We start from the raw sequence: 55,861 nt of genomic DNA on the forward strand, positions 1-55,861 counted from the left end.
ACCCGCCGGCGGAGAGGATGCGCTGGCGCTCGTCCATCGCGGCGGTCAGGCGGGACAGCAACCGGCCCGCCCGCTCGGGCTCGGTGCGCGAGACCACCGCACCGCAGTGCGGCAGGTCGGCGAGCGGGTTGAGGGCGCCGTTGCCGCAGTCGAGGGCGTAGAGGTGGACGTCGGCGGGGTCGGTGCGGGTCGCCACCGAGGCCGCGATCGCCCGCAGCGCCTGCGACCGACCGGCCTTCGCCGAGCCGATGACGAGCAGGTGGCCGTCGGCGGCGAGGTCGACGGTGACCGGCCGCTGGCGCTGCTGACCGGGCAGGTCGATCCGGCCGTAGGGCAGGGCCGGCACGTGCCCCGGCGCGAGCGGGGTGCGCGGGGCCTGCTCCCACACCTCCTCGGCCTGGAGCTGCTCGGGCAGCGGCTCGAGCCACGGGCTGCGCTGGGCGGGGATGCCCTCCTCGGCGGCGGCGGCGCCGATGGCCCGCACCACCGCGGCGAGGTCGGTGTCGGCGACCTCGTCGTTGGAGCGGACGCTGGGGCGCGGTGCGGTGTAGCCGGCGCTCTCCCACGTCATGCGCGCCAGGAACGGCGGCGGGATCTCGGCGACCGCGGCACCGGGACGGCGTCCGCCGACGCGGCCGGCCTGGAAGCCCTGGAGCGAGCTCGCGCCGGTGCGGGCGAACGCCCGACCCGGGGCGCTCTTGGGGATGCGCGCGGAGTCGGGTGCGTCGATGACGTCGGTGGAGTCCGAGACGTCGTTGACCCGCAGGGCGATCCGCAGGTTGGTGTTGGCCCGGATGTCGGCGGAGACGACGCCGCTGGGTCGCTGGGTCGCCAGCACGAGGTGGATGCCGAGCGAGCGGCCGAGCTGGGCCACGCTCACCAGGCCGGTGACGAAGTCGGGGAGGTCCTTGGACAGCTGGGCGAACTCGTCGATGACGATGAGCAGCCGGGGCAGGGCCGGTCGGTGCGGCTCGCGCAGGCAGAGGTCCTGGTAGTCCTCGATGTCCTTCACCCCGGCCTCGGCGAGGAAGTGCTCGCGATGCTTGAGCTCGGCCTGGAGGGAGGCCAGGGCGCGGACGACGAGGTGCGGGTCGAGGTCGTTGACCTTGCCGACGGTGTGCGGCAGCTTCACGCACTCCTTGAACGCGGAGTCGCCCTTGTAGTCGATGAGCACGAAGTTGAGCTGGTCGGGGCGGTTGGCGATCGCCAGCGAGGCGATCATGGTCTGGAGCAGCTCGGTCTTGCCCGAACCGGTGGTGCCCGCGACCAGGCCGTGCGGCCCGTCGGCCTTGAGGTCGAGCCGGAAGGGACCGTCGATGCCGACGCCGAGCACCATCGAGGTCGAGCGCGGCTCGAGCACCCAGCGCGAGCGGATGGCGTCGGGGGTGGGGTCCTCGAGCGCGAGCACCTCCAGCAGCCGCGCGGAGTCGGGCAGCGTGTCACCGCCGGCCTCGACGCCGACGTCCTTCAACGGCGCGAGGGCGCGACCGAGGCGCTCGGCGAACCCGTGTCCGACGGCGTCGACCAGCACCCGCGGGACGGTCGGGTGGCCGGCGCGGCTCAGCGTGCCATAGGAGGGGTGGGCGGGGTCGAGCAGCAGCGTGGCCGAGCACGCCTCGGGCAGCGACCGCTCGTCGTCGTCGGTGCAGACCGCGTACACGCCGACGGCGGGACCCTGCTCGAGGATGCGGCTCAGGCCGGGCAGACCCCGCATCTGGCGGTAGCCGTGCAGGACGACCACGAGCGTGGGGAAGCTGTCGGCGGCCAGGCCGTGCTGGTCGCGGGAGGCGTCGGTGCGCTGCTTGACGACGTCGGCGATGCCCGCGACGAGCGCGGTCGTGGTGGTGGTGTCGTTGCCGATCATGGCCGCCGGGCCGTCGGGGTCGTCGGGGCGCAGGTGCGGCAGCCAGCGCACCCATCCCCAGTCGGCGCCGGCCTGGAGGGAGAGGAAGGCCAGGGAGAGGTCGCGCGGCGCGTGGTAGGCGGCCAACTGGGCGACCTGCCACCGCAGGACGCCGGCGACCCGGTCGGCCGGGCCCGCGACGCCCAGCACCCCGGCCTCGGCCAGCGGCACCGCCACCGGCACCTCGCGCAGCCGGTGGTCGGCGCCGTCGGTGGCGCCGGTGACCTTGACCGTGGAGGGGATGTCGGCCGATCCGACCCGCAGCACGAGGGTGTCGGGGTCGTGCTTGCGCCGTTCCCACAGCCGACGGCCGGGCAGGAGGGCGGTGAGCAGGGTGGCCGCGGCGTCGGGCATCTCGTGGCGCAGGCGACGCTGCTCGGCGGCGATGCGCTCGTCGAGGTCGGCCTGGGCGCGGGCGAGGGCCTCCTCGTACTCGGCCACCGCCTGGCGGTGGTCCTTGGCGGAGCCGCGGCGGTCGCTCCAGGCGTTGGCGATCATCATGAGCGGGCTCATCAGGGCGAACACGAGGTAGAACGGCGAGCGCATCACCGTGGCCATGACGATGCCCAGCGCGAGCGGGGCGATCATCGCGACCACCGGGATGCGGCGGCCCTTCGGCTCGATCGGCGCCTTCGGCACCTCGACGCTGGGGGTCAGGTGCAGGGGGCGGATGCGCGGCGGGCGCAGGAAGTTCGACCAGCCCGGCTCTGCGGGCTCGATGGCGGCGTCAGCCGGTTGGGCCGCGCGCAGCTCGAGCAGGGAGTCGCCGGCGTGCAGGATCTGGCCGGGCTCCCAGGCGACCGGACTCTCGGCCGGCACCGGCTCGCCGTCGAGCAGGGTGCCGTTGGCCGAGCCGAGATCGAGCACCGTGACGGCGTCGGCGCCCACCTCGACGCAGCAGTGCCGCCGCGACATCGCCTGGTCGCCCCAGGACGGCGCGCCGCTGCGGCCGAGCTCGTGGCGGCCGATCGGCAGCGTGAAGACGCCGCCGGCCGCGGGGCCACCCACCACGTGCAGCTGCCACCCGGTGGTGGGCGTCTCCGCCTCGGGGCCGCTGCCGTCGAGGCGCAGCACCTCGCCGTTGCGCAGACCGGCCTCGGCCACCCGTGCCTCGGCGGCCACGTCGGGCACGCCGCCGGCACCGACCAGGGCGCCGCACTCCTGCCGCACCGCCTGGTGCAGCCTCTCGACGGGGAGGTCGTCGTCGCAGTCGACGAGGACGTCGGTCTCGCCGTCGGGGGTGCGGACGGTCAGGGTGATGCGCACGATCAGCCTCCTGCGGACTCGATGCGGAAGGTGGGGCTGGAGAGGTCGGTGAAGTTGCCGAGCCGGGCGTCGACCTGGCAGTCGTCGGCCCGCCGGGAGACCCCGACCCGCAGCCCGTCGGTGATGGTGAGCGCGCCGGAGCAGCCGTCGGAGAGCCGCACGCCGCTGAGCCCGCCGGCGACCTGCTGGAGCATCGACGTCGGATCGCCGAAGGCCCGGCTGTCGAAGAGCGGGTCGGACTGGTCGGGCTCGGAGGAGCCGCGCCAGACCGGCAGCAGGGTGACGCCGAGGGCGCCGATGCCGACCCGCGGCTGGGTGGGGCTGATCTGCACGACGACGTCGCTGAGGCGCTGCGCGGCGTAGGCGGTGGTGCGCGGCTGAATGCCGAGCGCGGCATCGGTGTTGGTCACGACCGACTCCAGCCAGGCGTCGAGGGCGTCCTTGGTGGGCGGCAGCTCGATGCTGATCCGGCTCTCGACCTCGACGCTGTCCTGCGCCGGGATCGGGTCGGTGGTGATGGCGTAGGCGCACGGCACCGAGATGCCGGTGGCCCGCGGGATGTTGGGAGTGACCTGCGCGCCCTGCCAGGCCAGGCCGGGGCATTCCTGTCCCTCCGACAAGGGCGGCACCACCTCGAGGAAGGGGCCGGTCAACGGTGCGGACTGGGTGCCGTAGCGGATCGTGAGGTCGACGATCTTCTGCTCGGGGTCGTAGGTGGCCTCGTGGGTGACGGTCAGACCGGTGGGCAGCGGGTCGGCGATCGAGACGGTCTCGATGGGCCCGCCGCTGCCGGCGGTGTCACTGCCGCCGCCTCCCCCGAGGACGGCGGTGAGTCCCCAGGCGGCCAGGCCGAGGGCGGCGACGCTGCCGAGGGCGACGGCGGGGACGAACCAGCGGGGCCGGGTGCGCTCGGGGGCAGCCGCCACCGCGGGTTCGAGGACCGGTCGGGGCGCCGCCTCGACCGGTCGGCCGAGCATCGTCTCAGGGGCGTCGACACCGCCGAGACCGGTGACCGGGGCGAGCGGGCGGACCTCGCCGTCGCGCGCGACCGGCGCCGCGGGCTCCTCGGTGCGGGGCACGAAGGTGGCGCCGACGTCGACACCTGCGGGGGTCTCCCGCACGTGGATGGGTCCGGCTTCGGGCGTCGTGGCGCCGACGGGGGTCCAGGACGTCGGGTCGGGCTGCACCGGCAGGGCGGGACCGGCGAGGGCCTCGGCCGGCAGGGTCCGCAGCAGCTCGGCGGTGCGGGCGGCCGGGAGACGCTGGGCGGGGTCCTTGGCGAGCATGGTCTCCAGCGCCCGCCACAACGGCTCGGGCACCGGCAGCTGCGGCGGAGCCATCGCGACATGCCGGTTGCCGACCGTGTGCGCGGTGCCGGGTCCGGCGAACGGCGTGCGCCCGGCGAGGAGCTCGTAGAGCAGGACGCCGGCGGCGTAGACGTCGGAGGCGGCGCTGAACGTGCCGTGCACGAAGAGCTCGGGCGGCATGTAGCCCGGCGTCCCGAGCAGGCCGGTGGCCATGACGGTGGACTCCTGGGCGAGCCGCGCGATGGAGAAGTCGGAGAGTCGGACGTCGTCGGGGCCGAGGTCGTCGGCCCGGGCGATCAGCACGTTGTCGGGCTTGACGTCGCGGTGCAGGCAGCCCGCCTCGTGGGCCGCGGCGAGCGCGTCGAGCACCGCGCCCGCGACACCGACGGCGAGCTCGGGCGCGAAGGTGCCGCGCTCGCGCAGGTGGTGGCGCAGGTCGGCGCCCTCGACGAGATCCATGACGATCGCGAGGTCGTCGCCCTCGACGACGAGGTCGCGCACCCGCACGATCCGCGGGTGGCGCAGGGTCACCAGGATCGAGCGCTCCTGCACGAACCGCGCCACGATCGCGGGATCGCTGGTGAGGTCGGAGCGCAGCAGCTTGGCGGCGACGACGCTGCCGTCGGTGCGGTCCTCGGCCCGCCACACCTCGCCCATCGCTCCGCTGCCGATGCGCTCGAGGAGGTGGTAGCGGCTGCCGAGCGCCCGCCGGTTCTCCACGCTCATGCCGTGCTCCCGGTGATCGAGGGGATCGAGGTGATCGAGTCGACCGAGGTGATCGACCGGCCGCCTCCGCGGGCGGCCGTGCTCGCTGCGCCCACCGGCTCAGCCCTGCTCGACGGGGATCGCGAACCAGTGCAGCCCCGGGTCGGCGCCGGCCACCGCTGGCCGGACGCCGGGGTCCTGGGAGGTCGAGATCAACGCGACGACGTCGGACTGGTCGAGGGCGACCGGGGTCGAGAAGTCGAGGGCCGGCCCGGCGAGCCCGTCGGCGGCCTCGACGGTGAGTCCGTCGAGGGCCTTCTCGACGTCGGCGGGCGCCACCGAGCCGGCCGAGGCAGCGGCGGTCGCCAGGGCGATCACGGCGTCGTGGCTGGCGATGTCGGCGCCGTCGGCCACCTGCGCGAAGGGCGTGGAGCCGAACACGTCGGTGGCGTCGGGGTCGTCGGCCATCAGGCGCAGGGCGGTGAAGTAGGCCGCGGCTGCGTCGGCCTGCGGTCCCTGCGCCAGCGTGGTCGCGTCGGTGGCGTCGAGCCCCACGCTGGTGAGCTCGTCGGCGGGGGTGCCGCCGTCGTCGACGAGGCGGGTGGCGAAGACCGGGGTGAGCGCCTCGGGGGTCAGCACGATCGGCAGGTCGGGCAGCGCGCCCTGGAGCCCAGCCACGATCGAGGCCTGGGTCTCGGGGGCCGCGGCGACGACGACGCTGTCGGCCCGCTGCTCCTTGACGGCCTTGCGGACCTGGGCGACGACGCGCTCGGGGCGGTCGGTGCCGGCCGAGCCCTCGAGCCCGTCGACCGGTGCGCTGACGCCGTCGGCGGTGATGACGAAGGGGTCGAGGAGCTTGTCGGCGTCGAGCGCACGCTGGGTGGCGGCCGCGACACCGCGGTCGTCGGGTCCGGTGAGCCACACGCCGGCCGGGAGTCCGTCGGCGTCGCGCAGGTAGGGCGCGATCACCGGGACGCCGGCCTTGCTCGCCGCCGCCAGCGCGTCGTCGAGGTGGTCGCCGGTCGAGGCCACCACGATGCCGCCGACGCCGTCGGCGACGAACCGCTCGATCGCCTGCACCGCGCCGTCGGCGGTGCCCCGGTCGTCCTGGACGTCGAGGCTGACCTTCGAGCCGCCCAGGGTGAGCCGCTCGACCGCCACCTGGGCGCCCGAGGCGGCCGGGAGGAGCGCGTCGCCCTGGCCCGGAGCGGAGTCGAGGGTGACGAGCAGGCCGATCCGCAGATCGCCGTCGACCTTCAGGTCCTTCAAGGCGACGGCCGCCGGGCGAGGGCCCTGCGGGGTGTCGTCGTCACCGGAGCACCCCGCGAGGGCGAGGGCGGCGGCGAGCACCGGGAGGCCGGTGCGCAGCAGTCGGGCCCGCATCACGCCCCCACCTGCACCGAGAAGACGGTCTGGTGGGTGCTGCCCTCGGGCAGGTCGATGCCGAAGATCGGGAACTGCGCCTGGAGCTGGAGCGACAGGGCGGTCTGGGCCTGCTGAAGCAGCAGGTCGTCGAGCCCCTGGGCACGCACCCGGCTGAAGGCGATCGCGGTGTCGGTGGCGCGCTGGATGCGGTCGTTGCTGACCCCGGTGGCCGTGGCGCCGGTGACCAGCGAGCCGAGGAGCCCGCTGCCGTTGTTCTTGCGTTCGCCGAGGTCGAGCAGCACCTTGCGCAGGTCGGCGAGGAGCAGGCGCTGGGACGCCGCCACGTTGCGGTTGGAGGAGGCGACGTCGGCGTCGATGCGTCGGACCGTGTCGTCGACGCCTGCGGTCAGCTGGGCGCCCGATCGGGCGGCCGTGGTCGCGAGCCGGTCGCGCGAGCGACGCACCGCCTCGGCACCGTCGGCGAAGACCTGGTCGCCGGTGCTGGAGAGCTGGGCCTCCAGGCCGCCGATGAGGCTGTCGGTGCGGTCGGCGGCCTCCTGACCGGCCTGGGCGATCTGCTGGGCCTGCTGGGCGGCGTTGTTCGTGCCGAGCTGGAGGCTGTTGAGAGCACCGGTGAAGGCCTCGACGATCGAGGCCGAGGTCAGCGTGCCCTGCTTCTCCTGGAGGTTCGTCACCGCCGTGCGGAGTGCGTCGAGCGGCGAGACCTCGGCGGGGGCCGTGCCGCACGCGGCGGTCGGGAAGTCCTTGGCCGAGAGGATGATCGCCGCCACCGTGCAGTAGGCCGAGCCGACCTGGGTGCCGACGGTGCCGGTGGACCCCGAGGCCGTGCGGATGGCGGTCTGCGCGTTCTGGACGGCGGTGGTCACGGCGGCGAGGTCGTCGCCGACGTCCTTCAGGCCGGTCGCGACCGTGCTCAGCGAGGTGCGCACGGAGTCGATGCTCTGGAACCGGGCCAGCAGCGACCCGGCCGGAGCGGTGGTCGGCTCGGGGGTGGCGCAGTCGACACCCACGAGGGTCACCGAGGCGGCGTCGGCCGCGCTGCCGGGCGTCGCGCACACGGTGGTGCGCACCGATCGGAGGTCGGCGGCGGCGCCGCCGGTGGCGCCGGTCAGCGCGGTGACCGCGCCGTCGACCGAGGTGCGCAGCGAGCCGACCTCGGAGGCGAGCGTCGCGCCACCGCTGGGCTGGAGCAGGGCGAGCGCGTCGGTGAGGGCCTTGTCGGCGTTCGCGAGCTGGGTCTTGATCGGCGCCGTGCCGGTGCCGAGGCCGCCCAGACTCTCGGCGAGGCCGGAGACGGCGTCCTCGAGTGCGGTGGCCGTGGTGGTGATGTTCTGCACCAGCGCCGGGTCGAAGCGGCTGGCGAAGCCCTGGCTGAAGACCTGGATCGCGGTGATCTGGTTGGTCAGCGCGTTGCCCACGCCGAGGATGCCGCACACGGCCGAGGGCAGCGGCGCGCAGGTGCCGTCGGGCTGGACCGATCCGACGGTGTCGAGCAGACCCTGCTTGATGGTCGCCCGGCAGGAGCTGGTGGCACCGGCGAGGGCGGTCAGCTGGCCCGAGACCGCGGCGATCTGCTGGATGACGGTCGGGCGCTTGCCCTCGGGCAGCGGGGCGACGGTGCACCCGTCGGGCTGGTCGGTGATGGTGGGCGGGGTGACCTTGTCGGGGTCGCCGAGCAGGCGGCTCACCTGGTCGACCGATCCCTGGAGGGCGCGCAGCGCCTGGTCGTTGGTCTGGCGCAGCTGGCCGGCGATGTCGGCGCTCAGCGAGTCGAGGTCCTGGGTCAGGCCCGACAGCGAGGAGGAGACCTCCGAGCTCGAGCCCTGGAGGTCGGAGATGGTGCGGGCACCGAGGGTGGTGGCCGATCCGTTCAGCTCGGTCTGGATGCGGGCGAGCACCGAGCTCGCCTCGGTGAGGACCGAGGTGACGCTGGTGATCAGCGAGATCGTGCGCTTCTCCAGCGTCAGGCTGGAGTCGTCGGCGTCGCCGAAGGCCGCCTCGAGGAGCGAGCGCAGCGAGGTGTCGGTGACCAGGCCCGGCTGCACGCTGAGGTCGAAACGCGGGACCTCGAAGTCGTCGGTGTCCTGGACCAGGCGCAGGGTGGCGCTGGCGCCCAGGCGCGGCGGGGCGAGCATCGTGGCCCACTGGACCTGCGCGTTGTTGTCGGTGCCGCGGCCCAGGACGCCGTTGGTGATGTCGTCGGGGTGCATGTCGTCCTGGACGACGACCGAGCTGTAGGAGTCCTCGCCGAGGTCGGCCGAGGCGACGACGGTGAGCGGCGTGCCGACCAGCGCCCAGCGCTGCCGCGAGACCCCGCCGGCGTCGAAGGAGACCTGGCGCGGCTGGACGGTGGTGTTCTGCACGGTGAGGTCGATGACGACCCGGCCCTTCGCGCCCTCGATGTCGGAGAGGTCGGTGCCCGTGCGGTCGCCGAGGCGCCAGGTGGTCTGCACGCGGATCGGGAGCTGGGAGGCCAGGGTCGCGGCGTCGAGCTCCTCGACGTCCTCGGTGACCTTGCCGCCCTCACCGGGATCGCGGACCGCACGACTGGTGATGCTGGCGACGCGGCCGTCGTCGCCGACCTTCACGTCGACCGCCTGGAGCACCCGCTCGGGTGCGGCCTCGGCGGTGCCCGCCTGGCTCGCGACCGTGACCAGGGCGCCGGTGGCACCGACGACCAGGGCCAACGCCACGTGGGCCGGCCGGATCAGACGGCGCCGCTCGGCGGTGCCCTTCCCCCATGTGTGCTTCATCTGCTTCTCTCGCATCCTTGGCCGGCGCGGACCGGCGTCCCCGGGACTTCGCGTCACGCCCCTCGACCGGGCGTGGCGCAGGGCCTTTACCCACCTCGTCGCCGGCTCACTCCTGGCCGGAGGGTCGGATCTCGGCGCGCTCGTGCGGAGGTCGGCCGCGGAGGGCCCGAGCCACGCTCCGTGGGGGTGGCTCCATCGGGGCGGGTGGGTGGCGGCTGCGCGGTCGACGAGGGCGCGGCCCGGGACCAGCTCCCGAGGTCAGCCCACGGGGTCAGCGGACGGGGTCAGCGCGCCGACGTCGACCGGATGATCCGGAACAGCACGACGACCAGGCCGATCCCCACGGCGGCACCGCCGGCGACGGCGAGCGCGATGGCCCACCCCTCGATGGCGCCGACGACGAGGAGGAGCACCAGCACCACGGGCAGCAGCGTGAGGGGCAACCCGACGGCACCGACGTAGGCGCGCGCGGCGGCAGCATCGACGTCGGCGAAGCCGCGCTGCGTCGGCGGGTGGGTGCGCTGGGCCATGTCGCCATGGTGCGTCGCTGGAACGGACCAGACCAGCGAGGAGACGATTGTTCCGCGGGCCGTCCGGCAGTGTTCACCCTGTGACCGTCGTCACGATGCGGGAGGACGCAGCGACCGGGCGGCCGAGCGGACGGCGTCGCTGAGGTCGTCGAGCGCGGGACTCGCGATCCGCCATCGCTGCCAGTGCAAGGGGACGTCGATCGCCGGGACGCCGCGCAGGCGCTCGAGCGCGGCACCGGGACCGCTGCGCAGTGCCAGCACCGGGCACATCCCCCAGCCCAGACCGGCGACGAGCGCGGTGAGGAAGTCGGCCGCGCTGGGCACCCGATGCACCACCCGGGGGCGGTCGAGGCCGAGGGGCGCCAGGGCGCGGTCCTGGAGGTGGTCGCGCTCGTTGAAGACCACCATCGGCAACGAGCCGCGATCGAGTCGGCGCCCGTGCCGATGCCGTTCGAGCAGGTCGGGGGCGGCGACGGCGACGTAGCGCAGCACGCCCAGCGGCTCGGCCGAGCACCCCTGCACGGGGTCGGGACTGTCGGTCACCGCCGCGAGCACGTCGCCGCGGCGCAGGAGGTCGTGGGAGTAGGCCTGGTCCTCGATGAAGAGCCGCAACGCGGTGGCGGGGCGACCGGCGACGGCGCCGAGCACGGGCGGGAACCAGGTGAGCAGCGAGTCGGCGTTGACGGCGACGCGCAGGTCGACGACGTCCGATCCCGGCGCTCCGCCCTCGTCGGCCACCTCGACCGCGGCCTCGGCGGCGAGGAGCCGCAGCTGGCGGCCGAGCCGCAGGAGCGGTTCGCCGGCCGGGGTGACACCGGCCGGTGCGGTGCGTCGGACCAGCACGGTGCCGGCCGCGTTCTCCAGTGCACGCACGCGCTGGCTGACCGCGCTGGGCGTGACATGCAGTCGTCGGGCGGCCGCATCGAAGGTGCCCTCCTCCGCGATGGCGACGAGGGTCTCCAGCTGGACCGGGTCGAAGCGCACGACCCCACCTTAAGTGGCCCTTCAGGTCCTGAAGGAACATTCGCTGGCCTGATGATGCCGCGACCCCTACCGTCGTCGCGTGCTCGACTCCGCCGCCGCCGGCCTGCTGACCGGCCTCACCCTGATCGTCGCCATCGGCGCCCAGAACGCCTACGTGCTGCGCCAGGGCATCGCGCGTTCGCATGTCGGCGCGGTGGTGGCGATCTGCACGGTCTCGGACGTCGTCCTCATCACCGCCGGCGTCGCCGGGATCGGCACGATCGTCGATCGGGCCGGCTGGCTCATCGACGTCGTGCGGTGGTTCGGCGTCGCGTTCCTGCTCTGGTACGCCGCCTCCTCGCTGCGGCGCGCCCGGCGTCCCGCGAGCTTGGTCGCGGGATCGGACGGTCCGCGCGAGGAGCGTGGGCCGGTGGTGCGGCGTGCGGTCGCCCTGACCTGGCTCAACCCGCACGTCTACCTCGACACCGTGGTGCTCATGGGCTCGATCGCCGCGACCCACGACGGCGAGGGCGGCGGTCGCTGGTGGTTCGCGGTCGGCGCCTGGGTCGGGAGCGCCGTCTGGTTCAGCGGCCTGGGGTTCGGCGCACGCCTGCTGGCACCGCTGCTGGCGAGCGCGCGGGCCTGGCAGGTGCTCGAGGTGCTCATCGCAGCGACGATGGTGGCGGTCGCGATCAGCCTTGCGCGGGGCTGAATCGCCGAGCGCCGCCCGCCCGGGGATCGGGCGGACGGCGCTGTCAGCTGGCGGATCAGCGGCCGAGGCCGGCGATGTCGATGCGGCGGTGGTAGTTCATGCCGGCGACGCCGCCGAGCACCGAGCCGAGGGCCGCGGCGAGGACGACGCCGACCAGGGCCGCGCCGGCCTGGAGGGTGAGCTCACCGAGGTCGCTGGGGATGCGCGGGAAGCTGTCGATCTGGTCGAGCAGGTTGAACTTCGCGCCGGCGATGGCGCCGAGCACGGCCAGGACGACCGACATCACGACGGTCCAGCCGAAGACGGCCAGGCCCTGGCGGGCGCCGTCGAAGCGGGCCATGCGACCGGCCACGTACCCGCCGGCGACGAAGGAGACGAGCACGACCGCGACGACCAGCAGGACGCCGTCCCAGCCGATCTGGCCGCTGTCGGTGCCGTCGGGCACGAGGTCGATCGTGGCGCCGGTGGCGACGACGAACGCCGAGAGGATGACGGTCAGGCCCAGCGCGCTGAGCCAGCCGAAGAACGCGGCGCCGGGCTTGATGCCGCCGAACTGCTGCTTCTGGCGCTCGAGGACGGCGTGCCGGTCGAGGGCCGACGAGGACGTGCTGCTGGTGGTGTCGTGGTGGATCGACATGGTGACCTCCTAGGGGTCGGGTGGGTGGAACGGAACGGTCGGGATGGTGGGGCAGGGCCTCAGGCGCGGGTGGCCTCGGCGAGCGGCGCCGGGGCCTCCTCGGCGCCGAGCACGCGGTGGAGGGCCGCTGCGAGGACGCCGCCGACCACCGGTGCGAGCAGGAACAGCCAGACCTGGGCGAGCGCGTCGCCGCCGGCGAGGAGCGCCGGGGCGAGCGAGCGGGCCGGGTTGACCGAGGTGCCGTCGACCGGGATCGCGACGAGGTGGATCAGCGTCAGGGCGAGACCGATCGCGAGGGGCGCGAACCCGTGCGGGGCGCGGGTGTCGGTGACGCCCAGGATGACGAGCACGAAGACGCCGGTGAGCACGATCTCGGTGAGCGCGACCGCCAGGAAGGAGTAGCCGCCGGGCGAGGCGTCGCCCCAGCCGTTGGTGCCGAAGCCGTCGGCGACGGAGAACCCGGGGGCGCCTCCCGCGATCAGGCGGAGCAGGCCGGCGCCGATGAGGGCGCCGACGACCTGGGCGACCACGTAGCCGGGCACGTCGCGCCACGCGAAGCGGCGCGCGGCGGCGAGGCCGACGGTGACGGCGGGGTTGAAGTGGCCGCCGGACAGGTGGCCGAACGCGTAGGCGGCGGTCAGCACGCTCAGGCCGAACGCGGCGGCGATGCCGGCGTAGCCGACCCGGTCGCCGGCCAGCACGGCGGTGCCGCAGCCGGCGAGCACGAGCCAGGCGGTGCCGACGACCTCGGCGCCCCAGGCGGAGGGGCGGACGGCGGTGGTCGCTCCCATGGGATCTCTCCTTCGTGACGGATGTGGTGACGAGCGGATGGACGGTGGCGGGCCGCGGCTCAGGCCGCAGCTCAGGCCGCGGACCCGCGGCGCTCGGCGAGCTTGCGCTTGGCGGCCGGGAGACCGACCAGGGCGAGCAGCTTCCAGACGATCCAGCCGAGGACGGCGAACAGGTTGCGCTTCGGGTGGGCCATGACGGTCTCTCCTTCGATTGGCTTACGTTGTAAACTTACGACGTAAGCAGAACGTGCCCGAGACCCGCAGGGGTGAAACCGGGACCCGACGAGGCCCGCGTCACATCGGCTCGCCCCGGCCGGACGAGGGCTAGGTTCGGGAGCAGGAGAGGAGAACCCGTGCCCGCACGCGCCACCCGTCGTCCCCGCTCGTCGCGCCCACCCCTGACCCGCGACGCCGTCATCGACGCCGCCCTCGCCCACCTCGAGGACGGCGGCCTGGGCACCCTGACGATGCGGGAGCTCGGCAAGCGACTGCGCGTGGAGGCCATGTCGCTCTACCGCCACGTGCCGGGCAAGGACGAACTGCTCGACGCGATCGTCGAGCGGCTCATCGACGACATGCACGACGATCCCGAGGTGCCCGACGCCCCCACCGACGGCTGGGAGGACTTCCTGCGGCGGCTCGCGCACGGCGTCCGCCGGGTGGCGCTGGCGCATCCGAAGGCGTTCCCGCTCGTGGCCTCCCGTCCCCCGGAGGCGCCCTGGCTGCGGCCGCCGCTGCGCAGCCTCGCCTGGGTCGAGACCTTCCTCGCGGGCCTGCGTGCCGAGGGGTTCGACGACCGCGCGGCGGTCGACAGCTATCGCGCGTTCACCGGCTTCCTGCTCGGCAACCTGCTGTTGGAGGTCTCCGCCCGCGGCGCCGACATCGGCCCGCTCGACGTCATGGACGGCGAGGACCCCGACCCGCCCGACGACCCGTCGTTGGCTCAGATGCGGCGCGACTTCCCCGTGGTCGCCTCCCTGCGACCGCTGCTGCGTCAGGACCGGTCGGCCGAGGAGTTCGAGATCGCCCTGGAGGAGCTGATCGAGCGCATCGCCGCGATCAGGAGCGGCGCGGGCGCCTGACGCCGGCGAAGGAGGCGCACGGCCACAGCTGCGGCAGCCACAGCGCCTGGAGCGCGTGGTAGACGTCGGGCTTGCCCGGCCACAGGACGCCGCCGGGGCGCAGGTCGGTGTCGAGCTCGTGCCACCACGAGCCGCCGATCGGGTCGCGATGGTGGGCGGCCGCGAAGGCCGCGAACCGCTCCCGATCGGCGTCCTCGCCCAGCGCGGTGGCCGCGGCCATCGCCTCGGCGATCACCCAGTGCATGCGCTCGCGCACGATCGGAGCGCCCTCGAAGTCGGTCGTGTACGGGAACCCCGGGACGCCGTCGGCGCCCTCGCTGCCGCGGGCCCGGTCGTAGAGGGCGCGGGACGCCGCGGCGAACCGCGGCTCGGCGGAGGCGACGTCTCGGTGGGCGAGCAGCCGGGCCCATTCGAAGAGGTGGCCGACGGTCACCCCATAGGGCCGGAACGGATCGGCCGGGTGGTCGCGGTTGAAGTACGGCAGCGGCCGCCACGCCTCGTCGAAGTGCTCGGGCAGCCGCCAGTCGTGGGCCGGCCCGAGGTCGTCGGCGACGCGGGCGGCGATGCGCAGGGACGCCGAGGACGCCCAGCTCGCCTCCACCCCGGCGTCCTCCGCCGCGAGCAGCGCCTCCACCGCGTGCATGTTCGCGTTGAGACCGCGATAGGGGTCGCAGACCGAGAAGTCGCGGTTCCAGCTGTCGACGCACATGCCGGCGGCGCCGTCCCAGAAGCGGTCGCGCAGCACCGCGATCGCCTCGGCGAGCAGCTCGCGACCGCGCGGGTGGCCGGCGGTGGTGGCCGAGGCGCCGGCCAGGACGACGAACGCGTGGGCGTAGGCCTCCTTCGCCTCCTCCCCCACGGCCGCGTACCAACCGCCGTGCTCGGTGTCGTGCAGCGGCCCGTCGAGCAGGGCGGTGACGCCGTGGTCGAGCAGGTCGCCCCACGGCGCCTGCGGATCGAGGCGCATGGCGACGGCGTAGACGTGGGTCATCCGGCAGGTGATCCACAGCGCCGGAGGTCGGTCGGCCTCCAGCCGGCCGGCGGCGTCGAGCCAGCCGAAACCGGCCGGCGTCCGCGATGCCGCGGCGAAGGCGAGCAGGTCGTCGATCTCCCCCATCCGCCCATCCTCACCCGATGCGGGCCCGCGCGCGACGGCGGGTGCCCGCATCGGCGTCAGGACCGCGCGGCGTAGAAGGCGTCGGTGTGCTCGAGGATGCGGTCGTGGTCGGCGGCGATCGCGCGGTAGCGCTCGACCATCGTCGGGTCGGGGTGCACGAGCGCGCCGGGGCGCACCATCGCCTTGACGGCGCTGGCCACGTCGGGATGCAGCCCGTGGCCGACGGCGGCGCAGATCGCCGAGCCGAGGCCGGCGGCGTCCTCCACCGCGGTGCGTTCGACGGGCCGGTCGAAGACGTCGGCGGCGATGCGGCACATCAGCGGCGATCGCGCGCCCCCGCCGGAGACGATGAGCCGGTCGGCGACCAGGCCGATCGCGGTCTCCATCGCGGCGGTGTGCCGGCGCATCGTGAGCACGATCCCCTCGAGGACAGCGCGGTGCAGCTCGGCCGCGCCATGGGAGCCGTCGAGGCCGAGGATGGTGCCGCGCCGGTGCGGTGCGTCGCCCGGGGCGAGCCAGTCGGGCACGACCCGCAGGCCGCCGCAGCCGGCCGGCACGGCGGTGGCCTCGCGCTCCAACCAGGCCTGGACGGCGGCCGGGTCGGCGTCCGGTTCGGCGCACGCGGCGGTCACGAGGCGGCGCAGCCAGGTGACGGTCCACATGCCGCGCCGGATGCCGACGCTCTCGACGAGGTAGCGGCCCGGCTCGGCGGCGCCGTTGACCCAGAAGACGTCGCCGTCGGGGCGATGCGCCTCGGCCACCGTCATGGCGGCGATGTAGGTGCCCAGCGAGAGCAGGGTGGTGCCCGGGTCGACGAGGCCGGCGCCGAGGGCCTCGACGGCCTTGTCGTTGCCGGTGGCGTAGACGGGCAGCCCCACCGGCAGACCGGACGCCGCGGCGGCCTCGGCGGTGACGGTGCCGAGCAGGCCGCCCGGATCGACCAGGTGCGGCAGGAGGTCGCGCGGCATGCCGGTACGGGCGAACGCCTCGGGGTCGGCCGACCACTGTCGGGTCACCGGGTCGAGCGGCCACATGCCCTGGTAGCTCGCGGCGCTGTCGCGGCGCTCGCCGGTGAGACGCACCGCGAGGTAGCCGCCGGCGCTCACGACCAGCGCGACGCGTGGGTCGCGCTGCTCCGCCAGCGGCCGGGAGACCCGGGCGTCCATCCAGCTCAGCACGGGCTCGACGAGGCGTCCCTCGGCGTCGAGGAGCGCGCGGCAGAAACGGATGCCGCACAGCCCCACCGCCGCCAGGCGGGCGAGGTCGCCCCCGGCGTCGCGGAAGCGGGCCAGCGCCTGCTGCGTCGCCGCGGTCAGCGAGTCCCACAGGTCGTCGTCGGGGTGGACGGCGCGCCCCTCGGGCCCGAGCTCGTAGGGCCGCAGCGCCACCGCGGCGCTCGCCAGCACCGCACCCTCGGCGTCGATCACCGAGACCTTGGTGCTCTGCGAGCCGCCGTCGATGGCGAGCAGGAGGTCGGTCACGAGCCGGCGACCTCCAGCACCGCGGCGCCGTCGGCGTCGAGCGGGTAGACCGAGCCGGGGTTCATGATCTGGTGCGGGTCGAACTCGCGCTTGAGGCCGGCCAGCAGCCGGTAGGCGCTGCCGTGCTCCTCCTGCACCCAGGGCGTCCGGTACTTGCCGACGCCGTGGTGGTGCACCATCGACCCGCCGACCTTGAGCGCCTCCTCCACGATGATCGCGTTGAGCGGCACGTGGTACTCCTCGATCTCCTCGCGCGGCTCGCAGCGGATCTCGTAGTCGTAGACGAAGTAGAGGTTCGTGCCGGTCTGGTAGCTGTGCGAGGAGTGCGCGCCGAGCATGGTGAGGTCGGCGGCCCGCGGGAAGGTCGTGCGGATGCGGGTCATGACGGCGTCGTACAGCTCGGCGGTGCGCGACCAGTCGACCGACACCTCGGTGGTGTAGCCGAGGTGCCGCGTGGCGAGCATCTGCTTCTTCTCGGCCTCGATCTTGTCCGGGCCCCAGTTGAGGTGCTCGAACCACGACCGGATGCGCGCCTCGGGCACCGGCGTGTGGACGACGGCGGCCGCGGCCTCCTCGATCGCCTGGGACGTCGCGGCCACCAGCCCGGCGGGCCCCTCGGCCGAGAGCACCACGAGGTTCTGGTCCATCGGGTGGTCGGAGAAGTGCTGGCGAGCGTCCTCGGGCGAGTAGAGCCGCGCCACCGAGGGGCGGTAGCCCGCGACCATGACCTCCCGCAGCACGCGGACGCCGTCGGCGAAGTCGGGCACGAGGAACCCGTGGTAGCGGGTGGTGTCGGGGTAGAAGCGGAACAGCTTGACCGTGACCTCGGTGATGAAGGCCAAGGTGCCCTCGTTGCCGATGAGCAAGTGCCGGATGTCGGGGCCCGCGGCCCGGCGCGGCACGTTCTTGATGCGCACCACCTCACCGCCGGGCAGCACCGCCTCCAGCCCCACGACCATGTCCTCGATCGCGCCGTAGAGCGTGGAGAACTGGCCTATCGAGCGGGTGGCGACCAGGCCGCCCATCTGGGCGATCGGCTTGGACTGCGGGGAGTGGCCGGTGGTGAGGCCCTGCTCGCGCAGGAGGTCCTCGAGCTGCTGGAGCGGGACGCCGCACTGGACGGTGACCATCATGTTCTCGGCGTCGACCGCGAGCACACGATCCATGCGCGAGCCGTCGATCACCAGCGAGTCGGCGACGACGGTCTCCAGACCGCCCTCGGTGCTGGTGCCGCCGGTGCGCGGGACGACGGCGACGCGCTCGCGGTGGGCGAAGTCCAGCAGCGCCGCCACCTGCGCGGTCGAGGTCGGGTGGACGATCGCGGCCGGGAACGGGCCGTCGAAGATGTCGTGGACGGCGGTGTACTTGCGGAAGCGGTCGACGCTGGCGGCCCGCAGCCGGGCGGCGTCGGTGTCGACCCCCTCGGGGCCGAGCAGGTCGGTGACGGCCGCGACGATCTCGTCGCGGGTGAGGGTGGAGCGGGAAGCGACCATGGTCCGGGGATTCCTTGCGATCGGTCGGGTGGGCGGGGCTGGACGGCGGGTGCGGGTCAGCGCACCAGGTAGCCGCCGTCGACCACGAGCACGTGGCCGTTGACGTAGTCGGAGGCGCGCGAGGAGAGGAAGACCAACGCACCCATGAGGTCGGCGGGGTCGCCCCACCGCCCGGCCGGGATGTGCTCGACGATGCGGCGGTTGGCGTCGTCGTCGGAGCGCGTGGCCGTGGTGATCGCCGTGGCGAAGTAGCCGGGTGCGATCGCGTTGACCTGCACGTTGTGCTCGGCCAACTCGTCGCAGTAGGCCTTGGTGAAGCCGACGATGCCGGCCTTCGTGGCGGCGTACGCAGGCGACTGCCGGCCGCCGAGGAAGGAGAACAGCGAGGCGATGTTGACGATCTTCCCGCTGCCCTGGGCCGTCATGAACCGGCTCGCGGCATGGGCGATCTCGAACGCCGCGGTCATGTTCACCGCGATCATCGGGTCCCACTGCTCGCGACCGAAGTCGGCCGCGTCGGCCAGCAGGCAGATGCCGGCGGAGTTGACCAGGATGTCGATGCCGCCGAGCTCGGCGACGCACGCCTCGACCACCTCCCCCGGGACGCCGGGGCGCGTGAGGTCGGCGCGCATCGGCACGTAGCGGCGTCCGGTAGCGGCCACCGCGGCGGCGGTGACGCCGTCGTCCTCGGTGATGCTGGGCACGAACACGTCGGCTCCGGCGCTGGCCAGGGCGAGGGTGAAGGCGTGTCCGAGGCCGGTGTTGCCGCCGGTCACGACGGCGCGGCGCCCGGCGAGGGAGAAGTGGTCGAGCCCGAAGGCCTCGACGGCGTTGGGATCGGACATCACGCCACCCCCGCCTCGGCCGTGGCGTACGGGTCGCGGATGCCGACGTAGATGGTCTCGAGGTACTCCTCGATGCCCTCGGCGCCGCCCTCGCGGCCCAGACCCGAGGCCTTGACGCCGCCGAAGGGCGCGGCCGGGTTGGAGACCACGCCGGTGTTGATGCCGATCATCCCGGCCTCCAGCCGCTCGGAGAGGCGCAGCGCCCGGTCGAGGTCGCGGGTGAAGACGAAGGAGACCAGGCCGAACTCCGAGGCGTTCGCCAGGGCGACCGCCTCCTCCTCGGTGTCGAAGACGAGCACCGGCGCGACCGGACCGAAGATCTCCTCGTTCGCGATCGTCATCTCGGGTCGCACGTCGGCAAGCACGGTCGGCGGGTAGAACCAGCCTGGGCCCTCGGGCACGGAACCGCCGGTCAGCACGGTCGCGCCGGCCGCGACGGCGTCGTCGACGAGGCCCGCGACCTTGGCCCGCGACCGTTCGTCGATGAGCGGTCCGAGCGTCGTCCCCGGGGCGTCACCGGGGCCGACGACGAAGGCCGAGAGCCGGGCGGCGAGCTTCGCGGTGAACTCCTCGGCCACCGACCGGTGCACCAGCAGCCGGTTGGCGGCCACGCAGGCCTCGCCCCCGTTGCGCATCTTCGCCACGACCGCGCCCTCGACCGCGGCGTCGACGTCGGCGTCGGCGCAGACGACGAACGGGGCGTTGCCGCCGAGCTCCATCGAGACCTTCAGCACGCGGTCGGCGGAGGCCGCGATGAGGCGGCGTCCGACCGGCGTGGAGCCGGTGAAGGAGAGCTTGCGCAGCCGCTCGTCGGCCAGGAGCGGCCCGCTGATCGCGGCGGGGTCGGTGGTGGTGACGACGTTGAGGACGCCGTCGGGCAGACCGACCTCGGCCAGCAGTTCGGTGAAGAGCAGCGAGGTGAGCGGGGTGAGGTCGGCCGGCTTGAGCACCATCGTGCAGCCGGCGGCGATCGCCGGGGCGATCTTGCGGGTGGCCATCGCGATCGGGAAGTTCCACGGCGTGATCAGCAGGCACGGTCCGACCGGGCGCTTGCGCACCAGCAAGCGGTTGGCGCCGTCCGGGGCCTCGAGGTAGCGGCCGGAGATGCGCGGCGCCTCCTCGCTGAACCAGCGCAGGAACTCCGCGCCGTAGGCGACCTCGGCGCGGCTCTCGGCGAGCGGCTTGCCCATCTCGGCGGTGATGAGGCGCGCGAACTCCTCCGAGCGTGCGGTGAGGGCGTCGAAGGCGCGGCGCAGGATCTCCGCGCGCACCCGCGTCGGCGTCCGGCCCCAGGGGGCCTGGGCCCGGTGGGCCGCCTCGAGGGCGGCCAGGGCGTCCTCGGCGCCTGCGTCGGCGACCGAGGCGATGACCTCGCCGGTGGCCGGGTCGTGGACGTCGAAGCGCCGGCCGCTCGCCGCCGGCCGCCAGGTGCCGTCGACGAAGAGATCGGTGGGCCGGTCGGTCATGCGCCGACCGCCTCGGGGGTCGCGGCGGGCGCCAGGCGCATCGGGGTGCCCAGGAGGTCCTCGTAGAGCTTGAACGGCGTCATCTCGCCGGCCCGGTCGCCGTAGGAGGCGCGGGCGCGGCGGTAGACCTGCTCGACGACCGCCGAGACCTCCACCGGCATCCCGACGGCTGCCGCCAGATCGGTGGAGAGGCCGAGGTCCTTGCAGGCCAGCGCGATGGCGAAGCCCTCGTCGTAGTCGCCCTGCTCGAGGATGCAGCGCACGTCGTTCTCGAGGAAGTTGCTGTTCGCGGGGCTGGCGATGAGGGCATCGCGCAGCACCCCGAGCTCGACGCCGGCCTTGACGCCGACCGCCAGCACCTCGGCGGTGGCGACGAGGTGGGAGAACCACAGCTGGTTGATCATCAGCTTCACGGCGTACCCGGCGCCGTGCGGGCCGACATGGAGGATCCGCTCGGGGTCGCCCATGGCCTCGAAGACCGGGCGGAGCCGGGCGACGTCGGCGGCATCGCCGCCGATGAAGATCTGCAGCCGGCCGGTCGCCGCGCCGACCGCCATGCCGCTGACCGGGGCGTCGAGCACGGCGATGCCCCGGTCGGCGGTACGGCGGCGGACGTCGTCGGCCACCGCGGGCACCGAGGTGGACATGTCGATCCAGGTGCCGCCGTCGGGAAGGCCGGCCAGGACGCCGTCCGGGCCGTTGAGCACCTCGCTCACGATCGCCGGCGTCGGCAGCATGGTGATGACGGTGCCCGTGGCGGCGGCGACCGCGGCCGCGGAGTCCGCGATCTCCGCGCCGAGGGCGGCGTACTCGTCCAGGATCTCCGGACGGGTGTCGTGGACGACCAGCTGGTAGCCGGCCTTCAGCAGGTTGCGGGTCATGCCCGAACCCATGCTCCCGAGGCCGATGAAGCCGATGCGGGTGGGCGCGGCGGTCGGGGTGTTCGCCTGGTGCTGCATGGTGTGACGTGTCCTCACAGGGTCGTTGAGACGGGTGGCGTGTAGAAGGGGTTGACGACCGCGTCGCGCACGGCGAGCACCTGCTCGCGAGTGGGCAGCCGCTGGGCGCCGTTGGACAGGGCGGTGGCGGTGGCCTCGCGGTTGTTGCGGTAGACCTCGTCGGCGTCGTCGGCGGCCGGGTTCACCCAGACCGCGCAGATGAGGACGACGTCGTCGAGGTCGACACCGTCGAGCGCGCCGCTCGCCAGCGCGTCGGCGACCCCGCCGGCCACACCGGCCTGCGCCGGACCCCAGATCATCTGTCCGTGCACGTCGCCCTCGGGCGCGGCCTTGGTGACGAAGAGGGTGGCGGGCTTGACCGGCAGACCGGGCTGCATCACGGCCATGAACGGCACGTGGCCGGGGCTGGGGGTGGCGAGCGCCGTGGCCCACGCGGTGCCGACCGCGCCCGAGCGCGTGCCGAGCACCGTGTTGATGTGGGCGGCGTTCGGGCCGGAGCCGATGAACGACTCGCCCACCTGGTAGAGCTCGCTCACGAGATGAGGCCCTCCTCGGTGAGGAAGTCGATGGCGATGTCCTCGGGGTCCTCGCCGTCGACGTCGGCCTTCGCGTTGAGCTCCTGCATCTTCTCGGTGGTCAGCAGCGGCGCCACCTCGGCGATGACGTCGGCGATCGCGGGGTACTTCGCGACGAGGTCGGCGTTCATCGTCAGACCGCCCTGGTAGACGGGGAAGAACTTCTGGTCGTCGTCCATGACGAGGAGGTCGAGGGCCCGGATGCGGCCGTCGGTGGAGAACACCTCGCCGAAGTTGCAGTCCTCGCCCTTCTGCGTGGCCGTGTAGATGACACCCGTGTCGAGCAGGGTGACGTTGGAGTCGGGGACGTCGATGCCGTAGGCGGCCTTCAGGCCCGGCCAGCCGTCGTCGCGGGTGGAGAACTCGCTCTCGATGCAGAAGGTCTGCTCCTCGACCGGCAGGGCGGCGACGTCGCTGAGGGTGGTCACCCCGAGCTCGGCGGCCTTGTCGGAGCGGATCGCGAAGGCGTAGGTGTTGTTGAACGGCGCGGGGTCGAGCCAGGCGATGCCGGCCTCGGCGTCGGCGGCCTTGACGGCGTCGAACTGCTCGGCCGGGTCGGTGATCGGCGTCGTCTCCTTGTTGTAGGTGATCCAGGAGGTGCCGGTGTACTCCCAGTAGCCGATGAAGTCGCCGTTCTCCAGCGCCTGGCGCACGTTGGCCGACCCGACCAGCTGGGTGTTGACGTCGACGTCGGCGCCGTGGGCGTTGAGCAGCTCGCCGGTGATGTGGGCGAGGATGTACTGCTCGGAGAAGTCCTTCGACCCGATCGTGCCGGTCAGGCCCTCCAGTTCGTCTCCCTTGCTGCCGGACGCCGAACCGCCGCCGCTTCCGCCGCACGCGGCGGTGAGGGCGAGGACGCCGATTCCGAGGAGGGCAGGGGCGAGCTTCTTCTTCATCGTGTTCCTTCGTGGGTGTGGGGTGTGGGAAGGCGGGCGGGACGCCGTCCGAGGGGCTAGAGGCCCCGCGGGCGTGCGAACTCCTCCACGAGACCGGCGAGCCAGTCGATGAGGATCGCGATGGCGGCGACCAGGCTGGAGCCGACGATGAGCACCGGATAGCGCTGGAGTTTGAGGCCGTTCACGATCATGTCCCCGAGACCGCCGGCGTTGATGAAGGTCGCGATGGTCGCGACCCCGACGGCGAAGACGAGCGAGGTGCGCAGGCCGGCGAGGATCACCGGCGAGGCGAGCGGGAGTTCGATGCGCAGCAGCACCTGCAGGCGGGTCATGCCCATGCCGCGCGCGGACTCCCGGGTGGCGGCGTCGACCTCGGCCAGGCCGGTGAGCGTGTTGCGCAGCACCGGCAGGAACGAGTAGGCGACGAGGGAGACCAGGGCCGTGGTGAAGCCGGTCTTCCAGACGATCGCCAGCAGGATGACGACGCCGACCGCGGGGGTGGCCTGGCCGATGTTGGCCAGACCAAGCACCACCGAGCGCAGCAGGCGCGAGGTGGCGAGATGGATGAGCGTCCCGATCGGGATCGCGAGCAGCGCCACCAGGGCGGCGGCCGCGAACGAGAGCTGGAGGTGCTCGCGGACCCGGTCGACGAGGTAGTCGCTGTTGAGGGTGCGCTGCTCGATGGAGTCCAGCTGCTGGCTCTGCACCCACAGGTAGAGCACCACGAGACCGAGCCCGACCAGCGCGGGCGCGACGAGCACCTTCGCCGGCGTCAACCGGGCGGTGGACGGCGCCGCGAGGGTCTGCACGCTCATGGCGTCACCGTCTCGGCACGCCGTCCGCGCAGCGCCGCGGAGATCTCGGCCTGGCCGATCCGCCCGATGACGGCGCCGTCGGTGCCGGCACCGTCGACGACGTCGAGGGCGTCGGAGCCGGTCGCGATGAGCTGGTCGAGCGCGTCGCGCAGGGAACGGGTGGCCGCGATCCGCGGGCGGGCGACGGCGTCCGCGGGCAGCAGGGCGGCCCGGGAGACCGGCACCAGCGCGAGGCGCTTGAGCGCGGCGCCGGAGCCGATGAAGGAGGCGACGTAGTCGTTGGCGGGCGCGGCGAGGATCGCGTCGGGGGTGTCGAACTGCTCGATGCGGCTGCGCTCGCCGAGCACCGCGATGCGATCGCCGAGGCGCACGGCCTCGTCGAAGTCGTGGGTGACGAAGATGATCGTCTTGCCGATCTCGGCCTGGAGTCGCAGGAACTCCGCCTGGAGGCGCTCGCGGGTGATCGGGTCGGTGGCGCCGAAGGGCTCGTCCATGAGCATCACCGGCGGGTCGGCCGCGAGTGCCCGGGCGACGCCGGCGCGCTGCTGCTGACCGCCCGAGAGCTGGCGCGGGTAGCGCTTGGCGAACACGCCCGGGTCGAGCTGCACGGTGCGCAGCAGCTCCTCCACGCGCTCGGCGGTGCGCTTCTTCGACCAGCCGAGCAGCCGCGGGACCACCGCGATGTTGTCGGCGATCGTCATGTGCGGGAACAGGCCGATCTGCTGGATGACGTAGCCGATGTGCCGGCGCAGCTGGTCGGGCGAGAGGTGGAGGACGTCCTGGCCGTCGATGCGGATCGAGCCGCTGGTGGGTTCGATGATCCGGTTGACCATCTTCATCGTCGTGGTCTTGCCGCAGCCGCTGGGGCCGACGAACATCACGAGCTCGCCGGGCTCGATGCGCATCGAGAAGTCCTCGACGGCGCTGACCGGCTGACCGGGGTAGGTCTTGGTGACGTGGTCGAGCTCGATGCCGACCCCACCGGAGGTGGTGGCGGCGGACGGGAACAGGCGGGCGGCGGAGCCCTGGGCGGTGTCAGGCACGAAGACCCCTCGGGGTGGTGAAGCGGGCGATGAGGATGAAGAGGGCGTCGGCGACCAGCGCGAGCAGGACGACGCCGAGGGTGCCGCTGAGGGCGTAGTTGAGGGCGTTCAGCGACCCGAGCGAGGAGAGGCCCTTGAAGATGTACTGGCCGAGTCCGGGGCCGGCGACGTAGGCGCCGATCGCCGCGATGCCGATGGCCAGCTGGGTGGCGACGCGGATGCCGGTGAGGATGATCGGCCAGGCCAACGGCAGCTGCACCTGGAGCAGCACGCGGGTGCGTCCCATCCCCATCCCGCGGGCCGACTCCAGCACGTGGGCGGGCACCTCGCGCAGGCCGGTGATGGTGTTCCGGACGATGGGGAGCATCGAGTAGAGGACGAGCGCGGTCACCGTCGGTCCCCATCCGAGCCCGAACAGGGGGCTGAGGATCGCCAGCAGCGCCAGCGAGGGCACGGTGAGGATGACCGCGGTCGAGGTGACCGCGAGGGTGCGGCCGATCGGCCGGTCCCAGACCAGCAGTGCGATGGCGATGCTGAGCACGGTGGCGATGCCGACGGAGAGCGCCACGACCGTGATGTGGTCGATGAGCATCTGGGTCAGGTCGTCCTGCCGACGCTCGAGGAAGGTCTGCAGGCCGTCGAGGCCCTGGTAGCCCTCGGCGCGGGGGGTGGGGGTCGCCATGTCACCTCCTGGTGGCTTCGCGTGACGACGGTCACAACGGGTGGACGGGAGGACCTTGGCAGGGCGGGTTGATCAGTCACAACAGCCGTTGTGCATATGGCAACACAGGTCTAGGGTCGCGGCATGGCCACCGCTCCCCCGCCCGCCGGGCGCCGCAACTCCAGCGGCCTGGTCCGCGACCTCGAGGTGCTCGAACTGCTCGCCGGCGCCGAGGCGCGGCGCGAGGGCGGGCTGCGCGTGCTGCGCATCGCCGAGCTCCTCGGCCGCGACAAGGCCACGGTCTCCCGGGCGCTCGCGACCCTCGCCGACGCCGGCATCCTGCGCCGCGACCCCGAGCGCCTCACCTACGACCTCGGGCCCAAGCTGTTCGCCCTGGCCGCCCAGACCCAGGAGGCGATGCTCGTGCAGCAGGCGCGACCGCTGCTGCGCCAGATGGCCACCTCCACCCGGGAGACCACGCACCTGTGCGTGCTGCGCGGCGGCAACGTGCTCACGCTCGTCAGCGAGATGAGCTCCCAGGTCGTCGGCACGACCAGTTGGGCCGGCACCACCACCGCGGCCTGGCGCACGCCGTCCGGTCGCGTGCTGATCAGCGATTGGGACCGCGCCTCGGTCGCCTCCTGGTACACCGCGCACGGGCGCGACGAGGCCCTCGTCAACCCCCGCGAGGAGCACGCGCCCGGCGCGTTCTCCCTGGTGACCGACCCCGCGCCCGAGCAGTTGGTCGTCCACGACCTCGACACCCTGCTCGCCGAGCTCACCCGGATCCGCCAGCGCGGCTACGCGACGTCGTCCTCCGAGCTCGAGGACGGCGTGGTGGCGGCGTCCGCGCCCGTGCGCGACGCCACCGGAGCCATCATCGCCGCGGTCAACATCAGCGCCCCCAAGGCCCGCCTCGGTGCCCGCTTGGAGGAGATGGGCGCCTACGTCGCGCGGGGCGCGGCGGCGCTGTCCGCCGAGCTGGGTCACGCGCCGGGCTGACGGCCCCGGATATCCGCTCGCCGTCCGCGGCCCGGGTCGGGGAGGGTGGCCCCATGACCAGCAGCGAGGTGTGGGACGCCGAGACAGCCGCGCGCTACGACGCGGACAGCGCGGAGATGTTCGCCCCCGACGTGCTCGATCCGGCGGTCGACCTGCTGGTCGGGCTCGCCGAGGGCGGGCCGGTGGTCGAGTTCGCCATCGGCACCGGCCGGATCGCGCTCCCTCTGCGCGAGCGGGGACTCGAGGTGCGCGGCATCGAACTGTCCACGCCGATGGTCGAGCAGCTGCGCGCCAAGCCCGGCGGCCGGGAGATCGAGGTGACGGTCGGCGACATGGCCACGCAGCGGGTCGGCGCGCCCGGCAGCGCGGCGCTCGTCGTCCTCGTCTGGAACAGCCTCTCCAACCTGTGCACCCAGGACGAGCAGGTGGCGTGCTTCGCCAACGCCGCCGCCCACCTGCGCCCGGGCGGACGGTTCGTCGTCGAGCTGTGGATCCCCGAGATCGACCGGCTCTCCGCAGGCGGCCGGGTGGCGCTGGCGACGGCGGAGCTCGGCGATCACATCGTGCTCGACGAGTTCGACGTCGCGACCCAGAGCTGCGTCTCGCACCACTACCGCCACGACCCCGACGCACCCCCGGGCACCGTGCGCTACGGCACCGGCCGCTTCCGCTACGCCTGGCCGGCCGAGCTCGACCTGATGGCCCGCCTGGCCGGCCTCACCCTCGAGGCCCGGCACGGCTCCTGGGACCGGGCGCCCTTCGACCACACGAGCACCAGCGCGATATCGGTGTGGCGCTCGGCCTGAGCGCCGCCGGTCCACGACGGCCGGTGGTCGAGGTGCGAACCGGTCGGTGGTCGAGGTGCGAGGAGCGCCAGCGACGAGCCGCGGGGAGCGGCCGGTGGTCGAGGTGCGAGGAGCGCCAGCGACGAGCCGCGAGACCCAGTGAGACGGACGGCGGCCGGTACCGGTAGGCGCCTGGAGTGCGGGGGCCTCGCGGCTCGCTGCGCTCGCACCTCGACCACCGGCCGGGGTGCGGGCCGATCAGGTGCGCAGCGGCACCCGTGCCTGCCGGGTCGCGACGCTGATCAGTCGCGAGGCCACCGTGTCGAGCGGCAGGATCTCGTCGGCGATGCCGGCCCCGGCGACCGCGCCCGGCATGCCCCACACCACCGAGGACTCCTGGTCCTGGGTGATGACGTACCCGCCGGCCTCGGAGACGGCGCGGGAGCCGAGCAGGCCGTCCTGGCCCATGCCGGTGAGGACCACCGCCAGGGCCGACCGGCCGTAGACCTGCGCGGCGGAGCGGAACAGCGGGTCGGCCGCCGGGCGGCAGAAGTTCTCCTTCTCGCCCTGGTCGAGCCGGGCCCGCACCGCGACGCCGTCCCGTGCCAGCCGCAGGTGGTAGTCGCCGGGGGCGAGGAGCACCGTGCCCGGCAGCACCGCGTCGCCGTCGGCGGCCTCGCGCACGGCGAGCGGCGAGAGGCGGTCGAGACGGTGGGCGAGCTGGGTGGAGAAGACCGGCGGCATGTGCTGGGTCACCAGCACCGGCAGCGGGAAGGTCGCGGGGAGGTTCGAGAGCACGGTGCACAGCGCATCGGGCCCGCCGGTGGAGCAGGCGATCACGAGCACCTGAGGCCGGGCGAGCTCGCCCGCGAGGCGTCGCCGTACCGGCGGCGGGGCCTGCGGCACCATGCGTCGGGTGCCGGTCAGCGCCTTGATCCGGGGCACGAGCTCCTCGCGCACCCGCGCCATCGACTCGTGCACCGAGCCGGCACCCGAGGGCTTGGTGACGTAGTCCGACGCGCCGCGCGAGAGCGCCTGCAACGTCGCGGCCGCGCCCTTCTCGGTCAGCGTGCTGAACATGATCACCGGCAGCCGCGGGTGGTTGCGGTGGATGATCTCGACGGCACCGAGCCCGTCGAGCTCGGGCATCTCGATGTCGAGGGTGACGATGTCGGGCCGCAGCTCGTCGACCCGCGCGATCGCCTCGCGGCCGTTCGTCGCGGTGCCGACCACCTCGATCCCGGGATCCGAGGACAGCACGGTGGTGATGAGCCGCCGGAGCACGGCGGAGTCGTCCACGACGAGGGCTCGGATCATGTGATGCCCTATCGGCCGGGTCACCGGGACAACTGAGCGCTCCCGTCGATCAGCGCTCGGCGCCGACGCCGTGGCGCCGGCCGAGCAGCTGCGTGACGGCGAGAGTCCAGCCGAATCCCTCAGGACGGATGCCCCGGCGACGATGGACCCGACGTGATCTCCGAGACGAACTTCGGCTACGTCGCCGACCTCCTCCGTCGGGAGACCGCCATGCTCTGCGAGCGCGGTAAGGAGTACCTCGTCGAGGCGCGTCTCCTGCCCCTCGCCCGGCAGGCGGGCGACCCGGACGTCGACCGGTACGTGGACCGGCTCCGTACCGACGGACGGGAGCGGGCCCGCGCGGTCGACGCCCTGACCATCAACGAGACGTCGTGGTTCCGGGATCTCGCCCCGTATCAGGCGTTCACCGACAACGTGCTCCCCCAGCTGCTCTCCAGCCGGGCGCACACGCGGCACCTCGACATCTGGTCGGCCGCCTGCTCCAGCGGGCAGGAGGCCTACAGCATCGCGATGCTGCTCGACGAGGCGCTCCCGGCCGGCTGGACGGCGCGCATCCACGCCACCGACGTCTCACCGAGCATGCTCGAGCGGGTGCGGACCGGCCGCTACAGCCAGGTCGAGATGAACCGCGGCATGCCGGCCACGCGCCTGGTGAAGTACTTCCAGCGCGTCGGCAGCGAGTGGGAGATCGTCCCGTCGCTGCGGTCGATGGTCACCGTCGCACCGCTCAACCTGGCCGCGCCGTTCCCGCCGATGCCGACCTTCGACGTCGTGCTCCTGCGCAACGTGCTCATCTACTTCGACCAGACCACGAAGCGCGACATCCTCGCCCGGGTCAGCCGGACGATCTCCCCGGACGGCTTCCTGTTCCTCGGCTCGACCGAGACCACCCTCGACCTCGACGACGCCTGGGTACGCGAGACCACCGGTCCCGCCGGGCGCGTCGTCGTCCACCGACCCCGTGCCGGGATGGCTGCTGCCACGCGTCCGGCCGGCGCCGCCTCCTCGGCCGGCATCGCATCACCCACCACGGCGAGCACCGCCAACCAGCTCCCGACGACGCTCAGGACAGGAGCCTGACCCCATGCACGCTCTCATCATCGACGACTCCCGCACGATGCGCTCGATCCTCAAGCGCATCGTGCACGAGCTCGGCTTCGAGACCACCGAGGCCGCCAACGGCCAGGAGGCCCTCGACGTCCTCGAGGCCGGCCTCCAGGCCGATCTGTGCCTCATCGACTGGAACATGCCCCTGATGGACGGCTACACGTTCGTCACCCGGGTCCGCGCCGACCAGCGGTGGCGCAACCTCACGCTCATGATGGTCACCACGGAGAGCGAGCACAGCCAGATCGTGCGCGCGCTCGCCGCGGGGGCCCACGAGTACGTCATCAAGCCGTTCACCGCCGAGGCCATCGTGGAGAAGCTCGAACTCCTCGGCCTCCACGCGAAGGAGGTTCCCGCGTGATCACCGTGGACCAGCCCGCCGTGCAGGACGTCTACTCGGTCGTCGAGGAGGTGTGGAACACCTTCCTCGGGGACGGCGTCCCGATCCTCCCCGGCGCCCGGGATCTCCCGGACGACGCGTGGTACTCCGCGATCACCGTCACCGGCGAGTGGGAGGCCCTTATCCTCATCGCGATGCCGCTCGCGCTGGCCGGCCGCATCACCACCACGATGCTCGGCCTGCCCGAGGACGACGAGTGCTCGACCGAGGACCTGACCGACGCCCTCGGCGAACTGGTCAACATCGTCGGCGGCAACATCAAGAGCCTGATGCCCGGCCCCAGCACGCTCTCGCTGCCGCTGGTGGCCCAGGGCGCCGTCACGACCACCTCCGACCTCGTCGAGGTGTGCGAGGTGGGGGTCGTGTGGCACGACGAGCCCGTGCTCATCACCATCTCCGTTCCGAAGCTCGCCGGGGGCGCATCGTGAAGATCCTCGTCGTCGACGACAGCCGCGTGATGCGGCAGATCGTCATCCGCACGCTGCGCCAGTCCGGCCACGGCGGCAACGACATCCTGGAGGCCGAGAACGGTCGACAGGCGCTCGAGATGGTCCTGGCCGAACACCCCGACCTGGTGCTCTCGGACTGGAACATGCCCGAGATGACGGGCATCGACCTGCTGGACTCGCTGCGTCAGGCGGGGTCGACGGTCACCTTCGGGTTCGTCACCTCCGAGGGGTCCGAGGCGATGCGCAGCCGCGCCTCGGCGTCCGGTGCCGCGTTCCTCATCGCCAAGCCGTTCACCCCCGAGGCGTTCGACGCGGCGCTCTCGGCGACCAAGGTGGGCTGAGGCGATGTCGGTGGCCATGACGCACCTGCCCGCTCCCAAGGAGGTCAAGGACCTTCTCGGCGGCCTGCTCGACAAGCCGATCGCGCTCAAGCCCGGGCCGCCGTTCGCCGTCAGCCCGCTCTATCCCGCCAGCATCGCGACCTTCGTCGACGACTCCCTGGTGGTGCGGGCCGTGGTGGCCTTCGACCTGCCGCTCTCGGCGTTCCTCGGCTCGGCCCTGGCCCTCGTGCCGCCGGCCCAGGCCCAGGCCGCCATCGAGGAGGCCAAACTGGCCCCCGCGATGTCGGAGGCGCTGCACGAGGTCTTCAACGTCGTCGGCTCCCTGTTCAACGTCGGCGACTCCCCGCACCTGCGCCTCTACCAGGCGACACCCGCGGGCGAGCCGCTCGCCGCCGACGCCCGCAGCCGCACCCAGATCCTGGGGCGGCGCGAGGACCTCGTCGTCGAGATCACCGGCTACGGCACGGGACGCATCGCGATCGTCCTGTGCTGACCCGGCGCCGACCGGCGCCGACCCACCCCGCAGCACCCCGCAGCACCCCGCAGCACCCCGCAGCACCCCCTTCATCTGGACCCGCCGGAGGCACCCGGCGGGTCCAGATCGCATTTCTCCCCCGGAACCCCTCAACCCCGGCCCGCCCATGCCGAACAGGCAGGCGAGCAGGGACTGCTCACCACCGCCGACGGATCGGCAACGACAGACCGCGCACCCCACCCGGGGACGGCGCGGCATCTCCTCGGAGGTCGATCCGTGTCCGTGCCCCTCTACGCCGCGAGCGACGCCGTCTCCTCGGTGCTCGGCTTCGCGCTCGACGGTCTCGCGCTGCGTCAGCGCACCATCGCCGACGACATCGCCAACATCGACACCCCCGACTACCGGGCGCGCGGCGTCGACTTCGAGTCCGCCCTGCGCTCGGCGATCTCCGAGGGCGGGGACGCCGGCGCCGCGATCCAGTCCGCGATCGCCGGCAGCGCCCCGATCGTCTCGGCGACCTCCGACCCGGTGGGCGCCAACGGCAACAACGTCGACCTCCAGAAGGAGACGCTCGCCGCGATGCAGTCCCAGTTCCAGTACCAGATGGTCTCGCGGGCGGTCACCGACCGCTTCGACCTGGTGCGCACCGTCGCGGCCGGGGCGTGATCGCGATGGGTGCCTTCGACGCGCTGACCATCGCCGGCTCGGGTCTCAACCTGCACCAGACCTGGCTCGACGCGCTCTCCTACAACATCGCGAACGTCAACACCGTCGTCCCGACCTCGCAGACCGCCTTCCAGGCCCACATGATCATCGCCCAGTCCGACCCGAACGGCGGGGTGCAGGTCGGCGGGATCGCGCTCAGCGACCCGGCCGGCATGATCGTCAACGACCCCGACAACCCGCTGGCCGACGCCCAGGGCAACGTGCGGGCGCCCGCCGTCGACATGAGCTCGCAGATGTCGGAGCTGATCATGGCCCAGCGCGGTTTCCAGGCCTCGGCCCAGGTGACGAAGTTCGCGCAGGACACCTACTCGACCGCCATCGGCATCGGCAAGTGACGGGGGCGCGACGATGAGTGTCAACGGGATCGAGGCGGTCGGCTTCACGCCGTACGTGCCGCCCACCATCAGCACCGGCGCCGCCGGCGGCGTCTCCGGTGTCGCCGCGCCGGTGAGCCCCACCACGCAGGGCGTGCAGAGCACGTCGGGCCCCGAGTTCGGCAACCTCGTGCTCGACGGCCTCGACCGGCTCGACAGCCTCCAGAAGACCAGCGACGGACTCGCGGTGCAGGCCGCCACCGGCACGCTCACCAACCTCCACGACTACACCATCGCCGCGACCCAGGCGGCCGTGACGACGCAGGTCACCGTCGCCGTCCGCAACAAGGCGGTCGAGGCGTTCAACGAGATCATGCGGATGCAGGTCTGAGGGGAAGAGAAGGATGAAGGACACCCTCACGCGCACGCTGGCGCGCTACCGCCAGCAGTTCGCCGCGTTCACCCCGGGCCAGAAGGTCGTCGCCATCATCGGCACCGGCGCCCTGCTGCTCGGCGGCTTCATGGTCTACAAGTGGGCCTCGGCGCCCTCCTACACGCCGCTGTACTCCAACCTGTCGGCCAGCGACGCCTCGGCGATCACCCAGGAGCTCGACAGCTCCGGGACGCCATACCAGCTCACCGGCGGCGGCAACACGATCATGGTGCCGCAGAACATGGTCGACCAGGCGCGCCTCGACGTCGCCGGCAAGGGGCTGCCCGCCTCGAGCAGCGGCTCGACCGACCCGTTCAAGAACAGCGGCATCGCCAGCTCCGACTTCGAGCAGCAGACCAACGTGCGGATGGCGCTGGAGAACGACCTGGCCGGCACGATCGAGCACATCGACGGCATCAACACCGCCGTCGTCCACCTGGCGATCCCGCAGAAGCAGGCCTTCACCGACCAGCAGGACCCGGTGACGGCGTCCGTGCTCGTGCAGGCCGACCCGGGCGCGAGCCTCTCGGCCGGCGAGGTGCAGACCATCGTGCAGCTGGTCTCCTCCAGCGTCGACGGCCTCGACCCCGCCAAGGTGTCGGTGGCCGACTCCACCGGGCGGGTCTACACCTCCACCACCGGCGACGGCACGGGTGCCGACCCGATGATGCAGAACCAGCAGATCTCCGCGGTGCAGCAGGACCTCCAGGGTCGGCTCCAGGCGATGATGGACCGGGTCGTCGGCCCCGGGAACTCCACCGTGCAGGTGACCCCGGTGCTGGACTTCGACAAGACCACCACCGACACCACGACCTACACGCAGGACCCCAACAACCCGATCTCCTCCCAGACGATCACCAACGAGACCTACCAGGGCGCGGACGCCACCGGTGCCGCCGGCGGCGTGGTCGGCCCCGACGGGCAGTTGACCACCGGCACCGGCACCGGGGGGACCGGCTCGAGCTACGTGAAGAAGGGCGAGACCCAGGACCGCGCGATCGGCAGCACCGTGCAGCACGTGGAATCGACGCCCGGCCAGATCCAGACCCTGCACATCGGCGTCGCCATGGACACCGCCACCACCAAGGCGTTCTCCTCGGCCAACGTCCGCAATCTCATCGCCTCGACCGCCGGCGTCAACCTCAAGCGCGGCGACACGATCCAGGTCGTCTCCATGCCCTTCGACCGCAGCGCGGAGGCCGCGGCCGCCGCCGAGCTCAAGGCCGCGCAGGCGCAGCAGTCGACCGTGGCCCGCAACGACCTCATCCGCAAGGGCGCCCTCGGCGGCGTCGTCCTGCTGATGCTGCTGCTCGCGCTCATCAAGAGCCGTCGACGGGCCAAGCAGCGGGCGCAGGCCACGACCCTGGTCGTCGAGCAGCTGCGGGAGAACGCCGCCGCACAGGCCGCCGCCGTCGAGGCCAACCACGCGCTGGCCCTCGCCGCACCCGAACGCACCCGCGAGGACGACATGCTCGACGAGCTGAACACCCTCATCGAACGCCAGCCCGAGGACGTCGCGACGCTCCTGCGCGGCTGGCTGACGGAGCGCTGATCCGATGGCCACCACCCTCACCGGCGCCGGCGCCCGCAAGGCCGCCGTGCTCCTCGTCCAGCTCGGCAAGGCCAAGGCCGCCAACGTGCTCGCCCACCTCAGCGAGAACGAGGTCGAGGCGATCACCAGCGAGATCGCGCGCCTGGAGGCCGTCTCCAGCGGCGAGGCCGGCGCCGTCCTCGGGGAGTTCCACGAGCTGATGACCGCGCGCGGGCACATCGCCCGCGGCGGACTGGCCTTCGCCCAGCAGGTGCTCGAGCAGTCGATGGGCTCCGAGCGGGCCGCCCAGATCATCGAGCGGCTCCACGCCGCCGCGATCCAGATGCCCTTCCAGTTCCTGCACCAGGCCGACCCCGCGCAGCTGCGCTCGTTCATCGTCGACGAGCACCCGCAGGTCATCGCGCTCGTGCTCTCGCACATGACGCCCGACAAGGCCAGCCTGCTGCTCTCCGGCCTCGCGCCCGAGCAGCAGGCGCAGGTCGCCCACCGCATCGCGGTGATGGACCGCACCTCCCCCGACATCGTGCGCGCGGTGGAGAGCACGCTGGAGCGCAAGCTCTCCTCGATGCTCCAGCCGACCGAGATGTCGCGGGTCGGCGGCCTCGACCCGCTGGTCAACATCATCAACTGCTCCGACCGGTCGACCGAGAAGCAGATCATCGAGGGCCTCGAGGCGCTCGACTCCAGCCTGGCCGACGAGATCAAGAGCCGCATGTTCATGTTCGAGGACGTCGTGCACCTCGACGACCGCTCGATGCAGCTCGTGCTGCGCCAGGTCGACACCGGCCAGCTCGCCCTCGCCCTCAAGGGCGTCTCGGACGTCGTCCGGGAGAAGATCACCAAGAACCTGTCCTCGCGCGCCGCGGAGGGCCTGGTCGAGGAGATCGAGCTGCTCGGCCCCGTGCGCCTGAGCCAGGTCGAGGAGGCCCAGCAGGCCGTCATCCGCACCATCCGCCAGCTCGAGGAGCGCGGCGAGATCATGGTGCGCCGCGGAGGCGACAGTGACTTCGTCGAGTGAGGCCCTCCCGGCCCGGGTCATCCGGGCCGAGGACGCCGCCGCGCCGAGCCTGACCGCCCTGGCCACCCCCGAGCTGCGCTCGGGCTCCTGGACCCGTCTCGGCGACAGCCACGTGCTCGGCGACGCCGTCACCGAGCGGGCGCTCTCCGGCCTCGCCGAGCAGACCCGGGCGGCCGCGCAGTCCCAGGGGTACGCGATCGGCTGGGCCGAGGGCCGGCGCGCGGCGGCCGAGCTGGCCGCCGAGGCCGAGCTCGAGGCCGAGGACGCCCGCCGGGCGGCCGAGGAGCGCCGCGAGGCCGAGCACCGCGCCGCGCTGGCCGCGCTCGTGCGCGCCGCCCAGGAGTTCGACCGTGCCGCCACCCGGTTCGCCGGCGAGCTGGAGGACCAGGCGATGCACCTGGCCTGCGAACTGACCGTCGAGCTGGTCGGCCACGAGCTGCGCACCACCCCGCTCGAGGAGACCGCGGCCGACGTCGTCCGCCGGGCCCTGGCCGTGCTGCCCACCGGCGTGCCGAGCACGCTGCGCCTGCACCCGTCGGTGACGGCCGCGCCCGCCGTCGCCGAGCTCGCCGAGGTGGGCGTCCAGGTCGTCGCGGATGCCGCCCTGCAGCCCCTCGACGCCATCGTCGAGACCCCGACCGGTCTGGTCGACCTGCGCATCGGCGCCGCCCTCGAGCGCCTGCGCGAGGTGCTCGCATGAGCACGCTGGCCGGGCGCCCGATCGGCGCGACGTCGCTCGACGCCTTCCGTGGTCGTGCGCTCGCCGCCGTCCGCCCGCTCGCCCTCGGCCGCGTCGAGGAGCTGCTCGGTCTCCAGCTGCGGGTCACCGGGCTGCGGGCCGGGGTCGGCGACCTCGTCGAGATCGAGGCGCCCTACGGCGTCCTGCTCGCCGAGGTCGCCGCCAGCAGCACCGCGGGCCTGGTGTGCCTGCCGCTCGGCCGCACCGCCGGCGTCCAGGTGGGTGCCGCCGTCCGCTCGACCGGCGGGCCGCTGACCGTGCGGGTCGGCGAGGCGTTGCGCGGCCGCGTGCTCGACGGCCTGGGTCGCCCCGTGGACGGCGGCCCCGACCTCGAGCTCGTCGACGGGCTCGAGCTCGTCGAGGTCGACGGCGTCGCACCCGACGCCCTCAGCCGCCCCCGCATCGACACCCAGCTCGGGCTCGGCGTGCGCGCCCTCGACGCTCTCGTGCCCTGCGGCCGCGGCCAGCGCCTGGGCATCATGGCGGGCTCGGGCGTCGGCAAGTCGAGCCTGCTCTCGATGATCGCCCGCGGCACCGACGCCGAGATCTCGGTCATCGCCCTGGTCGGCGAGCGCGGCCGCGAGGTGCGCGAGTTCATCGAGAACGACCTGGGCCCCGAGGGCCTGGCGCGCTCGGTGGTCGTCGTCGCGACCTCCGACGCCCCGCCCGTCGAGCGGCTGCGCGCCGCGTTCGTGGCCACCCGCATCGCCGAGTGGTTCCGCGACGCCGGCCGCCAGGTCGTGCTGATGATGGACAGCCTCACCCGGGTCGCGATGGCCCAGCGCGAGATCGGCCTCTCGGCCGGCGAACCGCCCGCCACCCGCGGCTACCCGCCCAGCGTCTTCGCCCTGCTCCCCCGGCTGCTCGAGCGCGCCGGCACCTCGCCGTCCGGCTCGATCACCGGCCTCTACACCGTGCTGGTCGAGGGCGACGACCTCCAGGACCCGATCGGCGACACCGCCCGCTCGATCCTCGACGGCCACATCGTGCTGACCCGTCGCCTCGCCACCGCCGGCCACTTCCCCTCCATCGACGTGCTGGAGTCGATCAGCCGCGTCACCGGGGCGGTCACGACGCCCGAGCAGCGCGGCGACGCGACCCTGCTGCGCCGCATGCTCGCCGCGCACCGCTCGGTCAAGGAGCTCGTCGAGATCGGCGCCTACGTGCCGGGCACCGAGCCGGACGCCGACGCCGCCATCGCCCGGATGCCCCGGATCGAGGCGTTCCTGCGGCAGGACATGGACGACCAGACCCCGGCCGCCGACACCTGGCAGCTGCTGCGCGGGCTGGTGAGCGCATGAGGACCCTGCACGACCCCGGTCTGCGCGCCGTCGAGCGCGTGCGCGGCGTGCGCGAACAGGACAGCCGACTCGGCCTCCAGCGCGCGTTGCGCGACCTCGCCGAGCGCGAGGCCGCCCTCGACCGGCTCGAGGAGTCGATCCGCACCTTCGGCGGCGCCGCGAGCGGCGACATGGCCCAGTTCGCGGCGATCCGCCAGTCCCTGCTCGAGCTGCGGCACGCCGTCGCGGCCGCCCGGGACGCCGTCGGCGCCGCGCGGTCGGTCGCCGTCGACGCCCACGCCCACTGGAGCACCGACAAGTCGCGCCTCGGCGCCGTCGAGGGGCTGCTCGAGCGCCGCGCCGAGGAGCGGGCCGTCGAGGCCGGTCGCACCGAGGCCAAGCAGCTCGACGACATCGCCGGCCAGGGCTGGCTGCGCCGCGCCCGCGCCGAGGCGGAGGAGGGCTGATGGCCGTCTCCGACGTCACCGCGCGCATCGCGCAGATCGAGAGCCAGCTGGCGATGCTCGCCCCGGCGACCACCGCCGGCAGCTCGGCCGCCTTCGCCAGCCAGCTCGACGCGGTCGGCCGCGTCACCACCACCGCCGGCCTCTCCAGCTCCGGCGGTGTCACCGGTGCGGACGTCGTCGCCTCGGCCCGCAAGTACCTCGGCGTCCCCTACGTGTGGGGCGGCACCGACCCGCAGAAGGGCCTGGACTGCTCGGGCCTCGTGCAGCGCGCCTTCGCCGACCTCGGCATCGACCTGCCGCGCGTCTCCTACCAGCAGGCGGCCGCCGGCACCCAGGTGGACGGCGGGCTGGCCAACGCCCAGCCGGGCGACGTCCTGGCCTTCGGCTCGCCGGTGCACCACGTCGCGATCTACCTCGGGAACAACCAGATGATCGAGGCGCCGCGACCGGGCCTCGACGTCCGCATCACCGACGTCTACGAGACCCCCACCCACATCCGCCGCTTCACCGGCGTCGAGGCGGTCGGCGGCACCACCGCCACCGGCCGCGTCGGTGCGGTCACCGGCGGCACCGGCGGTGCGGTCTCGGGCGTCCCCTACGCCGACCTCTTCAACCGCGCCGGCGCCACCTACGGCGTCGACCCCTCCCTGCTGGCCGCCGTCGCCCGGCAGGAATCGGGGTTCCGCGCCACCGCCGTCAGCCCCGCCGGTGCCCGCGGCCTGATGCAGCTCATGCCCGCCACCGCCCAGGGCCTGGGCGTCACCGACTCCTTCGACCCCGCCCAGTCGGTCGACGGGGCCGCCCGCCTCCTGCGCGACCTGCTCGACCGCTTCGGCCGCGTCGACCTCGCCCTCGCCGGCTACAACGCCGGCCCGGGTGCGGTGCTGCGCTACGACGGCGTCCCGCCGTACCCGGAGACCCAGAACTACGTCCGCTCGATCCTCTCGATGGTGAGGTCCGCCGCATGACCACGATGCCGCTCGTCCCGACCACCGCCGCTGCCGGTGGCGCCGCCGCCACGGCCGCCACGTCCGTCTCGGGCGCCTCGACCGCCTCGGGCGCCTCGACCGGGATGCCGACCGTGCCCGGCTTCGCCGCCCTCATCGCCGGTCTGCTCGGCCTCGGGGACGGCGCCGCCGCGCCGACGACCGCCCCGGCCGCCCCGGGTGCCCCGGGCGCCACCTGCCCGACGGCCGCGGACGCCGCGCCGACCGCGCCGATCGCGCCGGGCGACCCGACGGCGCCGACGAGCACCGCCGGCACCGCCGGAACCGCCTGCACCGCCGGCTCCGGCGACAGCACGACCGACCCGACGACCGGCGAAGCCGCCGTCCTCGCCGCCGGCGACGCGAGCCCCGCGCCCGACGCGACCGTGCTGCTCTCGGCGGGCCTGGTGCCGCTGGTCGGCGTCGCGCAGCCGACCGCGGCCGCACCGGGCGTCACCGCGAGCGGCACGAGCGCCACGATCGCCGGCGGCACGACCGCCGCGGGCACCGCCGAGGACGACCTCGCTGCGGCCGCGACGACCTCGCTCAGCCTGCGACCGGCCGTGCTCGGCGGCCCCGGAGCGGCGTCCACCGCCCTCGACCGTCGCGACGCCACCACGGCGCCGATGCCCGAGTCGGCCGCCGCACCGACGGCATCGGCCGCGACGGCGACGGCCACGGCGAGCGTCGGCGCGGCGACGTCCGCCGCCCACCACCGCGACCGGCACGAGACCACCGCGGCGACGCCCGCCGCCATCACCCTCGACGGGCTCGGCCTCACCCCGACCAGCGGCGCCGCGACGACGACCGGCACCGCCGACGCGGCGCCGAGCGCGACCCCGTCGCTGGCGCGCACGATCACCGACCAGGTGCACGGCCGGGTCGTCACCGAGGTCACCCGGCTGGCCTCCGACCCGAACCGGTCGAGCCACCGGATGACGCTGCGGCTCGACCCGGGCACCCTCGGCGAGGTCCGCGTCGTCCTCGCGATGCGCGACGGCGCCGTACGCGTGCGGCTGGCCGCCCACGACGTCGCCCACGAGGCGCTGGCCGCCGCGGCCCCCGAGCTGCGCCGCCTCCTCGAGGACGCCGGCCAGCAGGCCCGCGTCGTCGTCCGCGAACTCGCCACCCCGCCCACGGGCGTGGCCCCCGCAGCGGCGAGCGCCGACGGCGGCCGCGCGGGCGACTCCACCGGTCAGGGGCAGGGCTTCGCCGCCCGCTCCGACCTCACCGACTCCGGCAGCAGCCAGACCCGTCAGGGCGGCGAGGGCCGGGAGCAAGGACGGTGGGCAGGGACGCCCACCGCCCCATCCGCCAGGGACGGCATCCGGGACGCGATCACGCGCCCCGGCGATCCGCTCACGACCCGGGTCACCGGGCTCGATGTGAGCATGTAGAAGGAGGAGGCATGTCGATCTCGGCCACCGAGGGCGTCGGCTCCACCGCGGCGGCGAACGGAGGACTCTCCTCGCTCGTCAGCTCGACCGCGACGTCGAGCAAGGACAAGGACATGTTCTTGCAGTTGCTCGTCGCGCAGCTGAAGTACCAGGACCCCTCGAACCCCGCCGACACCACGCAGTTCATGGCGCAGTCGGCCCAGTTCACGGCTCTGGAGAAGATGCAGGACGTCGCCGACCAGACCAGGGCCGTGCTCGCCGCACAGATGGCCTTCGGCGGCACCTCGATGGTGGGCCGCACGGTCGACTACCAGCTCAGCGACGGCACGAAGGGCTCCGGGCTCGTCGACAGCGTCACCTTCGACGCCACCGGCCCCGTGCTCGACATCGGCGGCACGGCCGTGCCGCTGGTCAACGTCGTCACCGTGAAGGCCACCGGCTCCACCGGCGGCACCGGCGGCACCACGGCGTCCTGACCCACCTGCTCCCGCACCGCTCCACCCGTCCCCGGCCGTCCCGGCCATCCACGGCGCCTGCGCCACCTTCGTCCCGAGAGGCATCACCATGCTGCGTTCGCTCTTCGCCGGCATCAGCGGTCTGCGCGCCAACCAGACCGCGCTCGACGTCACCGGCAACAACATCGCCAACGCCAACACCATCGGCTACAAGTCCAGCTCGACGATCTTCAGCGACACCCTCAGCCAGATGCTGACCGGTGCGTCGGCCGGCAACGCCACCCGCGGCGGCACCAACCCGATCCAGGTCGGCCTGGGCGTGCAGGTCGCGCACATCCTGGGCAACTTCACCCAGGGCTCCACCCAGTCGACGGGCCGCTCGACCGACCTCATGCTCGAGGGCGACGGCTTCTTCGTCACCACCATGGGCAACGAGCAGCTCTACACCCGCGCCGGCGCGTTCACCTTCGACGAGACCGGCACGCTGGTCACCCCGACCGGTGCCCGCGTGCAGGGCTACGCCCTCGACGCGACCGGCGCCCCGACCGGCGGCCTGATCGACGTCAGCAAGACCGACTTCAGCGCCGTCCTGCCCGCCGTCGGCGCGACCACCACCCTGACGTCGTACACGATCGGCAGCGACGGCATCCTGCGCGGCGTCTTCTCCGACGGCGTGCAGCGCGACATGGTGCAGCTGGCGATCGCCGACTTCAACAACCCGCAGGGCCTCGAGCGGGTCGGCCAGACCTCCTTCCGCGAGTCGGCCAACTCCGGCCTCGCCCAGCTCGGCATCGCCAGCGAGGGCAGCCGCGGCAAGATCACCGCCGGCGCCCTGGAGATGTCGAACGTCGACCTCTCGGCGGAGTTCACCAACCTGATCCTCGCCCAGCGCGGCTTCCAGGCCAGCTCGCGGGTCATCACCACCTCCGACCAGGTGCTCGAGGACCTGGTCAACATCAAGCGCTGACCCTGACGGCGCGCCTCCCACGACGCGGGGTCGCCGGCGTCCGTCCCCTCCTGCGGGGACGGCGTCGGCGGCCCCGCGTCGGCGCGTCCGGACACATCCCCACCCCAGCGTCGACGCCCTCGACCCCTCAGGTCGAGGCGGCGTGGGCCGATGGGAGGGGTGTCGACCACGGACGGCCGACGGATCCCCGCACCAGGAGGGTGCCCCCCATGATCACGCTGACCAGACTCTCGGGATCGGTGTTCGCCCTGAACTCCGATCTGATCGAGCGTGTCGAGAGCACCCCCGACACGATCATCACGCTCGTCGACGGCAAGAAGTACGTCGTCGCGGAATCGATGACCGAGGTCATCGCCATCGTCCGCACCCACCGTGCGGAGGTCGTCGCCCTCAGCGGCTACGTCCGGGTGCCCGCCGTCGACCAGCAGGGCTGGGCGCTCGTGGCACCTCACCCAGAACCCCCGGAACCGGTCGGACGACGTCGTGCCAGCAGCACGACGAGCCGGCCCTCCTTGACCGTGGTCACCCCGGAGACCACGGCGTCGGACCGGGCCGGCGCGCCCGACTCCCCCCGGTCGGAGGAGTCCGCCCGGTCCGACACCCCCCTCGCCCCCCACCCGGAGGAGCCCTCCTGATGGACGTCGCAGCCCCGGCCGGTATCGGCCTCGCCTTCGTGGTCATCATGGTCTCGATGGTCATGGAGGGCGGCAATCCCGCCAGCCTGATCGCCCCGCCGGCCCTCGTCCTGGTGTTCGGCGGCACCCTCATGGTCTCGATGGCCGGCGGCACCATCGCCGACTTCAAGCTCTCCCTCGGTGCGCTCAAGACCGCCTTCACCGGCGGCGTGAAGCCGGCCGCGGACGTCGTCCCGGCGATCGTGTCGCTGGCCGACAAGGCCCGCCGCGAGGGCCTGCTGGCCCTGGAGGAGATGGTCAAGGACATGCCCGACGAGTTCCTCGTCAAGGGCGTCACGATGGCCATCGACGGCACCGACCCCGACGAGGTGCGCGACATCCTCGAGGCCGAGGTCGCGGCGAAGAAGAAGTCCGACAAGCAGGCCGCGAAGTTCTTCGCCGACGCCGGCGCCTATGCACCGACCATCGGCATCATCGGCACCGTCATGGGCCTGGTGCACGTGCTGGAGAACCTCGCCCAGCCCGAGGAGCTCGGCCACCTCATCGCCGCGGCGTTCCTCGCGACCCTGTGGGGCGTGATGTCGGCCAACGTCATGTGGCTGCCCATCGCGAGCCGCCTCAAGCGGCTCTCCGAGCTCGAGGCGCAGCGCATGGAGCTCATCATCGAGGGCGTCGCGGCCATCCAGGCCGGCGCCAACCCGCGCGTCATCCAGCAGAAGCTCATCTCCCTGCTCCCCGCGGGCCAGCAGCCGCCGGCGGCCGAGGCGGCCTGACATGTCAGGGGGGCACGGAGGGCACGGCGGACGCCGTCCCAAACACGAGGAGCACGAGGAGCACGAGAACCACGAGCGGTGGCTGGTGACCTACGCCGACATGGTCACCCTGCTCATGGTGCTGTTCATCGTCATGTTCGCCATGAGCCAGGTCGACCAGAAGAAGTTCATGCAGTTGAAGGAGGGCCTGGCGGCGGGCTTCGGCCAGTCCGACAGCATCCTGGACGGCAACCCCTCGATCCAGGACCAGCCGGGCGTCTCGGCGATGGGGCCGATCGCGCCGAACCTGAGCAGCGAGGACCTCACCGCCGAGCAGGCGAAGATGGTGAACGACGCCGTCCAGCAGGGCATGGACCAGCGGGCGGCACTCGCCCGGCAGACCGAGTACGCGGCCGCCACCACGGAGGCCCAGCGGCTGGGCGACGTGCAGCAGAAGCTGATGGGCGCGCTCGCCAAGCGCGGGCTCAACAGCGACGTGCGCACCACGATCGATTCCCGCGGCCTGGTGGTCAGCCTCGTCTCGCGCCATGTCGTCTTCGACGCCGACAGCGCGGTGCTCACCGCCCGCGGCCAGCAGGTCGTCGACGCTCTCGCTCCGGTGCTGAAGCAGCTCGGCGCGCCCCTCGAGATCGACGGCCACACCAACCAGGAGCCGGTGAAGCCGAAGTACTTCGCCAGCGATTGGGACCTCTCGGCCGCACGGGCGGTCACCGTGCTGCGCCGCCTCAACGAGGTCTTCGGGATCCCCGCCGACCTGCTCCAGGCGGCCGCGTTCGGCCACACCCGCCCGCTGATCCCGGTCGATCGTCCCGACTCCCAGGAGATCAACAAGCGCGTCGACATCGTCGTCCTCACCACCCTCACCGGCGCCAGCGCGGCCCAGCTGCCCGATGCCGCGAAGAGCCTCGGGCTGCCGACCGCCGGCACGATCGACGACGGCTCGCAGGCCCCCACCGGCGGTTCCGGCGGCGGGGAGACCGGCGGCTCCGGACACTCCGGAACCTCTCAGGCCGAGGCGGCAGGAGCCGACCCCGGCGCCGACCCCGGCGCACCCAGCATCACCGGCAGCGACACCTCCAGCGAGATCGACCGTTCCCTCACCCACGCCGAAGGAGCCCACTGATGAGCACCGCGACAGCAGCACCGGCTGCGGCCGCCGAGGCACCCGCGAAGAGCAAGAAGAAGCTGATCATCATCGTGGTCGCCCTGCTCGTCGTCGCCGGCGCCGCCTACATGTTCGTGCTGAAGCCGAAGTCGGCGCCGGCGGAGAAGCCCGCACCGAAGCCGGGCATCGTGACCCCGCTCGAGGCGATCCAGGTCAACCTCGAGGGCGGCCACTACCTGCGCATCGGACTCGCGCTCCAGCAGACCGACAAGGCCGCCGAGGCCCTCGACGGCAGCAAGGCCCTGGACGCCGCCATCGAGCTGTTCAGCGGCAAGTCGATCGAGGAGCTCACCGACCTCAAGGAGCGCGAGAAGCTGAAGAAGGAGCTCGTCAAGGAGCTCGAGCACCTCTACGAGGACGAGGTGATGGGGGTCTATTTCACCCAGTTCGTCATGCAGTAGCCCACGCCGGGACGGCGGCCCCCGCCGCCGTCCCGGACCCCCCTCACGTCCGCGGGCCGATGGCCCGGTCGGGCCATTTCGGCGACCCCTTCGGCCGACTTCCTCAGGTCCGGCACAGGCGGGCCGACCTGAGGGTCGTGAGCATGACGTCGCCGGCCATCTCGGGAGCCCGACCCGGAGCCTCCGGGCGCGCGCGTCGACGGGGCGGCGAGCCGACGCCCTACGACTTCCGGCGTCCGATCCAGCTCTCCCGCGAACACCAGCGGATCCTCCAGCTCGGGTTCGACGGCTTCGCCCGTCAGGCGACCACCGTCTTCACCTCGGCCCTGCGCAGCGTCTGCTCGGTCACGCTCACCACCATCGACCAGCGCTCCTACTCCGAGTTCGTCGACTCCCTCGACGCCACGACGTACATGACGCTGTTCACCACCGACCCGATGCCCGGGCGCGGCGTCCTCGACCTGCCCCTGAACGCGGTCATGTCGTGCGTCGACCACATGCTCGGCGGCCCCGGCACCGCGAACCAGCCGCAGCGTCCGCTCACCGAGATCGAGAGCGGCGTGATCGGCGGGTTGGTCGACCGGCTCCTCTCGGAGATGCGCTACTCGCTCGCCGCCATCGTCGCCCTCGACCCGCAGGTCACCGGGGTGGAGTACAGCCCGCAGTTCGCGCAGGTCGCCGGCACCGCCGACGTCATGGTCGTCATCGGCCTCGAGCTGCGCATCGACGACCGCCCGCACCGCATGTCGGTGTGCCTGCCGTTCTCCGGCCTGCACCCGCACCTGGCCGCGGCGGCCGCACCGGCGCCGGTCTCCAACCGCGAACGCGCCCAGCGGGCCGAGGCGGCCGCGCTGCTCCAGGCCTCCTTCGAGGACGTGCCGGTCGACGTCAGCGTGCGGTTCCGCAGCACCCAGGTCGACCCGCTCACCCTCTCGACCCTCCAGCCCGGCGACGTGCTGCGGCTGGCGCACCCGGCCTCCGCACCGCTGGACGTCGCGGTCGACGACACCCTCTTCGCCTACGCGTCGGCCGGGTCCCGCGGGCCCCGGCTCGCCGCCCTCATCGTCACCACCCCGCAGGAGAACCGATGACCAGTCCCGAGAACGCCGGCCGCCTCGCCCTGGAGGCGGCCGCTGCGGTCGCCGCCGTGCTGCCCTCCAGCGAGGAGCTCGCACCGGGCGACCCGCAGCCGGGCACCGAGCACGTCGCCCGGCTCTTCGCGGGCGCGGCGGTCTCCGAGCTCACCGGGCCGATCACCGGCCGGGTGGCGGTGCTGGTCGGCGAGGACCTCGTCAGCGCGCTGTCCTCCAGCCCCATGGGCGGACTCGACCTCGCCGCCGCCGTCCAGCCGGCCCTGGACGCCGCCGCCGGCGTGCTCGGCTGCTCGGCCGGCGCCGCCCGCAGCGTCGACATGGAGATCGTCGTCGACGAACTGCTCGGCGGCGGCGGGGAGTTCACCGCCGTCCCGCTGCTCGGGTCGGGCATCTCCGCTGCCGTGCTCGTGCCCGACGTGACCCTGGACGCCGCCGTCGCCGCCGAGGCGGGCGGGGCCGGCGCGTCGTCGGCGCCGTCGGTCCCGGCCGAGGCCGGCGCCGCGGGCGACGGGGCGGGACTGCCCGCGATGTCCCAGCCGCAGCTGCCCGACGACCCGCGCGCCGGTTTCGACAACGTGCGCCCGATCGGCTCGGCCCGGCGCGGCATCGAGATGCTGCACGGCGTCGAGATGGAGGTCACCGTCGAGCTGGGCCGTACCCGCATGCCCGTGCGCGACCTGCTCGCACTCGCGCCCGGCGCCGTGATCGCCCTGGACCGCGCGGCGGGCAGCCCCGCCGACCTGCTGGTCAACGGCCGGCTCATCGCCCGGGGCGAGGTGGTCGTCGTCGACGAGGACTTCGGCCTGCGCATCACCGAGATCATCGACCAGCAGGCCATGGCCTGACGGGTCCTGGTCAGCACCGGCCGGCGGGACCGCCGGCCCGCATCACCGCTTCATCCACGCATTCGACTCACGTGAGGTTCGGGGGGACATCATGGGGGAACTCGCGCTGCGCATGGTCGCATCGCTCGCCGTCGTCGTCGGTCTGCTGATCGTCGCCGCCCGCATCGCCGGACGCCGCATGCGCGGCGGTACCGGCGCGGAGATCCAGATCCTGCAGCGCCAGGCGATCAGCCGGGGCACGCAGATCGCGGTCGTGCAGGTGCGCGACCGCGTGCTGGTCGTGGGCGCCACCGAGCAGCAGATGCGGCTGCTGGCCGAGCTCGACCCGCAGGACGACGTCGTCCCGGCCGCCGTGGAGGCGTCCGAGGGCGAGCGCGACGCGGAGGCCGCCCTGGCGACGGTCACCCCGCTCACCCTGGTGAGCGCACCGGCCCCGGCCGAGGAGACAGTCGTCGCGCAGACCGCGACGCCGTCGGCGACGGTCGCGCCGGAGGCGGTGGCCGAGCCCGTCGCCGAGCCCGTCGCCGAGCCCGTCGTCGAGCCCGTCGTCGAGCCCGTCGGCACCTCGGTGACCGACATCCTCGCCTCCGCGACCGGGCCCTACGCCGACTTCGCCGCCGCGCTGGCCGAGCAGCTGGCCGCCGCCGGTGGCGCCGCCTCGCAGCAGCCCGTGACCGCTCCCTCGGGGCCGCTCACCGGCGGCCGCATCGCCCCCACCGACCCCTTCGCTCCGCGCCTGGACCGACCGGGCAAGCACGCCCGCCGCCCCGAGCCGGAGCTCCCGGCCGCACCCGCCGCGCCCGCGGCTGCCACGCCCTCGCCGTCGATCGACCCGGCTATCGACCCGGCCCTGGCGCTGCTCACCGACCTCGACGACCGCGCCCGGCTGCTCGACCTGTTGGCCGCGCTGCCGGCGCCCGCCGACGCGCCGCTCTCCACCCCGGCTGCCGAGGAGCTCACGGCAGGGCGCGCCGCGCGTCGGACCAAGCCGGCCAAGGCGCCCAAGCCGGTCAAGGCGCCGAAGGCCGCCAAGCAGGTCAAGCAGGCCCAGCAGGCCCAGGCCCCCGCGCCCGTCGGCGAGGGCCGCCTGGCCGGATCCGTGCTCTCGCCGCAGACCTGGCGACAGGCCTACCAGGCCGTCACCCGACGGGCCTCCTGAGATGCCCGCCCGCGCCACCGGCCGCACGGCCGGGGCGACGGCCCTGCTGCTCCTGCTCCTCACGGCCGCGGCGGCGCTCGCCGTCCTCGTGCTCGGATCGGCCTCGGCGCCGGTCAGCGCGGCCGAGCCCACGGCGGCGGTGGCCCTGCCCCACGCCCCCGGCGACCCGACCCCGGCCCCCGGGCCCGAGGGCCCGAACGGCCCTCGCGGCCCCCAGGGCACGACGACGTCCGACAGCGGCGTCACCATCGACATGGGCGGCCTCACCGAGAAGCCCAGCAACTCGGTGGTGCTGCTCATCACCCTCACGCTGCTCTCGCTGGCGCCGTCGATCCTGCTGACCTGCACCAGCTTCACCAAGATCCTGGTGGTGCTCGGCCTGACCCGCAACGCGCTGGGCCTGCAGCAGACGCCGCCCAACCAGGTGCTCGCCGGGCTCGCGCTGTTCCTCAGCCTGTTCATCATGACCCCGACGCTCAGCGCCATCAACGACGCCGGCCTCCAGCCCTACATGGACGGCGACAAGACCGCCCAGCAGGCCTGGGACGACGGCCTGGCGCCGCTGCGCGACTTCATGCTCAAGCAGACCGACGACGACGAGATCACGCTGCTGACCAACGTCGCCAAGCGCGAGCAGCCGGCCACCCGGGACGACGTCCCGATGACCACCCTGATCCCGGCGTTCATCCTGAGCGAGCTCAAAGACGCCTTCATCATCGGCTTCATCATCTTCATCCCCTTCCTCGTCATCGACATCGTCGTGAGCGGGGCGCTGATGGCGCTGGGCATGATGATGATGCCGCCGGTGATGGTCTCCCTGCCCTTCAAGCTGCTGCTGTTCGTCCTGGTGGACGGATGGGCGCTCATCATCAAGGCCCTCGTCGAGAGTTACGCGACATGACCGACAACGCCGTCGTCCAGATCGCCCTGAAGACCATGACCGTGGCCCTTCAGCTGAGCGCGCCCATCCTCGTGACCGCCCTCGTCGTCGGCTTCACGATCTCGCTGTTCCAGTCGATGACCCAGATCCAGGAGTTCACCCTCGCCTTCGTGCCGAAGGTCGTGGCCGTGGGCGTGGCCCTGCTCATCAGCGGCAACTGGATGCTGCACACGATGATCAGCTTCACCCAGGACCTCTTCGCGATGATCCCGACGCTGCTGGCCTGAGGACCACCACCGACCATGACCGTCACCGTCGCCGGGCAGCCGCTCCTCGCGCTGCTGCTCGCCTCGCTGCGCATCATCGCCTGGCTGGCGGTGGTGCCGCCGTTCAGCACGCGCGCGGTGCCGGCGATGGCGAAGGTCGTGCTGGGGCTCGGCCTCTCCTTCGCGGTGGCGCCCACGTTGGGCGCCTCGACCATCCCCGTCGACACCCCCGGGCTGATCATGGTCGTGGTGACGCAGGTGCTCATCGGCCTGGCGATGGGATTCCTCACCTCGCTGCTCTTCGCGGCGGTCGCGGCGGCCGGATCCGTCATCGACGTCTTCGGCGGCTTCGCGCTCGCCCAGGGTTTCGACCCGCTGGGCATGCAGATGAACACCGTCTTCGGGAAGTTCCACCAGATGCTGGCCACGATGCTGCTCTTCGCCACCGGCGGGCACCTGCTCGTCCTCGGCGGCCTGCTGCGCAGCTTCGAACTGCTGCCACTCGGCGACTCCCCCGACGTCAGCGGCGGCAACGACCTGCTCGTGCGGGCCTTCACGGTCTTCTTCGTCACCACCGTGCAGATCGCGCTGCCGATGGTGGCGGTGCTCTTCGTCGTCGATCTCGGGCTGGCACTGATGACGAAGGTGGCGCCGCAGCTCAACGCCATCAACGTCATGTTCCCCGCCAAGATCGGGCTGACCCTGCTGCTCCTGGGTCTCTCCTTCCCGGTGCTGCCCACCGTCGTGCGGCGACTCACCGAGCTGTCGCTCCAGCTCATGGCCACCTTCGCCGGGGGGTGAGCGATGGCTGAGGAGAAGACCGAGAAGCCCACCCCGAAACGCCGCAAGGAGGCGCGCAAGGAGGGTCAGGTCGCCCGCTCGCAGGAGATCGGGCCGTGGGCCGCCGTCCTCATCGCGGGGTTGGCGCTGCCCGCCCTCGTGCGCCGGGAGGCCGGCAGCCTGCAGGAGACCATGCGCGGCAGCCTCGAGGGACTGCGCGACCCCTCCCCCGAGCTCGCGATGCAGCTGCTGGGTCAGGGCGCGCGGCACGCGTTCGTCGTCCTGGTCGTGCTCGGCTCGATGGTGATGGTCGTCAGCGTCGCGGGCACCCTGGCCCAGGGCGGCTTCTACCTGGCGACCAAGTCGCTCAAGCCCAGCTTCTCGAAGCTCGACCCGATCAAGGGCGCCAAGCGGCTCTTCGGCCCGCATACGCTGTGGGAGGGGCTGAAGACGCTGGCCAAGACCGCCGCGGTGGGGCTCCTCGCATGGTCGGCCGTGCGCGGGATCATGCCGATGCTCGGCGGACTCGTGCCCATGGACACCGTGCTCACCACGGCCACCGACCGCGTGCTCGGCCTGTTGCGGGAGGTCGCGGTCGCCGCCCTGCTGCTCGGCATCGCCGACTACGCCTTCCAGCGCCGACGCGTCGGCAAGCAGACGCGCATGACGAAGGAGGAGATCAAGCAGGAGCACAAGCAGGCCGAGGGCGACCCGCTGGTCAAGAGCGCGATCCGCGCCCGCCAGCTCGCCGCCGCCCGCAACCGCATGATGGCCGACGTCCCGACCGCCGACGTCGTGCTGGTCAACCCGACCCACGTCGCGGTGGCGCTGCGCTACCAGGCCGAGCGCGGCGCGCCGGTCGTGGTCGCACGCGGAGCCGGGGTCATCGCGGCCCGCATCCGCGAGCTCGCCACCGAGAACGACGTGCCGCTGGTGCAGGACGTGCCGCTCGCCCGCGCGCTCTACGCCTCCACCGACGTCGGCACCGAGATCCCCCCGCAGCTGTTCGCGGCCGTCGCCCAGGTGCTGGCCTTCGTCATCAGCCGCCGCAACCAGGGCCGCCACGGCGGCTCGCACCGCAGCCCGCGACTGGAGTCCGAGCTGCCCGCCGTGCCCGCCCGCGGACGCCGGCGACGCGTCGTCCCGGCCGAGAGCGCGTGAGCCGAAGTCCATCGCCCCAACCTCCTCAGGACGGCGTCCCGGCGGCCGATGGGGACCCCGACACCAGGACGGTGTCGTCGGGCCAGGGACGGCGCAGACGTAACCACGCGTAACGGAGCAGCCCTGTGTCCCTCAAGCGCCTGACCCAGCTCGGTGTGCCGGTCGGCATCGTCTTCATCGTCGTCATGCTGGTGATCCCGCTGCCGGCGGTGGTCCTCGACCTGCTCATCGCGATGAACATCACCGGGGCGCTGCTCATCCTGCTGACCGCGATGTTCGTCGTGCGTCCGCTCGACTTCGCCTCGTTCCCGGCGATCCTGCTGGTGATGACGCTGTTCCGCCTGGCGCTCAACGTCTCCGCGACCCGGCTCGTGCTCACCGACGGCTACGCCGGCAAGGTCATCGACACCTTCGGCCACTTCGTGGTGGGCGGCTCGCTCATCGTCGGCCTCATCATCTTCGCGATCCTGCTGGTCATCCAGTTCGTCGTCATCACCAACGGCGCCGGCCGCGTCGCCGAGGTCGGCGCCCGCTTCACCCTCGACGCGATGCCCGGCAAGCAGATGGCCATCGACGCCGACCTCAACTCCGGCCTCATCGACGAGGACCAGGCCCGCAAGCGCCGCTCCGAGGTGCACGCCGAGGCCGACTTCTACGGCGCGATGGACGGTGCCTCGAAGTTCGTGAAGGGCGACGCGATCGCGGCCATCATCATCACGCTGGTCAACCTGGTCGGCGGCTTCGCCGTCGGCATGGTGCAGCGCGGCCTCTCGCCGTCGGAGTCGGTGACGACCTACTCGCTGCTCTCGGTCGGCGACGGCCTGGTCTCCCAGATCCCCGCCCTGCTGCTCTCGGTCGCCACCGGCCTGGTCGTCACCCGCTCGGCGGGCGACAGCGACATGGGCTCCGACATCATCCGGCAGATCACCGCCAACCAGCTGCCGATGCGCATCGCCGGCTTCGCGGGCATGGCGCTGTGCCTGATCCCCGGCCTGCCGAAGATCCCCTTCCTGCTGGCCGGCGGCGCCCTGCTGCTGCTCTCGGCGCGCGTGCAGGACGAGCCCGACACCGCCGTCGACCCGGCCGAGGCGGCCGCCCTGATGCCGGCCGTGGAGCGGCCCGACCAGCTGGCCGAGGACATCCAGGTCGACCCGCTCGGCCTCGAGCTCTCCGCCGACATCATCGACCTCGTCGACCCGCAGTCGGGCGGCGACCTGCTCGAGCGCGTCAAGGCCCTGCGTCGCAAGGTGGCCACCGAGCTCGGCGTCGTCCTGCCCCTGGTGCGCACCCGCGACAACCTCGACCTGCCGAGTCGCACCTACGTGATCAAACTCTTCGACATCGAGGTCGCCCGCGGCGAGGCCCCGGCCAACACCGTGCTCGCGATCGGCGACTTCCTGGGATCGCTGCCCGGCGAACCGACCCAGGAGCCGGTGTTCGGCCTGGAGGCCAAGTGGATCCCCTCCGAACTGCGCCACCAGGCCGAACTCTCGGGCGCCACCGTCGTCGATCGCTCGGCGGTCATCACCACCCACCTCGCCGAGATCGTGACCCGGCACGCGGCGCGGCTGCTCGGCCGCGAGGACGTGCGCATGCTCACCGACGTCGTCAAGCGCAGCCACCCCAACGTGGTCGAGGAGCTCACCCCGGTGCACCTCTCCCTCGGTGAGGTGCAGCGGGTGCTCCAGACGCTGCTCGACGAGGAGATCTCGATCCGCAACCTGGTGCGCATCTACGAGGCGCTCTCGTTGCGCGCGCAGACCACCAAGGACCTCGACGCGCTGGTCGATGCCGCCCGCCAGGCGCTCGGCCCGGCGGTCGTCGCGCCGCACGTGCAGGACGGCGTCGTCCACGTCATCTCCTTCGACCCGCAGTTCGAGCAGCGCATGCTGGAGTCGATGCGCCCCGGCGAACAGGGGTCGGTGATCGTGCTCGACCCGGTGTCGCTCCAGGCCGTCGTCGGCGGACTGGCGCAGCTGCTGGTCGAGGCGGAGAACCGCAACATCCGACCGGTGCTGGTGTGCGCGCCGCAGCTGCGCGCCGCCGTGCGCCGCCTGGTGCGGCCGGCGATCGAGCGGCTCCACGTGCTGTCCTACGCCGAGCTCACCGGCACCGCCCAGGTGCGTTCGGCGGGTGTGGTGACGGGTGACCGGGCGATGGAGGGTGTGCGATGAACCTGCTCTCGATGCCGGTGTTCGGGGCCTCCGCGCTCGCGACGGCGCCGACGCTGTGGCAGGGGCTCGTGCTGGGCACGATGCCGATGGAGACGATGCTGACCCGCTTCGGGCTGGTCATGGTGGGCGCCTGGTTGGCGCTCTCGGTGATCGAGGCGCTGATCGGCAGCACGGGACCGGCCCTCGGGTCGCCACCCCGCGGGATCCCGGGCGCCGATCCGTCGGCGCCGCCGCCGGGCGGGGACGACCGACCTGCCTGATCGCTGGCTGGTCGCTGGCTGGTCGCTGGCTGGTCGCAGCTGACCGCTCGGGATGCCTCCCGGCTCCGGACACGGAACGGCCCGCAGGCCTGGCGTCTGGTCGGATGACCGGACGCCGCCCGGTGGACGGACCGGGGGAACCTGCGGGCCGGGTGGCTGCTGGAGATTCGCCAGCAGCGCTGAATGCGCTGGGCGCCGGCTGCTAGCGGGCAGCCACCTCACGCGTCCGATGGGAATTCATTCCTCGGATCACCTCCTTTCCCGTGTCCTGCGAGCGTAGGTCGCCGATCCGGCGTCCACAACGGGGTTTCCGCGGCGGTCGGGCCGGCGCCTCGGCAGCCCCACCAGCACCACCGGACAGGCGGAACTGCCCGTTCGGGGCCGATCCGGGGCCGGAAACGGCTGGTTTCCCCGGCCGGCCGGGGAAACCAGCCGCCACCCCACGCCCGGGACATTGGGCCGTGGCGGGCATCACACGGCCTCGCTAGCGTCGGTCGAGTGAACACCCGTACCAGTTTCGCGCGCCGCCTGACCGGCGCGGTCGCCGCCCTCACGCTCGCGGGCGCGGGTCTCCTCGCCCTCCCCACGTCGGCCGTCGCCGCCGACCCCGGCCCGGCCTTCTCCGTGCCCGACGCCACCCTCGACGCCGCCGTCACCTGCCAGGGCGACCTGGCCGGCTCCACCCTCACCCCGGTGCTGCTCGTGCCCGGCACGACGCTCACCCCCGAGCTCAACTTCTCCTGGAACTACGAGAAGGTCTTCACCGCCCAGGGCCGCCCCTGGTGCGCGGTCACGCTGCCCGGCAACGGCATGCTCGACATCCAGGTCGCCGTCGAGTACGTCGCCCGCGCCATCCGCACCACCTACGCCAAGGCCGGGCGGAAGATCGACATCCTCGGCTTCAGCCAGGGCGGCATGGTGCCGCGGTGGTCGCTGAAGTACTGGCCCGACACCCGCACGATGATCGACGACCTCGTCAGCCTCGACGCCTCCAACCACGGCACCCAGAGCGCCCAGCTCATCTGCCTGCTCGGGTGCGCGCCGTCGGTGTGGCAGCAGAAGTCCGGGTCGAGGTTCCTCACCGCCCTCAACAGCGGCCAGGAGACCTACGCCGGCATCAGCTACACCCAGATCTACACCGCCACCGACGAGGTCGTGTTCCCGAACTTCGACCCGGTCGCCAGCAGCCCGCTGCGCACCGGCGACGGCACGATCCGCAACGTGCAGGTGCAGTCCATCTGTCCCCTGCACCTCTCCGAGCACCTCTCGATGGGCACCACCGACCCGGTCGGCTACGCACTCGCCCTCGACGCGTTCGACAACCCCGGCACCGCGGACCCCTCCCGGATCCCCGCCTCGGTGTGCCTCCAGCTGGTCTTCCCCGGCGTCGACTACACGACCTACCTGCAGAACTTCGGGAAGGTCCTCGCCGTGGCCGGCCAGCAGCTGATCCTCGGGCCCCGGGTGTTCGGCGAGCCCGCGCTCGCACCGTACGCCCGCTGAAAGGGGGGAGGCCCGGGCCCGTCGCGAGTGCTCCCTCGCGGCGGGTCCGGGCCTTTTGCTGTGCCCGGGGGCCGCTCATGGCGCTGTCCGCAGTCAGCTGGAGACTCAGCCGACCGATCCGTCGGGGGCCTCAGGCCTCGACCCGCTCGAGTCCCAGCCAGGCCGCCAGATCGTCGATCGCGGCGTCGACCGCCTCCACCCAGGCGCCCGGCCACTCGATCGGGCCGTCGGCGTCGCGATGCACCGCATGCACCCGCAGGACGCCGTCCTTGCGGTCCGCGGCGGCGTCGAGCTTGCCGACCAGCCGGTCGCCGACGAGCACCGGCATCGCCCAGTAGCCCCACTGCCTCTTCGCGGCCGGCTGGTACATCTCCAGGCGGTAGTCGAAGCCGAACAGCTCCCGAGCCCGCAGCCGGTCCATGACGAGCCGGTCGAGCGGGCTGAGCAGCGCGACGGCGTCCTCCTCGACCGGCGGCGCGTCGAGGAGCGCCGGATCCACCCGCCACTCCCCCGCGACGTCCTCGACCACCGCGGGGACGCCGGCGTCCCCGACGTGGTCGGGTTCGCCGGGGGTCTCGGGACGCTGGGCCCGCGCGATGCCGAGCGCCGCGAGCCGCCGCCGGTCGCGCTCGCGCAGCGCCTCCTCGTACGGCCACGCCTCGACCTCGGGGTAGACCCGCTCGGCGAGATCGACGAGCCGGTCGCGGCCACGGCGTCCGGCCACCGCCAGCTCACCGCGGGCCAGCAGCAGCTCGACGAGCTGCTGCACGTCCTTGCCGTCGGTCCAGCCGCTCGAGCGCCACGGCCGGGCGCAGCGCACGTCGAGGTCGCGCGGGCGGGTGGGACCGTCGGCGGCCAGCTGCGCGAGGACGCCGGCGTGCGCCTCGGCGTTGGCCGCGAGCCAAGAGAGCCGTTCGAGCTGCCAGGGCGCGGCGTCGTCACCGGGCCAGCGCGCCATCTCCGCCGCGTACAGGGCGAGGTCCTCGGCGGGGCGCCAGAAGCCCGCGATCTCGAGGATCTCGCGCACGTCGGCGAGATCCTCCAGCTCGCCGGATCGGAAGCCCGGCACCCGCGCCCGGGCCACGAGGTCGGCGCTGCGGGCCACGGCCGCGGTCAGGTCGACCTGGACGCCGGCCAGACGGTGCAGCATCTGCGGCAGGGTCGGCAGG

57 protein-coding genes (2 of these 57 running past the window's edge) are annotated in these 55,861 nt (G+C 73.1%); 35 read left to right on the forward strand and 22 right to left on the reverse strand.

Annotation, left to right across the window (positions count from 1 at the left end; all coding sequences use genetic code 11):
• The 6 genes from ABD671_RS03720 to ABD671_RS03745 form a co-directional block, all read right to left on the reverse strand.
• On the reverse strand, positions 1–3,169 hold the 5' portion of the coding sequence (locus ABD671_RS03720) for a type VII secretion EssC family protein (protein ID WP_344731882.1). Its footprint begins 1,139 nt before the window's first position; the window shows 3,169 of its 4,308 coding nt (coding positions 1–3,169); the start codon lies at positions 3,167–3,169; its stop codon lies beyond the left edge, outside the window.
• 2 nt (positions 3,170–3,171) lie between these two features.
• Positions 3,172–5,202, reverse strand: coding sequence for a serine/threonine-protein kinase (locus tag ABD671_RS03725; protein WP_344731883.1), 2,031 nt, complete (start codon positions 5,200–5,202; stop codon positions 3,172–3,174).
• A 99-nt stretch (positions 5,203–5,301) separates the two neighbouring features.
• Positions 5,302–6,564, reverse strand: coding sequence for a type 1 periplasmic-binding domain-containing protein (locus ABD671_RS03730; RefSeq protein WP_344731884.1), 1,263 nt, complete (start codon positions 6,562–6,564; stop codon positions 5,302–5,304).
• Entirely contained in the window at positions 6,564–9,320 is a 2,757-nt protein-coding gene (locus ABD671_RS03735) for a hypothetical protein (protein WP_344731885.1), read from the reverse strand. The genes ABD671_RS03730 and ABD671_RS03735 overlap by 1 nt, the downstream gene beginning before the upstream one ends.
• Positions 9,321–9,604: 284 nt before the next feature.
• Positions 9,605–9,850 (reverse strand): hypothetical protein, encoded by a 246-nt coding sequence (locus ABD671_RS03740; protein ID WP_344731886.1) that lies wholly within the window; start codon positions 9,848–9,850, stop codon positions 9,605–9,607.
• A 90-nt stretch (positions 9,851–9,940) separates the two neighbouring features.
• The gene (locus ABD671_RS03745; RefSeq protein WP_344731887.1) at positions 9,941–10,834 is read right to left on the reverse strand and encodes an ArgP/LysG family DNA-binding transcriptional regulator; all 894 of its coding nucleotides are present in this window, start codon (positions 10,832–10,834) and stop codon (positions 9,941–9,943) included.
• Positions 10,835–10,913: 79 nt separating this feature from the next.
• Between ABD671_RS03745 and ABD671_RS03750 the strand changes: the two genes are divergently transcribed.
• A complete protein-coding gene (locus ABD671_RS03750; RefSeq protein ID WP_344731888.1) occupies positions 10,914–11,525 on the forward strand; it encodes a LysE/ArgO family amino acid transporter in 612 nt (203 codons plus the stop codon).
• Positions 11,526–11,580: 55 nt separating this feature from the next.
• Here ABD671_RS03750 and ABD671_RS03755 read toward each other — a convergent pair whose 3' ends face one another.
• The 3 genes from ABD671_RS03755 to ABD671_RS03765 form a co-directional block, all read right to left on the reverse strand.
• Positions 11,581–12,162 carry a hypothetical protein gene (locus tag ABD671_RS03755; protein ID WP_344731889.1) on the reverse strand — a complete coding sequence of 194 codons (582 nt, stop codon included), beginning with the start codon at positions 12,160–12,162 and terminating at the stop codon, positions 11,581–11,583.
• Positions 12,163–12,221: 59 nt separating this feature from the next.
• The gene (gene aqpZ / locus ABD671_RS03760; RefSeq protein WP_344731890.1) at positions 12,222–12,953 is read right to left on the reverse strand and encodes an aquaporin Z; all 732 of its coding nucleotides are present in this window, start codon (positions 12,951–12,953) and stop codon (positions 12,222–12,224) included.
• 71 nt (positions 12,954–13,024) lie between these two features.
• A complete protein-coding gene (locus ABD671_RS03765) occupies positions 13,025–13,147 on the reverse strand; it encodes a hypothetical protein (protein WP_344731891.1) in 123 nt (40 codons plus the stop codon).
• A 159-nt stretch (positions 13,148–13,306) separates the two neighbouring features.
• On the opposite strand from ABD671_RS03765, the gene ABD671_RS03770 reads away from it, so the two are divergent.
• Positions 13,307–14,035: a TetR/AcrR family transcriptional regulator C-terminal domain-containing protein gene (locus tag ABD671_RS03770; protein ID WP_344731892.1), complete on the forward strand. Its 729-nt coding sequence runs from the start codon at positions 13,307–13,309 to the stop codon at positions 14,033–14,035.
• Here the strand turns inward: ABD671_RS03770 and ABD671_RS03775 are convergent.
• From ABD671_RS03775 to ABD671_RS03825, 11 genes are read right to left on the reverse strand one after another with little or no spacing between them, the layout of a single operon-like run.
• Entirely contained in the window at positions 14,013–15,152 is a 1,140-nt protein-coding gene (locus ABD671_RS03775; RefSeq protein WP_344731893.1) for an AGE family epimerase/isomerase, read from the reverse strand. The genes ABD671_RS03770 and ABD671_RS03775 overlap by 23 nt on opposite strands.
• A 56-nt stretch (positions 15,153–15,208) precedes the next feature.
• Positions 15,209–16,633: an FGGY-family carbohydrate kinase gene (locus tag ABD671_RS03780; RefSeq protein ID WP_344731894.1), complete on the reverse strand. Its 1,425-nt coding sequence runs from the start codon at positions 16,631–16,633 to the stop codon at positions 15,209–15,211.
• Positions 16,630–18,126 (reverse strand): FAD-binding oxidoreductase, encoded by a 1,497-nt coding sequence (locus ABD671_RS03785; RefSeq protein ID WP_344731895.1) that lies wholly within the window; start codon positions 18,124–18,126, stop codon positions 16,630–16,632. Before ABD671_RS03785 ends, ABD671_RS03780 begins: the two co-directional genes overlap by 4 nt.
• 56 nt (positions 18,127–18,182) lie before the next feature.
• A complete protein-coding gene (locus ABD671_RS03790; RefSeq protein WP_344731896.1) occupies positions 18,183–18,971 on the reverse strand; it encodes an SDR family oxidoreductase in 789 nt (262 codons plus the stop codon).
• Positions 18,971–20,437, reverse strand: a complete 1,467-nt coding sequence (locus ABD671_RS03795; RefSeq protein ID WP_344731897.1) for an NAD-dependent succinate-semialdehyde dehydrogenase — start codon at positions 20,435–20,437, stop codon at positions 18,971–18,973. Before ABD671_RS03795 ends, ABD671_RS03790 begins: the two co-directional genes overlap by 1 nt.
• Positions 20,434–21,396: an NAD(P)-dependent oxidoreductase gene (locus ABD671_RS03800; protein ID WP_344731898.1), complete on the reverse strand. Its 963-nt coding sequence runs from the start codon at positions 21,394–21,396 to the stop codon at positions 20,434–20,436. The genes ABD671_RS03795 and ABD671_RS03800 overlap by 4 nt, the downstream gene beginning before the upstream one ends.
• A 14-nt stretch (positions 21,397–21,410) precedes the next feature.
• Complete coding sequence (gene fae, locus ABD671_RS03805) at positions 21,411–21,932, reverse strand: formaldehyde-activating enzyme (protein WP_344731899.1); 522 nt, start codon at positions 21,930–21,932, stop codon at positions 21,411–21,413.
• Positions 21,929–22,867 carry a glycine betaine ABC transporter substrate-binding protein gene (locus ABD671_RS03810; RefSeq protein WP_344731901.1) on the reverse strand — a complete coding sequence of 313 codons (939 nt, stop codon included), beginning with the start codon at positions 22,865–22,867 and terminating at the stop codon, positions 21,929–21,931. Before ABD671_RS03810 ends, fae begins: the two co-directional genes overlap by 4 nt.
• Positions 22,868–22,923: 56 nt before the next feature.
• Positions 22,924–23,682, reverse strand: a complete 759-nt coding sequence (locus tag ABD671_RS03815; protein WP_344731902.1) for an ABC transporter permease — start codon at positions 23,680–23,682, stop codon at positions 22,924–22,926.
• Complete coding sequence (locus ABD671_RS03820; RefSeq protein WP_344731903.1) at positions 23,679–24,725, reverse strand: ABC transporter ATP-binding protein; 1,047 nt, start codon at positions 24,723–24,725, stop codon at positions 23,679–23,681. Before ABD671_RS03820 ends, ABD671_RS03815 begins: the two co-directional genes overlap by 4 nt.
• The gene (locus ABD671_RS03825; RefSeq protein ID WP_344731904.1) at positions 24,718–25,407 is read right to left on the reverse strand and encodes an ABC transporter permease; all 690 of its coding nucleotides are present in this window, start codon (positions 25,405–25,407) and stop codon (positions 24,718–24,720) included. Before ABD671_RS03825 ends, ABD671_RS03820 begins: the two co-directional genes overlap by 8 nt.
• A gap of 123 nt (positions 25,408–25,530) precedes the next feature.
• On the opposite strand from ABD671_RS03825, the gene ABD671_RS03830 reads away from it, so the two are divergent.
• Both ABD671_RS03830 and ABD671_RS03835 read left to right on the forward strand, forming a co-directional pair.
• Entirely contained in the window at positions 25,531–26,388 is an 858-nt protein-coding gene (locus ABD671_RS03830; RefSeq protein ID WP_344731905.1) for an IclR family transcriptional regulator, read from the forward strand.
• A 53-nt stretch (positions 26,389–26,441) separates the two neighbouring features.
• A complete protein-coding gene (locus ABD671_RS03835) occupies positions 26,442–27,194 on the forward strand; it encodes a class I SAM-dependent DNA methyltransferase (protein ID WP_344731906.1) in 753 nt (250 codons plus the stop codon).
• Positions 27,195–27,431: 237 nt separating this feature from the next.
• Here ABD671_RS03835 and ABD671_RS03840 read toward each other — a convergent pair whose 3' ends face one another.
• A complete protein-coding gene (locus tag ABD671_RS03840) occupies positions 27,432–28,490 on the reverse strand; it encodes a protein-glutamate methylesterase/protein-glutamine glutaminase (protein WP_344731907.1) in 1,059 nt (352 codons plus the stop codon).
• Between the two features lie 153 nt (positions 28,491–28,643).
• Between ABD671_RS03840 and ABD671_RS03845 the strand changes: the two genes are divergently transcribed.
• The 31 genes from ABD671_RS03845 (at position 28,644) to ABD671_RS03995 (ending at position 54,692) form a co-directional block, all read left to right on the forward strand.
• Positions 28,644–29,570 carry a CheR family methyltransferase gene (locus ABD671_RS03845; protein ID WP_344731908.1) on the forward strand — a complete coding sequence of 309 codons (927 nt, stop codon included), beginning with the start codon at positions 28,644–28,646 and terminating at the stop codon, positions 29,568–29,570.
• Positions 29,571–29,574: 4 nt separating this feature from the next.
• The gene (locus ABD671_RS03850) at positions 29,575–29,958 is read left to right on the forward strand and encodes a response regulator (protein ID WP_344731909.1); all 384 of its coding nucleotides are present in this window, start codon (positions 29,575–29,577) and stop codon (positions 29,956–29,958) included.
• A complete protein-coding gene (locus tag ABD671_RS03855) occupies positions 29,955–30,425 on the forward strand; it encodes a chemotaxis protein CheX (protein WP_344731910.1) in 471 nt (156 codons plus the stop codon). Before ABD671_RS03850 ends, ABD671_RS03855 begins: the two co-directional genes overlap by 4 nt.
• Entirely contained in the window at positions 30,422–30,787 is a 366-nt protein-coding gene (locus tag ABD671_RS03860; protein ID WP_344731911.1) for a response regulator, read from the forward strand. The genes ABD671_RS03855 and ABD671_RS03860 overlap by 4 nt, the downstream gene beginning before the upstream one ends.
• A gap of 10 nt (positions 30,788–30,797) precedes the next feature.
• Positions 30,798–31,280, forward strand: a complete 483-nt coding sequence (locus tag ABD671_RS03865) for a hypothetical protein (protein ID WP_344731912.1) — start codon at positions 30,798–30,800, stop codon at positions 31,278–31,280.
• Between the two features lie 258 nt (positions 31,281–31,538).
• Positions 31,539–31,928, forward strand: coding sequence for a flagellar basal body rod protein FlgB (gene flgB / locus ABD671_RS03870; RefSeq protein ID WP_344731913.1), 390 nt, complete (start codon positions 31,539–31,541; stop codon positions 31,926–31,928).
• A 5-nt stretch (positions 31,929–31,933) separates the two neighbouring features.
• Positions 31,934–32,323, forward strand: coding sequence for a flagellar basal body rod protein FlgC (locus tag ABD671_RS03875; RefSeq protein ID WP_344731914.1), 390 nt, complete (start codon positions 31,934–31,936; stop codon positions 32,321–32,323).
• Positions 32,324–32,336: 13 nt separating this feature from the next.
• A complete protein-coding gene (gene fliE, locus ABD671_RS03880) occupies positions 32,337–32,693 on the forward strand; it encodes a flagellar hook-basal body complex protein FliE (protein ID WP_344731915.1) in 357 nt (118 codons plus the stop codon).
• Positions 32,694–32,706: 13 nt separating this feature from the next.
• Positions 32,707–34,287, forward strand: a complete 1,581-nt coding sequence (fliF, locus tag ABD671_RS03885; protein WP_344731916.1) for a flagellar basal-body MS-ring/collar protein FliF — start codon at positions 32,707–32,709, stop codon at positions 34,285–34,287.
• Between the two features lie 4 nt (positions 34,288–34,291).
• The gene (gene fliG / locus ABD671_RS03890; RefSeq protein ID WP_344731917.1) at positions 34,292–35,305 is read left to right on the forward strand and encodes a flagellar motor switch protein FliG; all 1,014 of its coding nucleotides are present in this window, start codon (positions 34,292–34,294) and stop codon (positions 35,303–35,305) included.
• Positions 35,289–36,005, forward strand: coding sequence for a FliH/SctL family protein (locus ABD671_RS03895; RefSeq protein ID WP_344731918.1), 717 nt, complete (start codon positions 35,289–35,291; stop codon positions 36,003–36,005). Before fliG ends, ABD671_RS03895 begins: the two co-directional genes overlap by 17 nt.
• Complete coding sequence (locus ABD671_RS03900) at positions 36,002–37,345, forward strand: FliI/YscN family ATPase (RefSeq protein WP_344731919.1); 1,344 nt, start codon at positions 36,002–36,004, stop codon at positions 37,343–37,345. Before ABD671_RS03895 ends, ABD671_RS03900 begins: the two co-directional genes overlap by 4 nt.
• A complete protein-coding gene (locus tag ABD671_RS03905) occupies positions 37,342–37,791 on the forward strand; it encodes a flagellar FliJ family protein (RefSeq protein WP_344731920.1) in 450 nt (149 codons plus the stop codon). Before ABD671_RS03900 ends, ABD671_RS03905 begins: the two co-directional genes overlap by 4 nt.
• Positions 37,791–38,759 (forward strand): transglycosylase SLT domain-containing protein, encoded by a 969-nt coding sequence (locus tag ABD671_RS03910; RefSeq protein ID WP_344731921.1) that lies wholly within the window; start codon positions 37,791–37,793, stop codon positions 38,757–38,759. The genes ABD671_RS03905 and ABD671_RS03910 overlap by 1 nt, the downstream gene beginning before the upstream one ends.
• Positions 38,756–40,174: a flagellar hook-length control protein FliK gene (locus ABD671_RS03915; RefSeq protein ID WP_344731922.1), complete on the forward strand. Its 1,419-nt coding sequence runs from the start codon at positions 38,756–38,758 to the stop codon at positions 40,172–40,174. The genes ABD671_RS03910 and ABD671_RS03915 overlap by 4 nt, the downstream gene beginning before the upstream one ends.
• An 11-nt stretch (positions 40,175–40,185) precedes the next feature.
• Positions 40,186–40,650: a flagellar hook capping FlgD N-terminal domain-containing protein gene (locus tag ABD671_RS03920; protein ID WP_344731923.1), complete on the forward strand. Its 465-nt coding sequence runs from the start codon at positions 40,186–40,188 to the stop codon at positions 40,648–40,650.
• 88 nt (positions 40,651–40,738) lie between these two features.
• Entirely contained in the window at positions 40,739–41,596 is an 858-nt protein-coding gene (locus tag ABD671_RS03925) for a flagellar hook-basal body complex protein (RefSeq protein ID WP_344731924.1), read from the forward strand.
• 209 nt (positions 41,597–41,805) lie between these two features.
• Complete coding sequence (locus tag ABD671_RS03930; RefSeq protein ID WP_344731925.1) at positions 41,806–42,231, forward strand: flagellar FlbD family protein; 426 nt, start codon at positions 41,806–41,808, stop codon at positions 42,229–42,231.
• Complete coding sequence (locus ABD671_RS03935) at positions 42,231–43,004, forward strand: flagellar motor protein (RefSeq protein WP_344731926.1); 774 nt, start codon at positions 42,231–42,233, stop codon at positions 43,002–43,004. The genes ABD671_RS03930 and ABD671_RS03935 overlap by 1 nt, the downstream gene beginning before the upstream one ends.
• 1 nt (position 43,005) lies before the next feature.
• Complete coding sequence (locus ABD671_RS03940) at positions 43,006–44,127, forward strand: flagellar motor protein MotB (protein ID WP_344731927.1); 1,122 nt, start codon at positions 43,006–43,008, stop codon at positions 44,125–44,127.
• Positions 44,127–44,570, forward strand: coding sequence for a flagellar basal body-associated FliL family protein (locus ABD671_RS03945; RefSeq protein ID WP_344731928.1), 444 nt, complete (start codon positions 44,127–44,129; stop codon positions 44,568–44,570). The genes ABD671_RS03940 and ABD671_RS03945 overlap by 1 nt, the downstream gene beginning before the upstream one ends.
• 143 nt (positions 44,571–44,713) lie before the next feature.
• Positions 44,714–45,661 carry a flagellar motor switch protein FliM gene (locus ABD671_RS03950; RefSeq protein WP_344731929.1) on the forward strand — a complete coding sequence of 316 codons (948 nt, stop codon included), beginning with the start codon at positions 44,714–44,716 and terminating at the stop codon, positions 45,659–45,661.
• Positions 45,658–46,509 (forward strand): flagellar motor switch protein FliN, encoded by an 852-nt coding sequence (gene fliN, locus ABD671_RS03955; protein WP_344731930.1) that lies wholly within the window; start codon positions 45,658–45,660, stop codon positions 46,507–46,509. The genes ABD671_RS03950 and fliN overlap by 4 nt, the downstream gene beginning before the upstream one ends.
• A gap of 91 nt (positions 46,510–46,600) precedes the next feature.
• Positions 46,601–47,668, forward strand: coding sequence for a FliO/MopB family protein (locus ABD671_RS03960; protein WP_344731931.1), 1,068 nt, complete (start codon positions 46,601–46,603; stop codon positions 47,666–47,668).
• Position 47,669: 1 nt separating this feature from the next.
• Positions 47,670–48,569: a flagellar type III secretion system pore protein FliP gene (gene fliP / locus ABD671_RS03965; protein ID WP_344731932.1), complete on the forward strand. Its 900-nt coding sequence runs from the start codon at positions 47,670–47,672 to the stop codon at positions 48,567–48,569.
• Positions 48,566–48,835, forward strand: coding sequence for a flagellar biosynthesis protein FliQ (gene fliQ / locus ABD671_RS03970; RefSeq protein ID WP_344731933.1), 270 nt, complete (start codon positions 48,566–48,568; stop codon positions 48,833–48,835). Before fliP ends, fliQ begins: the two co-directional genes overlap by 4 nt.
• Before the next feature lie 15 nt (positions 48,836–48,850).
• Positions 48,851–49,615: a flagellar biosynthetic protein FliR gene (locus ABD671_RS03975; RefSeq protein WP_344731934.1), complete on the forward strand. Its 765-nt coding sequence runs from the start codon at positions 48,851–48,853 to the stop codon at positions 49,613–49,615.
• A 3-nt stretch (positions 49,616–49,618) separates the two neighbouring features.
• Positions 49,619–50,755 (forward strand): EscU/YscU/HrcU family type III secretion system export apparatus switch protein, encoded by a 1,137-nt coding sequence (locus ABD671_RS03980; RefSeq protein WP_344731935.1) that lies wholly within the window; start codon positions 49,619–49,621, stop codon positions 50,753–50,755.
• 125 nt (positions 50,756–50,880) lie between these two features.
• Complete coding sequence (gene flhA / locus ABD671_RS03985; RefSeq protein ID WP_344731936.1) at positions 50,881–52,929, forward strand: flagellar biosynthesis protein FlhA; 2,049 nt, start codon at positions 50,881–50,883, stop codon at positions 52,927–52,929.
• Positions 52,926–53,189, forward strand: a complete 264-nt coding sequence (locus ABD671_RS03990) for a hypothetical protein (RefSeq protein WP_344731937.1) — start codon at positions 52,926–52,928, stop codon at positions 53,187–53,189. The genes flhA and ABD671_RS03990 overlap by 4 nt, the downstream gene beginning before the upstream one ends.
• Before the next feature lie 498 nt (positions 53,190–53,687).
• Positions 53,688–54,692, forward strand: a complete 1,005-nt coding sequence (locus ABD671_RS03995) for an esterase/lipase family protein (RefSeq protein WP_344731938.1) — start codon at positions 53,688–53,690, stop codon at positions 54,690–54,692.
• A 130-nt stretch (positions 54,693–54,822) separates the two neighbouring features.
• Here ABD671_RS03995 and ABD671_RS04000 read toward each other — a convergent pair whose 3' ends face one another.
• A protein-coding gene (locus tag ABD671_RS04000; protein WP_344731939.1) for a DNA glycosylase AlkZ-like family protein crosses the window boundary here: on the reverse strand, positions 54,823–55,861 show its 3' portion. The gene runs 77 nt beyond the window's last position; the window shows 1,039 of its 1,116 coding nt (coding positions 78–1,116); its start codon lies beyond the right edge, outside the window; the stop codon is at positions 54,823–54,825.

Source organism: Nocardioides fonticola (genome assembly GCF_039536805.1).
In the GTDB taxonomy this organism is placed as follows: Bacteria; Actinomycetota; Actinomycetes; order Propionibacteriales; family Nocardioidaceae; genus Nocardioides; species Nocardioides fonticola.

Excerpts from the sequence above, each read along its gene's own strand:
- ABD671_RS03725 (WP_344731883.1), bottom strand. The coding sequence starts at position 5,202 with ATGAGCGTGGAGAACCGGCGGGCGCTCGGCAGCCGCTACCACCTCCTC.
- ABD671_RS03730 (WP_344731884.1), bottom strand. The coding sequence starts at position 6,564 with ATGCGGGCCCGACTGCTGCGCACCGGCCTCCCGGTGCTCGCCGCCGCC.
- ABD671_RS03735 (WP_344731885.1), bottom strand. The coding sequence starts at position 9,320 with ATGAAGCACACATGGGGGAAGGGCACCGCCGAGCGGCGCCGTCTGATC.
- ABD671_RS03740 (WP_344731886.1), bottom strand. The coding sequence starts at position 9,850 with ATGGCCCAGCGCACCCACCCGCCGACGCAGCGCGGCTTCGCCGACGTC.
- ABD671_RS03755 (WP_344731889.1), bottom strand. The coding sequence starts at position 12,162 with ATGTCGATCCACCACGACACCACCAGCAGCACGTCCTCGTCGGCCCTC.
- aqpZ (WP_344731890.1), bottom strand. The coding sequence starts at position 12,953 with ATGGGAGCGACCACCGCCGTCCGCCCCTCCGCCTGGGGCGCCGAGGTC.
- ABD671_RS03765 (WP_344731891.1), bottom strand. The coding sequence starts at position 13,147 with ATGGCCCACCCGAAGCGCAACCTGTTCGCCGTCCTCGGCTGGATCGTC.
- ABD671_RS03775 (WP_344731893.1), bottom strand. The coding sequence starts at position 15,152 with ATGGGGGAGATCGACGACCTGCTCGCCTTCGCCGCGGCATCGCGGACG.
- ABD671_RS03785 (WP_344731895.1), bottom strand. The coding sequence starts at position 18,126 with ATGGTCGCTTCCCGCTCCACCCTCACCCGCGACGAGATCGTCGCGGCC.
- ABD671_RS03790 (WP_344731896.1), bottom strand. The coding sequence starts at position 18,971 with ATGTCCGATCCCAACGCCGTCGAGGCCTTCGGGCTCGACCACTTCTCC.
- ABD671_RS03795 (WP_344731897.1), bottom strand. The coding sequence starts at position 20,437 with ATGACCGACCGGCCCACCGATCTCTTCGTCGACGGCACCTGGCGGCCG.
- ABD671_RS03800 (WP_344731898.1), bottom strand. The coding sequence starts at position 21,396 with ATGCAGCACCAGGCGAACACCCCGACCGCCGCGCCCACCCGCATCGGC.
- ABD671_RS03810 (WP_344731901.1), bottom strand. The coding sequence starts at position 22,867 with ATGAAGAAGAAGCTCGCCCCTGCCCTCCTCGGAATCGGCGTCCTCGCC.
- ABD671_RS03815 (WP_344731902.1), bottom strand. The coding sequence starts at position 23,682 with ATGAGCGTGCAGACCCTCGCGGCGCCGTCCACCGCCCGGTTGACGCCG.
- ABD671_RS03825 (WP_344731904.1), bottom strand. The coding sequence starts at position 25,407 with ATGGCGACCCCCACCCCCCGCGCCGAGGGCTACCAGGGCCTCGACGGC.
- ABD671_RS03830 (WP_344731905.1), top strand. The coding sequence starts at position 25,531 with ATGGCCACCGCTCCCCCGCCCGCCGGGCGCCGCAACTCCAGCGGCCTG.
- ABD671_RS03835 (WP_344731906.1), top strand. The coding sequence starts at position 26,442 with ATGACCAGCAGCGAGGTGTGGGACGCCGAGACAGCCGCGCGCTACGAC.
- ABD671_RS03840 (WP_344731907.1), bottom strand. The coding sequence starts at position 28,490 with ATGATCCGAGCCCTCGTCGTGGACGACTCCGCCGTGCTCCGGCGGCTC.
- ABD671_RS03850 (WP_344731909.1), top strand. The coding sequence starts at position 29,575 with ATGCACGCTCTCATCATCGACGACTCCCGCACGATGCGCTCGATCCTC.
- ABD671_RS03875 (WP_344731914.1), top strand. The coding sequence starts at position 31,934 with ATGGGTGCCTTCGACGCGCTGACCATCGCCGGCTCGGGTCTCAACCTG.
- fliE (WP_344731915.1), top strand. The coding sequence starts at position 32,337 with ATGAGTGTCAACGGGATCGAGGCGGTCGGCTTCACGCCGTACGTGCCG.
- fliF (WP_344731916.1), top strand. The coding sequence starts at position 32,707 with ATGAAGGACACCCTCACGCGCACGCTGGCGCGCTACCGCCAGCAGTTC.
- fliG (WP_344731917.1), top strand. The coding sequence starts at position 34,292 with ATGGCCACCACCCTCACCGGCGCCGGCGCCCGCAAGGCCGCCGTGCTC.
- ABD671_RS03900 (WP_344731919.1), top strand. The coding sequence starts at position 36,002 with ATGAGCACGCTGGCCGGGCGCCCGATCGGCGCGACGTCGCTCGACGCC.
- ABD671_RS03905 (WP_344731920.1), top strand. The coding sequence starts at position 37,342 with ATGAGGACCCTGCACGACCCCGGTCTGCGCGCCGTCGAGCGCGTGCGC.
- ABD671_RS03910 (WP_344731921.1), top strand. The coding sequence starts at position 37,791 with ATGGCCGTCTCCGACGTCACCGCGCGCATCGCGCAGATCGAGAGCCAG.
- ABD671_RS03915 (WP_344731922.1), top strand. The coding sequence starts at position 38,756 with ATGACCACGATGCCGCTCGTCCCGACCACCGCCGCTGCCGGTGGCGCC.
- ABD671_RS03920 (WP_344731923.1), top strand. The coding sequence starts at position 40,186 with ATGTCGATCTCGGCCACCGAGGGCGTCGGCTCCACCGCGGCGGCGAAC.
- ABD671_RS03925 (WP_344731924.1), top strand. The coding sequence starts at position 40,739 with ATGCTGCGTTCGCTCTTCGCCGGCATCAGCGGTCTGCGCGCCAACCAG.
- ABD671_RS03930 (WP_344731925.1), top strand. The coding sequence starts at position 41,806 with ATGATCACGCTGACCAGACTCTCGGGATCGGTGTTCGCCCTGAACTCC.
- ABD671_RS03935 (WP_344731926.1), top strand. The coding sequence starts at position 42,231 with ATGGACGTCGCAGCCCCGGCCGGTATCGGCCTCGCCTTCGTGGTCATC.
- ABD671_RS03940 (WP_344731927.1), top strand. The coding sequence starts at position 43,006 with ATGTCAGGGGGGCACGGAGGGCACGGCGGACGCCGTCCCAAACACGAG.
- ABD671_RS03945 (WP_344731928.1), top strand. The coding sequence starts at position 44,127 with ATGAGCACCGCGACAGCAGCACCGGCTGCGGCCGCCGAGGCACCCGCG.
- ABD671_RS03950 (WP_344731929.1), top strand. The coding sequence starts at position 44,714 with ATGACGTCGCCGGCCATCTCGGGAGCCCGACCCGGAGCCTCCGGGCGC.
- fliN (WP_344731930.1), top strand. The coding sequence starts at position 45,658 with ATGACCAGTCCCGAGAACGCCGGCCGCCTCGCCCTGGAGGCGGCCGCT.
- ABD671_RS03960 (WP_344731931.1), top strand. The coding sequence starts at position 46,601 with ATGGGGGAACTCGCGCTGCGCATGGTCGCATCGCTCGCCGTCGTCGTC.
- fliP (WP_344731932.1), top strand. The coding sequence starts at position 47,670 with ATGCCCGCCCGCGCCACCGGCCGCACGGCCGGGGCGACGGCCCTGCTG.
- fliQ (WP_344731933.1), top strand. The coding sequence starts at position 48,566 with ATGACCGACAACGCCGTCGTCCAGATCGCCCTGAAGACCATGACCGTG.
- ABD671_RS03975 (WP_344731934.1), top strand. The coding sequence starts at position 48,851 with ATGACCGTCACCGTCGCCGGGCAGCCGCTCCTCGCGCTGCTGCTCGCC.
- ABD671_RS03980 (WP_344731935.1), top strand. The coding sequence starts at position 49,619 with ATGGCTGAGGAGAAGACCGAGAAGCCCACCCCGAAACGCCGCAAGGAG.
- ABD671_RS03990 (WP_344731937.1), top strand. The coding sequence starts at position 52,926 with ATGAACCTGCTCTCGATGCCGGTGTTCGGGGCCTCCGCGCTCGCGACG.